The sequence below is a fragment of the Streptomyces ambofaciens ATCC 23877 genome (assembly GCF_001267885.1).
Lineage (GTDB): Bacteria > Actinomycetota > Actinomycetes > Streptomycetales > Streptomycetaceae > Streptomyces > Streptomyces ambofaciens.
Map to the genome: position 1 here is coordinate 2,548,322 of NZ_CP012382.1, position 56,042 is coordinate 2,604,363.

Consider the following 56,042-nt stretch of genomic DNA (forward strand, 5'->3'; position numbering starts at 1 on the left):
CGGCCTGGGAGAACGGCCGGATCGACGGACGCCGGCTGCCCGACGCGCAGGCGTCCCCCGCCCGGCTGGCCCGCTTCTTCGCCTCGCTCACCGAGTGGCAGCGCACCAGCCTCGCCCGCCGCTACTCCCTGGCCGTCGGCAACATGAACGGCGCCCCCGTCGAGTTGCGCTACCTCGCCAACCGCGCGGCACTGCGCAAGGCACGCGCCGTGGAGCGCCTGCGCATGCACGACAAGCGCCTGTCGCTGTCGGGCCAGCGCGAGGCCGGCCGGCGTGCGCACCAGTACGAGGCGCTGCTGAACCACGACCGCCGCATCCTCGCCTTCGACCCGGCGGGTTCCGGCAAGGTCGCCGAGGTCTTCGGCGACCTGGGCCGCGCCGAGCGCGTGTCCGTCGTCGTGCCCGGCGTGGACACCGAGCTGCTCACCTTCCAGCGCACCCATCGCAGGTACTCGGCGCCCGTCGGCATGGCCGAGTCGCTGTACGCGGCCGAGCGCGCGGCGAGCCCCGGTACCTCCACAGCCGTGATCGCGTGGGCCGACTACACCTCCCCCAACGGCCTCGGCATGGAGGCGGCCACGGCGATCCGGGCCGAGCACGGCGCCGCCCGGCTCAACGCGCTGCTGCGGGCGCTGCCCGGCCGGGCGCCCGTCTCGCTGTTCTGCCACAGCTACGGCTCGGTGGTGTGCGGTGTCGCCGCCGACGCGCTGCCCCGCCGGGTGACCGACATCGCGGTGGCCGGCAGCCCCGGCATGCGCGTCGAGAAGGCCGCCCAGCTGCACACCTCGGCCCGGGTGTGGGCGATGCGGGACGCGGACGACTGGATCCAGGACGTGCCGTACCTGGAGGTCGGCGGCCTCGGACACGGGGCCGACCCGGTGTCCGCCGGGTTCGGGGCGCGGGTGCTGTCCGCACGGGGCGCCCAGGGGCACAGCGGCTACTTCGTGCCGGGCACGGAGAGCCTGCGGAACTTCGCGCAGATCGGCGTTGGCGCATACCCCACGGTCGCCTGCGCCGGCGAGAACGACACATGCCGGGCGGATTTGTCCGCGACGGCGGCGGCCTGACGCGCGTAGAGGCGCAGATACTCCGGTTTGCACGGGGAGGGGACGGAAGAGCTCGTGCCGCATACGATGAGCCGCATGGGTGACGTACTGGCCGGATTTCATGCCGCCTGGGAGTTCGAGTCCGACTCCGTGCTCATCCGCTACGAACGGGGGATTCGAACACCCAAGCTGTTCCAGGCCCTCGGGGAACGCCGCGTCCCCGTGGAGGCGATCGCCGGGGTGACGCTCTCGCCCGGCAGGCGGGGCACCGTCGTCCTGCGCGTCGAGCCGCGCCCGGGCGCCGACCCCCTGATGGAGGCGGCGGCCGGACAGCTGAAGGAGAGCGGTGACCCGTACCGGCTCGTCCTGCCGGCCGAGCGGGAGACGCTCGCGGAGTACTACGCCGACGAACTGCGCGGGCTGCTGACCGGGTCCGGCAGGTCCGAGCGCTACCTGGTGGCCGCGCCCGAGGCACCGCTGCACTTCAAGGCGTACGACGGGAAGGCGTCCTTCGACGGCAAGGCGGTGTCCTTCCGCTGGTCCTGGACGGGCGCGTCGTCGGCGAAGTGGAAGGCCGGCGACCAGAGCTTCCCGGTCGCCGACCTGGGCGGGGTGGAGTGGCGGTCCCCCGAGGCGTTCGAGGGGTACCTGCGCCTGCTGCCGCGGGAGGCCGCGCCGGTCGCCCCGCAGGCCGACCAGGACCCCGCCTCGGTCGTGTTCGGGCTCGGGTACGGGCCGGTGCACGAGTCGCTTCCGTTCGCCGCCGCGGTGCTGGCGGCGGTGCGGGAACGGGGCGGGGGCGCCCCGGTGCCGGTGCCGGTCCCGGCGCCTCGGCGCGACCCCGCGGACATCGCCGAGCGGATCCGGCACCTGGGTGAGCTGCACCAGCAGGGGCTGGTCACCGACGAGGAGTTCTCCTCGAAGAAGGCCGAGCTGCTGGCGGAGCTGTGACGCCGCTCTACTCCCGTCCGGCGGACGTGAACGTCATGTCCGCGTACCGGTCGCCCGCGACCTTCCCCGCGATCGGCTCCAGCACCGCCAGTTCCTCCTCGGTGAGGACGATCCGCGTCGCGCCGGTGTTCTCCTCGACCCGGGCCGGCCTGCGCGTCCCCGGGATCGGGACCACCGGCAGGCCGTGCACCCGGGCCTGCTGCTGGACCCAGGCCAGGGCGATCTGGCCGAGGGTGGCGTCGTGGGCGTCGGCGACCGTGCGGACCGGGTCGAGGAGGGCCGCGTTGGCCGCCGCGTTGTCGCCGGTGAAGCGGGGCTGCTGACGGCGGAAGTCGTCGGCCGTGAGATCACGGTCCGCGTGGACGAAGGAACCGGTGAGGAAGCCCCGGCCGAGCGGCGAGTACGGCACCAGGGCCACGCCCAGCTCGCGGGCGGCCGGCACCACGCCCGCCTCGATGTCCCGGCTGAACAGCGACCACTCCGACTGCACGGCGGCGATCGGATGCACCGCCTGGGCGGCTCGCAGCTCCTCCCCCGTCACCTCGCTCAGTCCCAGGTGCTTGACCTTGCCCTCGCGGACGAGGTCGGCCATGACGGCGACGGTCTCCTCGACCGGCACGTTCACGTCGCGCCGGTGCATGTAGTAGAGATCGATCACGTCGACGCCCAGCCGCCGCAGACTCGCCTCGACCGCCTGGCGGACGTACGGCGCGTCGTTGCGGATGATCCGCTTCGTCGGGTCGTCCGGCGGGATCGACAGGGCGAACTTGGTCGCGATGACGACCTCGTCGCGGTGGGCCGTGAAGAACGGCGACAGGAACCGCTCGTTGTCGCCCGCCCCGTACGCGTCCGCCGTGTCGTAGAGCGTGACGCCCAGTTCCAGCGCCCGCTCCAGGGTCGCCCGCGAGGCGTCGGCGTCCACGGGGCCGTAGGCGAAGCTCATGCCCATGCAGCCCAGGCCCTGGACGCCCACCTCGGGGCCGCCGTCGCCGAGCCGTACCGTCGGGATGCTGTCGTCGGTCATCGGGTCGTCTCCGTTCCGCGGGCGCGGCCCGCGTCCCCGTAGAAGCTGATCTTGCGGTCGAGCACGGCGAGGGTGTCCTGGAGCTCGGCGATGCGCGTCAGCACGTCGCGGCGCGTGGACTCCAGGAGCTCCCGCCGGTCGATGTAGGTGCTCTCGCCCTCGCGCACCAGCTCCGCGTACCGGACCATGTCGGCGACCGGCATGCCGGTCATGCGCAGCTTGCCGACGAAGTCGAGCCAGTCCAGGTCGCGGTTGCTGTAGCGGCGCTGGCCGGTGTGCGAGCGGTCGATGTGGGACATCAGCCCGATCCGCTCGTACCAGCGCAGCGTGTGGGCCGTCAGGCCGGTGAAGGCGACGACCTCGCTGATGGTGTAGCGGTCCTGCCCGTCGGGGCGTGGGTGGCGCGGGGGCGGGGCGGAGCAGGTGTCCGTTCTGGTGGCGTGCGGCGCGGGGGTCCCGGCCGTGGTCTGCATCACCGTCATGGGTTCCACGCTATGACCTTGGAGTGCACTCCAGGCAAGCGCCCGCGGTGAGAAGGCGGTGGCGGTGGGAAAAGGGCGGGACAGCCGACGGGGCGGGTCACTAGCGTGCGGGCATGAGTCTCGTACGCCGTGCCGTGGCCGCCGACGCGGCCGAAGTGCTCCGCCTGCGTCAGGTGATGCTCGACGCGGTGGGCCGCCCGCCCTCCACCGACTGGCACGCCGCTTCCCTGCCGACGCTGCGGGCGCGGCTCGCCGACCCGGACGGGGAGTTCGCCGCGTTCGTCGCCGACCACCCGGAGCGGCCGGACGCGCTGGCGGCGCTCGTGGCGGGCACGGTGGAGTACCGGATCGGGCGGGCCGGCAATCCGCGGGGGCTGACCGGGTACGTCTTCAGCGTCGCGACGGACCCCGGGGCCCGGCGTCGCGGTTACGCCCGCGCCTGCATGGAGGAGCTGCTGGAGTGGTTCCGCGAGCGGGGCGCCGGGCACGTCATGCTGAACGCCTCGCCGGAGGCCGAGCCGCTGTACGCGTCGATGGGGTTCACCCGGGACACGGACCCCTCCATGCGGCTGCACCTGTGACCCGCTTAGGCTCACGGGCATGTCCTTGAAGAGCCTCGCGTCGATCGAGAACTGGCCGGTCCCCACGGCGGCGGCGGGCGTCGTACGCGCCGACGGCACGATCCTGGGAACCCACGGCCCCCTCGGGCACCGCTTCCCCCTCGCCTCGGTCACCAAGCCGCTCGCGGCGTACGCGGCGCTGGTCGCGTACGAGGAGGGCGCGGTCGAGCTGGACGAGCCCGCCGGTCCGCCCGGGTCGACGGTCCGCCACCTGCTGGCGCACACCTCCGGGCTGGCCTTCGACGAGCACCGGGTGACCGCCCCGCCCGGCGAGCGGCGGCTGTACTCCAACGCCGGTTTCGAGCAGCTCGGCGACCACATCGCGAAGGCGGCGGAGATGCCGTTCGCCGAGTACGCGCGGCAGGCGGTGCTGGAACCGCTGGGCATGACGTCCACCACGCTGGAGGGCTCCCCGGCGAAGGACGGCGTGTCCACGGTGGACGACCTGCTCCGCTTCGCCGCCGAAATCCAGGCCCCACGCCTCCTCGACCCGCGCACCGTCGCCGAGGCGATGACGGTCCAGTACCCGGGCACGAAGGGCGTCCTGCCGGGCTACGGCCACCAGAACCCCAACGACTGGGGCCTCGGCTTCGAGATCCGCGACGGGAAGTCCCCCCACTGGACGGGCGCCTCGTCCTCCCCCCGCACCTTCGGCCACTTCGGCCAGTCGGGCACGTTCCTGTGGATCGACCCGGACGCCGGACTCGCCTGCGTGGCCCTGACCGACCGGGCCTTCGGGACGTGGGCGGTCGAGGCGTGGCCGCCCTTCACGGACGCGGTGCTGGCGGAACTGCGCGGCTGAGGCGTCACGCCGTACGGCGACGGGCACGGGAAGACGGTGTGGTTCGAGTGAACGTCCGTCGACGGCGGACCAGTTACACGATTCACACCACAGAGGATGACGCGCTCCGCATACGCTCGACTACACAGGGCAACGAACGTCCCCGGACGTTGCCGCCCGCCCCGCCCGTAGTCCGGAGTGAGTGAGGTACCGCAGTGGCCCACATCCAGTCCCTCGACCCGACCGCTTCCCCACTCGACTACTACGGCTGGGAGCTGCGCCGCCAACGCGAGGCCCACGGCCTCAACCAGGCCCAGCTCGGCGAGATCATCTTCTGCACCGGCTCACTGGTCGGCCAGATCGAGACCACCAGGAAGGTCCCGACCCGGGACTTCTCCGAACGGGTCGACGCCGCCCTCGGCACGGACGGCCTCTTCTCCCGCCTGATCGGCCTGGTGCTGCGCAGCCAACTGCCCACGTGGTTCCAGCCGTACGCGGAGATGGAGGCGAAGGCGACGTACATCTCCACCTACCAGGCGCAGCTGGTCTACGGGCTGGTGCAGACGGAGGAGTACGCGCGGGCGGTGCTGGACGTGGAGCACCGGGGCAACGTGGACGAGATGGTCGCCGCCCGGATGGAGCGTCAGCGCATCCTCCTGCGCCACCGGCCGCCCGCCCTGTGGGTCGTCCTGGACGAGGCCGCCCTGCTGCGGGAGATCGGCGGCCGGGACGTGATGCGCAGGCAACTCGCCCGCCTGTTGGACTTCACGACCGCGCCCTGGGTGCAGATCCAGGTCCTCCCGCTGACCTCGGGCCAACACACGGGCATGATGGGGACGTTCACCCTGCTGCGGTTCGACGCCGACCTCGACCTCTTCTACAAGGACGGCTACGACCAGGGCTACATGACCGCCAGCCCAGAGGTGATCAAGGAACGCTCGTTCGGCTACGCTCGACTGCAAGCCTCAGCCCTCTCCCCCGAGGACTCGGTGAGACTGATCACCCGCGTGATGGAGGAACGCTATGCGACCCCGCACAGCACTGAGCAACGTTGAGTGGCGCAGGTCCAGCTACAGCGGAAGCAACGGCGGTGAGTGCGTCGAGGTCGCCGAGGGCCACCCCACCGACTCCGTTCCCGTGCGGGACAGCAAGAACCCGGCCGGCCCGGTCGTCACCGTCGGCGCGCACGCCTGGCGGGCCTTCGTCCAGGGCCTGCGGTAGGTAGTCCGAGCCCTGCGGCTACCGCCGTTACCGGAGGGCGCGTTCCGGTCAATCCCCGTCTGTCGTCTACGCCTGCCGGGACAGCACCTCCCGGCAGGTGACGCACAGGATCCACAGGGGATCTTCACTCCTTCTCCATGATCGCGTTTCAGCCGAGCACGGTTCGCGATCTTGTGACGTGATCATGTCGCATGCCTAGGGTGACCCGGCGCGCCGGCCGGGGATCCCTCTCCTCCGGTGCGCGGTCCCGGAACGGCCGTGGGCCGCCGCAGGGGTGGAGAGGGGTTTCGTCGCACCTTCCGTCTCCTTGTCGGGGCGCCTTTGTCCGTCTCCGTCCTCGACGAAGGATGCTCCAGTGCGCCTCAGACGTTCCCGCATCATCTGACGCTCCACCCGGCAGACCCGGCCGCCGACTGCGTGCCGCCTCGCTCCCCCTCGTGCCGCTGACTGTGATCGGCGCCCTGGTCGCCGGACTCGTCGGCCTTGAACCTCCGTCCGACGACAGTCTGCCCGGCACCAGCACCGTCGCCGACAGCTATGACGGCTTCGACGCCGACGCCGCCGAGCAACTGCGACGGGACCAGTGTTTGATGGCCGACTCCCTGCGGATCGGCGGACCGCAGATGCACACCCTCGCGCGGAACGCGCTGGAGTGGACGCCCGAGCAGTTGCGCCTCGCGGCGAATCGCGACTACTGGACCGACACTCCCCTGTCGGTGGCGTTCCAGAAGGACAAGACCTCCTACGACCAGAACAACAGCGGGCTAGGCGCACGGGGCGACGCCTGGAAGAAGTCCCTGAACGGGCTGTCGTACCCGGGCGGCTTCACCTCCGAGGCCGACTTCTACCGGCCGCCCGGGGTGCCCACCGGTCAGGACCTCTTCGGCCAGGTCGGCTACTCGAAGTGGCTCGGGGAGCAGTACTGGAAGGACGAAGGTCTCTTCTACGAGGACCCGACCCCGGTGGCCGACGAGGCGACCGCCCAGGCGGTGGAGAAGCTCGGGGCCCCGCTCTACGGCGACCCCGATCCGTCCCTGCCGAGCGACGCGTGGCAACAGGCTTACGCCGAGAAGCAGGCGTTCGAGGAACTCACCGGCGGTCTCACCGAGATGGGGGCGGACGACGCCCGGCTCTTCCTCTCGTTCGGTGGTTTCCCCCGGACGGCACCCGAGCCCGGCAGTCTTCCGTTCCGTCTGGCCGTGATGCGGGCGGCGTCTGACCAAAAGAAGGCCTGAGGGGGTGCGGTGGGTGCCCAAGTAGCAGGCAGCACCCACCGCACCCCCTCCAAGACGCAATGGGAAGGTGAAGCAGTGAGCGATTACGGCTACCCGCACGCTTCGGATGAGGTACAGGAAGAGCGAAACAGAATCGCCGACCGCGCATACGAGGAACTGCGCCGGGCCGGTCTCCCAGCCCATCGTTGGAAACGCGACGCGGATGGATCGCCCGGTGCAGAAATCGCCGTTGATCCGGGGGAGGATTCAGTGGGAGGGGTCATCGTTACCTGGACAGCCGACTTCGGACCAGCGCTCGCTGAGAGCCTGCTCAGCGGAGATCTGCAGGCACCGGTGATCCGGCAGAACGGAGCCGTTGCCCGCCACATGCAGGAAGCCATCATCGGTATCCTCAGAGCCGCAGGGCTTGAAGCCGCCCCCAGCGAAGACGACATGAATCCACTGGCGGTACGTGTTGCCTCGACGTAGCAGAGGAACCGGACGGGCACACCTACGGAAGTGCACCGTACAGAGCGGGCTGTCAGCCCTCTGACGCGTCCGGTCACTGGGGCGTCACTGTCCCCCCATCTCCCACAGCAGCACCTCGGCCCGCGTCACCGCCACCGCGTCCAGCGCGTCGGCGTCCGTGACGCGGGCCGCGTCGCCCGCGCCCAGGGTCTCGCCACCCAGCGTCACCTCGCCCCGCACCACATGCACGTACACGTACGCCCCGTCCGGCACCGCCGTCCGCTCCCCCGCTGCCAGGCGGCGGACGTGGAACATCGCGCCGGCCTCGGGGACGGCGTACGGGGTGGAGTCGGCGATGCCGTGGACGATCTCGTAGGCGGGGTCGCCGCCGGGAGTGAGCGGGGCCAGCCACATCTGGACGAAGGTCAGGGGCGCGGGGCCGTCGTTGCGCTCGACGTGGCGGACGCCGGCCGCGGAGCTGAGGCGCTGGACGTCGCCGGCGCGGACGACCGTCTCGTGGCCGGCGGTGTCGCGGTGGGTCAGCTCGCCCTCGACCACCCACGTGACGATCTCCGTGTGGCTGTGCGGGTGCTCGTCGAAGCCGGCGCCGGGGGCGAGCCGCTCCTCGTTGCAGGCGAGCAGAGCCCCGAAGCGGAGGTTGTCGGGGTCGTAGTGGGGGCCGAAGGAGAAGGCGTGGCGGGAGACGATCCCGGCTGCCGGATCACCGCCCGGGAAGCGCTCGTCGGCGCGGCGTACGTCCATCACGTCGTTCACCGTAGACCCGGCGGCACACCCGCCCGTCCCGATAAGGCAGTCTTGTCCCCGTGCCCGAACCCGAAACCGGCAAGCCCGACGCCCCCGCCCGGCCCGTCCACCCGCACACCGCGACCCTGAAGCGGCTGGAGCAGTCCGCCGGATCGCTCGCCGCGCAGGCCATCGCGCGGATGGACGAGACCCTGCCGTGGTACCGGGCCATGCCACCGGAGAACCGTTCCTGGATCGGGCTGGTCGCCCAGGCGGGCATCGCCGCCTTCACCGAGTGGTTCCGGCACCCGGACGCCCCGCAGGCCATCTCCACCGACGTCTTCGGCACCGCGCCGCGCGAGCTGACGCGGGCCATCACGCTGCGGCAGACCGTGGAGATGGTGCGGACGACGATCGAGGTCATGGAGTCCGCGATCGACGAGGTCGCCGCTCCCGGGGACGAGTCGGTCCTGCGCGAGGCGCTGCTGGTGTACGCCCGGGAGATCGCCTTCGCGACCGCCCAGGTCTACGCGCAGGCCGCCGAGGCACGCGGTGCCTGGGACGCGCGGCTGGAGTCGCTGGTGGTGAACGCCGTGCTCAGCGGCGAGGCCGACGAGGGCGCCGTGTCGCGGGCCGCCGCCCTCGGGTGGAACTCGCCCGAGCACGTGTGCGTGGTGCTGGGCACCGCCCCCGAGGGCGACTCCGAGCTGACCGTGGAGGCCATCCGGCGCGCGGCCCGGCACGCCAAGCTCCAGGTGCTGACGGGGGTGCTCGGGGACCGGCTGGTGGTGATCGCGGGGGGCAGCGACAACCCCCTCGCGGTGGCCAAGTCGCTGATCGGGCCGTTCGCGCAGGGCGCGGTCGTGGCCGGTCCCGTGGTGCCGGACCTGCTGGCCGCGACCCGGTCCGCGCAGGCCGCCGCGGCCGGGCTCAAGGCGTGCACCGCCTGGCAGGACGCTCCGCGCCCCGTGCTGGCCGACGATCTGCTGCCGGAGCGCGCCATCGCCTCCGACCCGTCGGCCCGCGAGCAGTTGGTGGAGGAGATCTACAGACCGCTGGAGGAGGCCGGTGCAGCCTTGCTCGAGACGCTCAGCGTCTATCTCGAACAGGCGAGCAGTCTCGAAGGCGCCGCCCGGATGCTCTTCGTTCACCCGAACACCGTGCGCTACCGGCTCCGACGTGTGACTGACGTCACCGGATGGTCACCCTCTGATGTACGGTCTGCGTTCACACTGCGGATCGCGCTCATCCTGGGGCGTCTGGCCGATGGAGATCCGCAACTCTAAGCTTTTGTCGGGGGTCCACAAAACCCCCTCCCGTTCTTCGTCCCTGTCCCCACGGGCGGCCGTGGCCGTCCTCAAGAGAGAGTGTGAGAGTGCTCGTACTCGTCGCTCCCGGCCAGGGCGCCCAGACGCCCGGCTTCCTGACTGACTGGCTCGCCCTGCCCGGCGCCGCTGACCGCGTCGCCGCCTGGTCCGACGCCATTGGACTCGATCTCGCCCACTACGGCACCAAGGCCGACGCGGACGAGATCCGAGACACGTCCGTGGCACAGCCGCTGCTCGTCGCGGCCGGAATCCTCTCGGCCGCGGCACTCGGTGACATCGCCGACCTCGCGCCCGGCGCCGTCGCCGGCCACAGCGTCGGCGAGTTCACGGCCGCCGCCTTCGCGGGCGTCCTCGACGACACGGCCGCGGTGTCCCTCGTACGCCGTCGGGGCCTGGCGATGGCCGAGGCCGCCGCCGTCACCGAGACCGGCATGTCCGCGCTGCTCGGCGGCGACCCCGAGGTGAGCGTCGCGCACCTGGAGAAGCTGGGGCTGACCCCGGCGAACATGAACGGCGCCGGTCAGATCGTGGCGGCCGGCACCATGGAGCAGCTGGCCGCGCTGAGCGAGGACAAGCCCGAGGGCGTGCGCAAGGTCGTCGCGCTGAAGGTGGCCGGCGCCTTCCACACGCAGCACATGGCGCCCGCGGTCGACAAGCTCGCTCAGGCCGCGAAGACGCTGACGCCGGCCGACCCCAAGGTGACGTACGTCTCCAACAAGGACGGGCAGGCCGTCGCCTCCGGTGCCGAGGTGCTGGAGCGGCTGGTCGGCCAGGTCGCCAACCCGGTCCGCTGGGACCGGTGCATGGAGACGTTCCAGGAGCTGGGCGTCACCGCGCTGATCGAGGTGTGCCCGGGCGGCACGCTCACCGGGCTGGCCAAGCGCGCGCTGCCGGGCGTGAAGACGCTGGCCCTGAAGTCCCCCGCCGATCTCGACGCGGCCCGCGAGCTCGTCGCCGAGCACGCCCAGCAGGCCTGACAAGGAGCGCGAGAGCATGTCGAAGATCAAGCCCAGCAAGGGCGCCCCGTACGCGCGCATCCTCGGCGTCGGCGGCTACCGCCCGACGCGGGTGGTGCCGAACGAGGTGATCCTCGAGAAGATCGACTCGTCCGACGAGTGGATCCGTTCGCGCTCCGGCATCGAGACGCGGCACTGGGCCTCGCCCGAGGAGACCGTCGCGGCGATGTCGATCGAGGCCTCCGGCAAGGCCATCGCGAACGCCGGGATCGCCGCCTCGCAGATCGGCGCGGTGGTCGTCTCGACCGTGTCGCACTTCAGCCAGACCCCGGCCGTCGCGACCGAGATCGCGGACAAGCTGGGCACGGACAAGGCCGCCGCCTTCGACATCTCGGCGGGCTGCGCGGGCTTCGGCTACGGCCTGACCCTCGCCAAGGGCATGGTCGTCGAGGGCTCCGCGGAGTACGTCCTGGTCATCGGCGTCGAGCGGCTCTCCGACCTGACCGACCTGGAGGACCGGGCCACGGCCTTCCTCTTCGGTGACGGCGCGGGCGCGGTCGTGGTCGGCCCCTCCCAGGAGCCGGGGATCGGCCCGACCGTCTGGGGCTCGGAGGGCGACAAGTCCGAGACGATCAAGCAGACGGTCTCCTGGGACCGGTTCGCGATCGGCGACGTCTCGGAGCTGCCCCTCGACAGCGAGGGCAACGTGAAGTTTCCTGCGATCACGCAGGAGGGCCAGGCGGTGTTCCGCTGGGCCGTGTTCGAGATGGCGAAGGTCGCCCAGCAGGCGCTGGACGCGGCCGGGATCAGCCCGGACGACCTGGACGTCTTCATCCCGCACCAGGCCAACGTGCGGATCATCGACTCGATGGTGAAGACACTGAAGCTGCCGGAGCACGTCATGGTCGCCCGTGACATCCGCACCACCGGCAACACCTCGGCCGCCTCGATCCCGCTCGCGATGGAGCGGCTCCTGGCGACCGGCGAGGCGAAGAGCGGCGACACCGCGCTCGTCATCGGCTTCGGGGCGGGTCTCGTCTACGCCGCGACGGTCGTTACCCTCCCCTAGGCACTCCGTGCCGGATCATCCGGTCCGGGACGGAGACCAGCACCAACCCGCCGCCGACGCGGCGGGCCGCCACACCCTCTGGAAACTACGAAGGAGCGCCATCATGGCCGCCACTCAGGAAGAGATCGTCGCCGGTCTCGCCGAGATCGTGAACGAGATCGCCGGCATCCCGGTTGAGGACGTCCAGCTGGACAAGTCCTTCACCGACGACCTGGACGTCGACTCGCTGTCCATGGTCGAGGTCGTCGTCGCCGCCGAAGAGCGCTTCGACGTCAAGATCCCGGACGAGGACGTCAAGAACCTCAAGACGGTCGGCGACGCGACCAACTACATCCTCAAGAACCAGGGCTGATCGACCGATCACGTCCCTGGGCTGACTGCCCCGCCACCCGGCGGTGGCGCCGTACGAATCCCGTATCCCGTTGGAGAAAGAATTCCCGTGAGCTCGACCAATCGCACCGTGGTCGTCACCGGTATCGGCGCAACCACACCGCTGGGTGGCGACGCAGCCTCTACCTGGGAAGGCCTGGTCGCCGGCAAGTCCGGCGTCAAGCCCCTGGAGCAGGAGTGGGCCGCCGACCAGGCGGTCCGCATCGCCGCACCGGTCGCCGTGGACCCCTCCGAGGTCATCCCGCGGCCCCAGGCCCGCCGCCTGGACCGCTCGGCCCAGTTCGCGCTGATCGCGGCGCAGGAGGCCTGGAAGGACGCCGGTTACTCCGGCAAGGCGGGCGAGAGCCCCGCCGAGGAGGGGGCGGCCCAGGTCGACCCCGACCGTCTCGGCGCGGTCATCGCCTCCGGTATCGGTGGCGTGACGACCCTCCTCGACCAGTACGACGTGCTCAAGGAGAAGGGCGTCCGCCGCGTCTCCCCGCACACCGTCCCCATGCTGATGCCCAACGGCCCCTCCGCCAACGTGGGTCTGGCCGTGGGCGCCCGGGCGGGCGTGCACACGCCGGTCTCCGCCTGCGCGTCGGGCGCCGAGGCCATCGGCTACGCCATCGAGATGATCCGCACCGGCCGCGCCGACGTCGTCGTCGCGGGTGGCACGGAGGCGGCGATCCACCCGCTGCCCATCGCCGCGTTCGGCAACATGATGGCGATGTCCAAGAACAACGACGACCCGCAGGGCGCCTCGCGCCCCTTCGACACGGGCCGTGACGGCTTCGTCCTCGGTGAGGGCGCCGGCGTCCTCGTCCTGGAGTCCGCCGAGCACGCCGCGGCACGCGGTGTCCGCGTCTACGCGGAGGCGGTCGGTCAGGGCGTCTCCGCCGACAGCCACGACATCGTGCAGCCGGAGCCGGAGGGCCGCGGCATCTCGCACGCCCTGCAGAACCTGCTGGACCGCACCGACCTGGACCCGGCCGAGATCGTGCACGTCAACGCGCACGCCACCTCGACGCCGGCCGGTGACATCGCCGAGCTGAAGGCACTGCGCAAGGTCCTCGGCGACGACGTGGACCACATGGCGGTCTCCGGCACCAAGTCGATGACCGGTCACCTCCTCGGTGGCGCCGGCGGTGTCGAGTCCGTCGCGACCGTGCTCGCCCTGTACCACCGGGTGGCGCCGCCCACCATCAACGTCGAGAACCTCGACCCCGAGGCCGAGGCCGCGGCGGACATCGTCCGCGGCGAGGCCCGGAAGCTGCCCGTCGAGGGCCGGATCGCCGCGCTGAACGACTCGTTCGGTTTCGGCGGACACAACGTGGTGCTGGCCTTCCGCACGGTCTGAGCCGCACCCGTACGCACGTGAAGGGCCCCCACCGGTCGGTGGGGGCCCTTCACGTGCGTCTGCGGCGTACGGTGGGGGCCCTTCACGTGCGTCTGCGGCGTACGGCGGTGGTGGCGGTGGCGGTCAGACCACCTGGTGGAGCCAGCGGACCGGGGCGCCCTCGCCCGCGTGGCGGAAGGGTTCCAGTTCGTCGTCCCAGGGCTTGCCGAGGAGTCTCGCGACGTCGGACTCCAGGTCGGTCTCGCCGCGCCGGGAGCGGACCAGGGCGGCGCGCAGCCGGTCCTCGGGGACGAGGATGTCGCCGTGGATGCCGGTGACGGCGTGGAAGATGCCGAGGTCCGGGGTGCAGCTGTAGCGCTCGCCCTCGGCGTTGGCGGACGGTTCCGCGGTGACCTCGAAGCGCAGCAGCTGCCAGCCGCGCAGCGCGGAGGCGAGCTTGGAGGCGGTGCCGGCCTGGCCCTGCCAGGAGAACTCCGAGCGCCAGGTGCCGGGCGCGGCGGGCTGCCGGATCCAGTCCAGGCTCACGCGCGTCCCGAGCACCCCGGCGACGGCCCACTCGACGTGCGGGCACAGCGCGCGCGGCGCGGAGTGCACGTACAGAACTCCACGTGTCGTCACCGGAACCTCCGGGCTGAGCGGGACATCTCGGAACGGGCGGAACGGCTGTGGCCGGGCGGGCCACGTTGATGGCGAGGCTACCGTGCGCCGGGGCGCGGAGTGTGACGTACCGTCGGTCCCGGTGCCGACAAACCCCAGGTATTCACCCAGTAGGACGCTTGTACGGGTGTGAGCCGTTGCATCGCCGCGCTCGGGAACCCCCGCGCGCTGCCATGGGTTGAGGACACTGGAGGCACGAGGCGAGGGGTGGGAGCCACATGGGTCAGGGGTCGGAGCAGGGTACGCGGCGTGTCCGTCGCCGTCTCCGTGCCACGCTCGCCGTGCTGACGGTTGCCGTCCTGGGTGTGACGGGCTGCGACGCCGTGGGCGGCGACGCCTCCGCCGGCCCGTCCGCCTCGGCCTCGAAGCGGACGCGTCCGGCCCCCGTCTGGGACACCAGCCCGGAATCGGTCGCCGCCGTGGGCGACTCCATCACGCGCGGCTTCGACGCCTGTACGGTCCTGTCCGACTGTCCCGAGGTCTCGTGGGCGACCGGCAGCAGCGCCGAGGTCGACAGCCTGGCCGTACGGCTGCTGGGCAGGGCCGAGGCGGCCGAGCGGAGCTGGAACTACGCGGTCACCGGGTCCCGGATGGAGGACCTGACCGGGCAGGTGACGCGGGCGGCGGCGCGCAGGCCGCAGCTCGTCGCGGTGATGGTCGGGGCGAACGACGCCTGCCGGGCGACCACCTCGGCGATGACGCCGGTGGCGGACTTCCGGGCCCGTTTCGAGGAGGCCATGGCCACCCTGCGCGCGAAACTGCCGAAGGCGCAGGTGTACGTGGCGAGCATTCCGGACCTCAAGCGGCTGTGGTCCGAGGGGCGCACCAACCCGCTGGGCAAGCAGGTGTGGAAGCTGGGCATCTGCCCGTCGATGCTGGGGGACGCGGACGCCCTGGACGCGGCGGCGACGCTGCGCCGCAACACCGTGCGGGACCGGGTGGAGGCGTACAACGACGTGCTGCGGTCGGTCTGCGCGAAGGACCGGCGGTGCCGCACCGACGGCGGTGCGGTGCACGCGTTCCGGTTCGGCACCGACCAGTTGAGCCGCTGGGACTGGTTCCACCCGAGCGTGAACGGGCAGGCCCGGCTGGCGGAGATCGCGTACCGCGCCGTGACCGCGAGGAAACCCTGAAACCTCCCTGACCTGCGGGTGTCCTAGAGTTCCGCACATGAACGAACTCTTCGGCACACTTTCCGACGGCACCCCGGTCCACCGCTGGACCCTGGAGCGGGCGGGAGTACGGGTCCGGGTCCTGTCGTACGGCGGGATCGTGCAGTCGGCCGAGGTCCCGGACCGGGACGGCTACACCGCCGACGTGGTGCTGGGGTTCGCGGACCTGGACGGCTATCTGACGCATCCGGGGCCCTACTTGGGCGCGCTCGTCGGGCGGTACGCCAACCGGATCGCGGGCGGCCGTTTCCCGCTGGACGGGCGGACGTACGTGACGGTGCCCAACGAGGGGCCGAACTCGCTGCACGGCGGCGAGCGCGGCTTCGACAAGCGCGTGTGGGACGTGGAGCCCGTCGGGGACGGCGGGCACGGCGTCCGTCTCAGCCGCATCAGCCCGCACGGCGAGGAGGGCTTCCCGGGCCGGGTGGAGATCTCGGCGACGTACACGCTGGACGGGTCGGGCGCGCTGCGGATCGCCTACGAGGCGGTCACGGACGCGCCCACCGTGCTGAACCCGACCAATCACAGCTACTTCAACCTCGCCGGCTCCGGCCACGCGGGCGGCCACGAGCTGCGGCTGGCCGCCTCCCGGATCACACCGGTCGGCGCCGACCTGATCCCGACGGGCGTGCTGCAGGACGTGGCGGGCACGCGCTTCGACTTCCGGCAGGCGCGCAAGGTCGGTTCGGGCTACGACCACAACTTCGTCCTGGACAAGGGGGTGACGGACACCGCCGTGGAGGTCGCCGAGCTGTACGACCCGGCGTCGGGGCGGGTACTCACGGTGGCGACGACCGAGCCGGGCCTCCAGCTCTACACCGCCGACCACCTGGACGAGCCCTTCGCGCCCGGTGACGGCATCGCGCTGGAGACGCAGCACTTCCCGGACTCCCCGAACCGGCCGGAGTTCCCGGGCACGGTGCTGCGGCCGGGCGAGGTGTTCCGCTCGGAGACGGTGTACGGCTTCTCGGCGCGGTGACCGGCGCCCGCGGGCCGGCCCGGCGAGCCCCGGCCCGGCCGTCAGGTTCCGGGCCGGGGCTGTCCGCGGGGGATGCCGTCGAAAGGCGTCCCGGTTCAGACGGTAATCGTCGCGGTGATCCGACGGTCCGCGATCGAGCGTCCGATCTGGAGTTCGTACGAACCCTTCACAAACGCCCACGAGCCGGTCGCCTCGTCCCAGACCTCGAAGGCCCGGCGCGGCAGCTCGACGGTGGCCTCGACGCGCTCGCCGGGCGCGGCCTCGACACCGGCGAAACCGGCCAGCCGGCGCGCGGGGCGGATGTCGTCGCGTTCGAGGAGCGCGACCAGTGGGACGCGCTGCCCACCCGGCAGCTGCGGACGGACCTGCCGGCCGCCCTGGTCGAGTACAACGCGATGCGCCCGGGCGTCGTCCAGACCTTCGCCGCGCTGCTCGGCGAGAGCGTCACGGACGGGCATCCGGCGCGCGCGTACTTCACCGAGCGCTACGTGCGGGTCCGCGCCTCGATGGCGGAGGTGCTGCGCGCCGAGTACGGCGACCGGCTGCCCGGGGGCCTCACCCCCGAGCGGGCCGCGCCGCTGATCGTGGCGATGCTCGACGGTCTCCAGTACCAGTGGCTGCTGGACCCCGCGTCGGTGGACATGCCGGGCGCCTTCCGGGACTTCCTCACCCTCCTCGGCGAACCCGTGCCGTAGCGCACGCCCCTTCCGTCACGCGATACTGCCGCCGTCCGGCAGCGCACCCCACGGCGACGGAAGGTCCTGGAATCCCTTGACACACATACGCGTTCGGACCGGCGTACTCGGACTGGCCCTGGTGGCGGGGCTGGTGGCGCCGGCGACGGCCACGGCCGCTCCCCCGCCCCCCGCCTCCGCCCCCACCGTCGAGGAGCGCAGGCTCGACGGGGAGGTGCCGCGGGAGATCCTGCGGCGCTCCGGATTCGCCGGGGTGGCACCGGCCTTCGCCCGCGGACTCGGGCGGGCGGACTCCTACCGGGAGGCCCGCCGGATCGTCGCACGCGAGGGCTCCGCGCTGTGGCGGCGGGCCGTGGACCGGGCGCAGGGGCGCGGGCCGGCACGCGGGGACATCAGCCGGGACGACGACCGGCCGCTGTACTGGGCACGGCTCGGGATGACACGCGAACTGCGCGCCTGGGCGCCGGACTTCCGGCTGTCGGAGCGGCAGCGGGAAGCGCTGCTCGGCGTGCTGGAGCGGGCCTCCCGCGGCCAGGGCGACATCCGCCTGCCCGACGGCGAGCGGGACAAGGGCCTCAGGAGGGTCCTGCTCACCGGCTTCGATCCCTTCACCCTGGACCGCGACATCCGGATCTCCAACCCCTCCGGCGCCGCCGCGCTCGCCCTGGACGGCACGGTGATCGACACGCCGGACGGTCCCGCGCGCGTGGAGACGGCCGTCTTCCCGGTGCGCTGGCGGGACTTCGCGCAGGGGGCGGTGGAGCGGGCGCTGCGGCCGTACCTGCCGCGGGTGGACCTGTTCACCACCGTGAGCCAGGGGCGGGTCGGGCGCTTCGACGTGGAGCGGACCAACGGGGCCTGGCGGGGCGGCTTCGCGGACAACGACAACGTCTCCCGCACCGGGACGGTGCCCGTCGCCGACCCGGCCTCGCAGCCGCAGTGGACGACGACCACGCTGCCCTACGAGGCGATCACGGCCGCGGACACGGGGCGCTTCCCCGTGTACGACAACACGAGCGTGACCGAGATACCGGCGGGCGGCACCGAGCCGGTCGTACGGCCGGAGGGGCCGACTCCCGGGTCGGCGGCCCGCGCGGGGGGCGGCGGGGACTACCTGTCCAACGAGATCGCCTACCGCGCGACGCTGCTGCGGGACCGGCTCGGGCTGCACGGCACGCTGCCGGGCGGGCACGTCCACACCCCGGTGCTGCAGTTCGGGGCCGGGAACACCGACCCGGCGACCGGAGCGGTCACCGACCCCGCGTTCGTGCAGAGCCGGCTGGACATCGTGGCGCAGGTGCGGGCGATCGTGGCCGCGGCGGTCAGTACGCCGAAGCGGGACCGGAGCTGACCGCCGGGTCCGTCGAGCCGCCCTCGGGGCGGTCGTCGTCGCCGTCGCGGGTCTCCTCGCCCAGCAGCTCACGGGCGAGGAGCGTGGCGCCGGCGACCGCGCCCGGCATCAGGAAGACCGCCACGAACGGCACCAGGAAGGCCACGCCGAGCGGCGTGCCGAAGCCCCAGACGAGCCGCTTGCGGGAGCGCAGGAGGGCGAGCCGGTCACGGAGTTCGACCCCGCGGCGCTGGAGGGCGACGGAGGCCAGTTCCTCGGTGAGGAAGAAGCCGGTGACGAAGAAGCCGATCACCGGGACCACCGTCTGCCCCACGATCGGGATGAAGCCGAGGGCGAAGAGCACCACGCCCCATCCGGCGGCGCGGACGAGGATCCGCAGGCTGTCGCGGCCCGAGATCCACAGCTCGCGCAGGAGCGGCAGGTTCGACTCGGGAGCGGTGCCGTCCGGGGAGACGTCGCGGTCGACCCGCTCGGAGAGGCTCTCGTAGAAGGGCTGGCCCACCAGCAGCGTGACGGCGGTGAAGGTGAGGACGGCCAGCAGCAGGGCGAGGGCGAACAGGACGGCGGTGAGGAAGCCGCGGAAGAGTCCGGGCCAGGGGCTGGACCAGTCGTCGGCGAAGGGGGTCGCCCAGGCCACGAAGTCGGAGCCCCACAGGGCCAGCCCGACCAGCGCCGCCGCGTACAGCACCAGGGTGATCAGGCCCGGCAGGAGTCCGAAGCCGTAGCTTCTGCCGTGCCGGGCCACCCAGCGCTGGCCCTTCAGAAGATGACCGAAACCCGCCCCGAGATCGCGCATGGGCGAAACTCTACCGGTCACCGTCGACACGTCCTCGCCGCGATTGAGTCGAACCCGCACGCCCCTGCGTACCGATCGGCGAACGGCCCCGGAGGGTTCCGGGAAGTTCCGGCGCACGGCCGGCGCGCGGGTGAGGAGGAGCGGATGACGCAGGAGATCCACGGCACCGTCGCCGACGGCTTCGAGACGGTGCGGGAGGAGTTCGCGGCGGTCGTGGCCGGGCAGCGGCCGGACCACGAGGCCCAGGTGTGCGCCTATGTGCACGGTCGCAGGGTCGTCGACCTGTGGACCGGCGCCGGCGCCGACTCGCTGTACGGGGTGCACTCGGCGACCAAGGGCGCCGCCCTGCTGGTGGTGGCCCTGCTGGTCCAGGAGGGCACCCTGGAACTGGACCGCAGGGTGACCTACTACTGGCCGGAGTTCGCCGCCGAGGGCAAGGGCGCGCTGACCCTGCGCGACCTGCTGGCCCACCGTGCGGGCGTGGTCGGCACGGACACCGGGTTCACCACCGCGGAGCTGGCCGACGACCGGGTGGTCGCCGAACGCCTCGCCGACCAGCGTCCCTACTGGCGTCCGGGCACGGCCTTCGGGTACCACGCGCTCGCCCTCGGCGCCCTCGCGGGCGAGGTGGTGCGCCGTGCCACCGGCCACACCCTTCAGGAGGTCTACGAGGAGCGGGTCCGCGCCCCGCACCGGCTGGACTTCCACCTGGGTCTGCCCGCCCGGCTCGACCACCGCTTCCGCCCGGTGCGGCCGATGCTGCGCACCCCGGTGCAGCAGGTCGCCCGGGCCACGCCACCGGACGGGCCGCACACCCTCGCCGCGATCGCCTACAACCGCAACGCGGCCGACCCCACCGACCTGGCGTCCCTGCCCAACGAGCCCGCCGTCCGCGCCCGGGGCCCGGCCTCCGTGGGCGGCGTGGCCTCGGCGCGCGGGCTGGCCGGGCTGTACGCGGCGGCCATCGGGGAGCTGGACGGCAGGGCGCCGCTGCTGAAGCCGGACACGGTGGCGGAGTTCGGGCAGCTCCATGCGGTGGGCTACGACCTGGTGCTGCGGACGCACCGGTCGTACGGCCTCGGCTTCCAGGCGACGGCCGACACCTGGCACCCGTTCCTGGGCGCCGGGGCCGTCGGGCACAGCGGCGCGGGCGGCTGCCAGGCCTTCGCGGACCCGTTCAGCGGCCTGGCGTACGGCTACACCCGGCGCCGCTTCGCCCACCCGGACGGGGCCGCCGCGGAGAACCAGCGGCTGGTGGCGGCGGTGCACGGGGCCGCGCTCGGTCGCTGAGCGCACCGACGGCCGGAGGCCGCACCCCGCGGTCCCGGGGTGCGGCCTCGTACCTGTTCCCGCGTGACGAGCCCGGTCAGACCAGCGTCACCGTGATGTTGCCGCGGGTCGCCTTGGAGTAGGGGCAGACCTGGTGGGCCTTCTCCACCAGCGACCGCGCGGTGGCGGCGTCCACCGACGGGATCTCGGCGGAGATCTCGACGATGATGCCGAACCCGTCGTCGTTCTTGCCGATGCCGACCTTCGCGGTGACGGTCGAACCGGTGACGTCGGCGCCCTCCTGGCGGGCCACGACGGCGAGCGCACCCTGGAAGCAGGCGCTGTACCCGGCGGCGAAGAGCTGCTCCGGGTTGGTGCCGGCGCCGCTGCCGCCCATCTCCTTGGGCGGGTTCACGACGACGTCGAGCTTGCCGTCATCGGTGGCCACCCGGCCGTCGCGGCCGTTCTCCGCGGTGGCCACGGCGGTGTAGAGGACCTCGGACTGCTGAATCGGCATTGCGTTGTCTTCCTCCTCGGTCCGCCGTGACTCGCGCCCACGATCACGACGGATTTCGGAAAGACGCTACCGCATGCCGGAAAGTCCGGGAAGGCCGCTCCGGGAGTGGGGCCGGCACCGGGCCCCCGTGGCCGGCGCCGGGCACCCGGGGGCCGACCTCGGGGGCGTCAGAGCTTGACGATCATCTTGCCCGTGTTGTCGCCCCGCAGGACGCCGAGGAACGCCTCCAGGTTGTTCTCGATGCCCTCGACGACCGTCTCGCGGTACTTGAGCTCGCCGGAGCGGACCCAGGGGCCGACCTCCTGGACGAACTGCGACTGGAGGTCGTAGTGGTCGCCGACCAGGAAGCCCTCGATCCGGCCGCGGGTCTGGATCAGACGGGCGAGGTTCTTCGGGCCCGGGGCGGGCTGGGTGTTGTTGTAGACGGAGATCGCGCCGCAGATCGCGATGCGGCCGTCCCGGTTCAGCGAGCCGATGGCGGCCTCCAGGTGGTCGCCGCCCACGTTGTCGAAGTAGACGTCGACGCCGTCCGGGGCGGCGGTGCGCAGCTGCTCGCCCACCGGGCCGTCCTTGTAGTTGAAGGCGGCGTCGAAGCCGTACTCGTCGACGAGCAGCTTCACCTTCTCGTCCGAGCCGGCGGAGCCGATGACCCGGGAGGCGCCCTTGAGCTTCGCGATCTGACCCACCTGGCTGCCGACGGCACCGGCGGCGCCGGAGACGAACACCGAGTCGCCCTCCTTGAAGGCCGCGGTGCGCAGCAGACCGGCGTACGCGGTGAGCCCCGTCATGCCGAGCACGCCGAGGTACGTCGACAGCGGCGCCGCCTCCGGATCCACCTTGACCGCGGTCTTCGCGTCCACGGCGGCGTATTCGCGCCAGCCGAAGAAGTGCAGGACGTGGTCGCCCACGGCGATGCCCTCGGCATTGGAGGCGACGACCTCGCCGACCGCGCCGCCCTGCATGGGCTTGCCCAGCTCGTAGGGGGCGACGTAGGACTTGGCGGCGCTCATGCGGCCGCGCATGTACGGGTCGACGGAGACGTACAGGTTGCGCACCAGGACCTGACCCTCGCCCGGGGTGGGGAGCTCCGCCTCGACCAGGGAGAAGTCCTCGGGCTTGGGCCAGCCGACCGGGCGGCTGAGCAGGTGCCATTCACGGTTGACGGTGGGGAGGGCGGGGGAGTCGGTCATGAGGGCGCCTTTCCAGTGGGTTGGTGGATCACAGGCGTTGTTTCAGCCTCTGAAACAACCATGCGACTGAACATTTCACCTTGTCAAACAAATGGGTACCCTGGTTTCCATGGCCACACCACGCGACACCACCCGCCGACCCGACGCGCTCACCCTTGAAGTCGTCGAGCTGATCGGCGAGGTCGTGGCCCGGTTCCACGCCGACTACGAGGAGGCGGCCGCCGAACGCGCCCTGACCGGGGCGCAGGCCAAGCTGCTCAGCCTGCTGTCGCTGGAGCCGCTGCCGATGCGGAAGCTGGCCCAGAAGCTGAAGTGCGAGCCGTCGAACGTCACGGGGATCGTGGACCGGCTGGAGGCGCGGGGCCTGGTCGAGCGCCGCCCCGACCCCGCCGACCGGCGCGTGAAGGTGGCGGCGGCGACGGAGGAGGGCCGACGGGTGGCCCGGGGCCTGCGGGAGTCACTGCGGTTCGCACGGGAGCCGCTGGCGGGGCTGTCGGAGGGTGAACGGATCGCTCTGCGGGACGCACTGCGGAGGATGCTGCGGGACTGAGCGGGGCCGGGGCTGCCCAGGCCCAGGGGGCGGGGGTGGGAGCCGGGAGACGCAGGAACGCCGGGGCGGCAGGTGCACGGAGGCGCAAGGCCCCGGGGCGGCAGGTGCACGGAGGCGCAAGGCCCCGGAGGGGCAGGAACCCGGAGGGGGCGGAACCCCCCGTGGGGACAGGAACCCGGAGGCGCAAGGCCCCGGTGGGGACAGGAACCCGGAGGGGGCAGAGCCCCCGGGGGACGGGAGCCCCGCAGGCGGGTGCAGGAATCCGGGAGCGGTGCGGGAACCCGGGGTGGGCGCAGGGGGCCGACAGCCGGTGGTTCCGGCGGCGACGGCTCGCCCGCTCGGTCGCGGGGGACGGCGCGGCCCCTAGGTGCACCACCACAGGAAGCGGTCGCACGTTTCCGTCGGGGTCGGGTCCGGAGTCGGTGTCGGGGTGGGGGTGGCGGCCGGCGGTGGGGCGTCCGGGGTCGTCGACGGGGGCCGCGGGGGCGGCGTCTCCTGCGGCTCCGTGGCCGCGGGCGCGGACGGGTCCTCGCCCGCGTCCGGCGTTCGCGGGTCCTCCACCTCGGGGGACTCCGACGCCGACCGCGAGGCCGAGGCCGAGGAGGAGGCCGAGGACGAGGCGGAGGCCGACGCGCCGGGGGACGAGGCGCCCGAGGCCGGAGTCGTCCTCGACGTCCCGTCGACCGGTACGGCCGACGTCTCCCCCACCTCCCGGGTCACCCCGCCGTCCGTCGTCTCGTCCCCGGCGGCCGCCGGCCTCGCCGGGGAGCCCGGGGCGTCCATGCCGAGTTCCGCGAGGCTCAGTCCGCCGGCCGCCAGGACGAATCCCGCGGTGACGAGCAGGGTGCGGCGGCGGCGTCGGCGGTGCGCGGCGGCCTTGCGGTCGCGGCGACTGGCCCGGCCGCCCGCGGAGGCGTCGTCCGGGGTCTCGTCGGACGCGTCCACCTCCTCCGCGGTCGGCGGTACGGGCGCCGTGCGCTGCGTGCGGTCCGTGCGGTCCGCCAAGTGGTCGTCGGGCGGGTGGAGTCCGTCGGCGGGGGTGCCGCAGCCCGGGCAGGCGAGGGCGCCGTTGAGGTGCCGTCGGCACGGGAGGCAGTAGTCCATGACGCGGGAAGGTTAAGTTCCGCAACGGCCGTGTTCCTAGAGGCCGCTGTGAAGGTTGTGTGGGGAAGCGGCCGGGGCCGCTCCGCGCCGACTTTCCAAACTGCCGAAACCGTTATGTGTCCGACCCATTGACACCCCCACCGCCCCCTCCTTACTGTCACGCCAGCATTTCGAACGAGTGACGAAATATCGAACACAGCGAGGGGCAACCGCCGTGCGCATCACCGGAATCAGCACACACGTGGTCGGGACGCCGTGGCGCAACCTGACCTACGTCCAGGTGCACACCGACGAGGGCATCACCGGAGTCGGCGAGACCCGGATGCTGGGGCACACCGACGCTCTCCTCGGCTACCTGAAGGAAGCCGAGGCCAACCACATTCTCGGATCCGACCCGTTCGCTGTCGAGGACCTGGTCCGCCGCATGAAGTACGGCGACTACGGCCGGGCGGGCGAGATCGTGATGTCCGGTATCGCGGTCGTGGAGATGGCGTGCTGGGACATCAAGGGCAAGGCCCTCGGCGTCCCGGTCTGGCAGCTCCTCGGCGGCAAGGTCACCGACAAGGTCAAGGCGTACGCCAACGGCTGGTACACCACGGAGCGGACCCCGGAGGCGTACCACAAGGCCGCGCAGGGGGTCATGGAGCGCGGGTACCGGGCGCTGAAGATCGACCCGTTCGGCACCGGGCACTTCGAACTCGACCACGAGCAGAGCCTGTACGCCGTCTCGCTGATCGAGGCCGTGCGGGACGCCATCGGGCCGGACGCCGAGCTGATGCTGGAGATGCACGGCCGGTTCTCGCCCTCCACCGCCGTCCGGCTCGCGCGCGAACTCGCGCCCTTCAAGCCGGCCTGGCTGGAGGAGCCGGTGCCGCCGGAGAACCTCAAGGCGCTGCGGAAGGTCGCCGAGAAGGTCGACATCCCCGTGGCCACCGGTGAGCGCATCCACGACCGGATCGAGTTCCGCGAGCTGTTCGAGGACCAGTCCGTGGACATCATCCAGCCCGACGTCGGCCACATCGGCGGCATCTGGGAGACCCGCAAGCTCGCCGCCACCGCCGAGACCCACTACACCCTGGTGGCCCCGCACAACGTGGGCGGACCGGTGCTGACCGCCGCCAGCCTCCAGGTCGGGTTCACCTCCCCGAACTTCAAGATCCTGGAGCACTTCAACGACTTCGCCGACGCGGAGATCAAGAAGGTGGTCAAGGGCGCGCCACAGGTGGACCCGGAGGACGGGTGCTTCCACCTCTCCCACGCCCCCGGCCTCGGCGTCGAGCTGGACACCGACGCGGCGGCCGAGTTCCCGCAGCAGCAGGCCCGCTTCGACCTGTGGGCCGAGGGCTGGGAGCAGCGCAAGCCCAAGGGGTCCGGGGCATGAGCGGCGCGGTCGTCATCGACGCGCCGGGCGAGCACCGGCTCGTGCCGCACGAGCCGCGCGAGCCCGGTCCCGGTGAGGCCCTGGTCCGGGTGCACGCGGCCGGGATCTGCGGCAGCGACCGCGAGGTGTACCAGGGCAACCGGCCCGAGGGGTACGTGCGTTACCCGGTCACCCCCGGGCACGAGTGGTCCGGGACCGTGGAGCGGGTCGGCGCCGGGGTGCCCGCCTCCCTGGCCGGGCGCGGGGTCGTCGGTGAGGGGTTCCGCAACTGCCAGGTCTGCGACCGCTGCCACGCGGGCGAGACGACGCTGTGCACGGCCGGGTACGAGGAGACGGGCTTCACCCGGCCCGGGGCCATGGCGCCCACGCTGACGCTGCCCGCCCGGCTCCTGCACGTCCTGCCGGACGGCGCCGACCTCACCGCCGCCGCCCTGCTGGAGCCCGCCGCCTGCATCGCCGCCGCCGCGCTCAAGGCGAACGCCCGCCCCGGCGAGCGGGTCGCCGTCGTCGGCACCGGGACGCTCGGCATGTTCGCCGTGCAGTTCCTGCGCGCCGCGTCCCCGGGCGAGCTGCTGGTCGTGGGCACGCGCGGGGACCGGGAGGCGCTGTCGCGGCAGTACGGCGCGACCGACTTCCGGACCAAGGACCAGCCGCTCCCCGACGACTTCGACGTCGTCGTCGAGACCGCCGGGTCCGCCGACGCCGCCCGCACGGCCGCCGCGCTGCTCCGCAGGGGCGGGCGTCTGGTCCTGACCGGCATCCCCGCCCCGGGCGCCGACGGGCTCGACCCCACCGACCTGGTGGTGCGCCAGTTGGAGGTGCACACCGTCTTCGGGGCGCCGCCGGACGCCTGGGCGCACACCGTGCGGGTCTTCGCGGCCGGTCTGCTCGACCCGCGGCCGCTGGTGACGCACGAGCTGCCGCTCGACGGGTTCGCCGAGGCCATCGAGCTGGTGGGGTCCGGCGACCCGAAGGTCGGCAAGGTACTGCTCCGGCCCTGACGCCGCCCCCTGAGCCGTACGCCGGTACGGGGGCGACCTGACGGCCTCCGTACCGGCGTACACCCATCCGCACGGGCTTCTCCTCCCCAGAGCCGCGAACCCCGTCCGAAATACCGAACATTAAGGACAGCTTGTGACCGACGCTTCCGCCAAGGCCGCCGCACGCAGGCCCGGCGAGCAGGCGCTCGCCGCGCTCGGCCTGGCCGCGCCCGCCCTCGACCCCGCCGACGCCTCGCCGCACTCCTTCCCGGGCGGGGGCCGCTGGCGCACCGAGATCCCCTCCGTCGAGGGTCCCGAGGCACTGGGGGTGGTACTGAAGGAGTCCTCGCGGCTGGACGTGCCGATCCACCGGATCAGCCAGGGCAGCGGCGTGTGGATGCTGACCGACGCCGAGATCACCGAGATGGTCGAGGCCACCGCCGAACGCGACATCGAGCTCTGCCTGTTCACCGGCCCGCGCGGCACCTGGGACATCGGCGGCTCCACCCGCACCGACTCGGGCGGCGCGGGTCTGAGGGCACGCGGTCACGACGCGGTCGCCGGGTGCGTCGAGGACGCCGTGCGCGCCACGGAGCTGGGCGTCACGTGCCTGCTCGTCGCCGACGAGGGCGTGCTGTGGACGCTGCACCGGGCGCGCGCCGCCGGCCTCCTCCCGGCCGGCACCACGCTCAAGCTCTCCGCGCTCGTGGGGCCGGTCAACCCGGCCTCGTACGCGGTGTACGAGCGGCTCGGCGCCGACTCCATCAACGTGCCCAGCGACCTGACGACGGATCACCTGACCGAGATCCGGCGGGTTTCGGCCGCCCCGATGGACATGTACATCGAGGCTCCCGACGACCTCGGCGGCTACGTGCGGATGTACGAGGTCGCCGAGCTGATCCGGCGCGGCGCCCCGCTGTACCTGAAGTTCGGCCTCTCCAAGACGCCCGGCATCTATCCGTACGGCCACCACCTGCGGGAGTTGACGCTGGCCACGGCCAAGGAGCGGGTGCGGCGCGGCCGGCTGGCGCTGGACCTGCTCGCGCGGCACGGGGCGGAGGGGGACATGGCACCGCTCGGCTCGCGGGAGCCGGGCCCGCTCAACCGGTTCGAGATCTCGTCATAACGTTCCGGAAACTCCCTTCACAAAAGAAGACACGACCGCGCACAATCCCACACACCTGCTCTCGGTCGATCCACCCTCACGTGCCGGCACCACCCGACCGAACCCTGCACCCACATCAAGGATGATGACCATGCGCAACCGCAGAGCCGCACTCGCCGCGATGGCCTCCGCCGCCTCCCTCGCCCTCACGCTGACCGCCTGCGGCCAGAGCGGAGAGGGCGGCAGCGAAGAGGACAAGGGCGGCGCCGACGGCGGCACCATCGGCATCGCGATGCCGACCAAGTCCTCCGAGCGCTGGATCGCCGACGGCGCCAACGTCGAGAAGGAACTGAAGGCCAAGGGGTACGAGACCAAGCTCGTCTACGGCGAGGACGACCCGGACCAGCAGGTCTCCCAGATCGAGAACATGATCACCCAGGGCGTGGACGCCCTGATCGTCGCGGCGATCGACAACAAGTCGCTGGGCAACGTGCTCCAGCAGGCCAAGGACGCCGACATCCCGGTCATTTCCTACGACCGGCTGATCCTCGGCACGGAGAACGTCGACTACTACGCCTCGTTCGACAACGAGAAGGTCGGCGAGCTCCAGGGCGGCTACATCGTCGACAAGCTCGGTCTGAAGGCGGGCAAGAAGGGCCCCTTCAACGTCGAGCTGTTCGCCGGCTCCAACGACGACAACAACACCAAGTACTTCTTCCAGGGCGCGATGAACGTCCTCAAGCCCTACATGGACAAGGGCGAGGTGGTCGTCCGCTCCAAGCAGACCGCCCTGAACCAGGTGACCACGCTGCGCTGGGACGGCGGCACCGCGCAGAAGCGCATGGACGACCTGCTCACCTCCACTTACCGCAGCGCCCGGGTCGACGCGGTGCTCTCGCCGTACGACGGCATCTCCATCGGCATCCTCTCCGCGCTCAAGTCGGACGGCTACGGCTCGAAGGCCAAGCCGATGCCGGTCGTCACGGGCCAGGACGCCGAGGTCGCCTCGGTGAAGTCGATCATCGCCGGTGAGCAGACGCAGACCGTCTACAAGGACCTGCGCCAGCTCGCCAAGGTCGCCTCGAACATGGTCGACGCGGTCCTGAACGACAAGAAGCCCGAGACCAACGACACCAAGTCCTACGACAACGGTGCCAAGGTCGTCCCCGCCTACCTGCTCCAGCCGGTCAGCGTGGACAAGGCCAACTACGAGAAGGAGCTCGTCGACGGCGGCTACTACACCGCCGGCGACCTCAAGTAACCGGGCTCCCTCAAGGATTGGAAGGCACGACCATGGCGGGACCCGTCCTGGAGATGCGCTCGATCGTCAAGACCTTTCCCGGTGTCAAAGCGCTGTCGGACGTCACGCTGACCGTCCGCCAGGGCGAGGTCCACGCCATCTGCGGGGAGAACGGCGCCGGCAAGTCGACCCTGATGAAGGTGCTCTCCGGCGTCCATCCGCACGGCAGCTACGAGGGGGACGTCCTCTTCGAGGGCGAGACCTGCCGGTTCAAGGACATCCGGGCGAGCGAGCAGCACGGCATCGTCATCATCCACCAGGAGCTGGCGCTGGTGCCGTATCTGTCCATCGCGGAGAACATCTTCCTCGGCAACGAGCACGCCAAGCGCGGACTGATCAACTGGAACGACACCCTCCGGCACGCCACCGAACTGCTGCGCCGGGTCGGTCTCGACGAGCACCCGGAGACCCGGGTCGCCGACATCGGCGTGGGCAAGCAGCAACTGGTGGAGATCGCCAAGGCACTGTCGAAGAAGGTGAAGCTGCTCATCCTCGACGAGCCGACGGCGGCGCTCAACGACGAGGACAGCGGCAAGCTGCTCGACCTGATCCTCTCGCTGAAGGAACAGGGCATGACCTCGATCATCATCTCGCACAAGCTGAACGAGATCCGCCGGGTCGCCGACTCGGTCACGATCATCCGCGACGGGCAGTCCATCGAGACGCTCGACGTGAAGGCGGCGGAGACGACCGAGGACCGGATCATCAGCGGGATGGTCGGCCGCGACCTGGAGAACCGCTTCCCGGACCGGACGCCGCACCACCCGGAGGAGGGGTCCGCGCCCGCCCTGGAGATCCGCAACTGGACCGTGCACCACCCCATCGACCAGCAGCGCAAGGTCGTCGACGACGTCTCGATCGAGGTGCGGCGCGGCGAGATCGTCGGCATCGCCGGGCTCATGGGCGCGGGCCGCACGGAACTCGCGATGAGCGTCTTCGGCCGCACCTACGGCCGGTACGCGGGCGGCACGGTCCTCAGGGACGGCACCGAGATCCGCACGAAGAGCGTCCCGGAGGCGGTCGGGCACGGCATCGCGTACGTCACCGAGGACCGCAAGCACTACGGCCTCAACCTCATCGACACCATCAACCGGAACATCTCGCTGACCGCGCTGGGCAAGGTCGCCAAGCGGGGTGTGGTCGACGAGCACGGGGAGCGGCAGGTCGCCGAGGGCTTCCGCAAGTCGATGAACATCAAGGCGCCGACCGTCTTCGAGCCGGTGGGCAAGCTGTCCGGCGGCAACCAGCAGAAGGTCGTCCTCAGCAAGTGGATCTTCGCGGGTCCCGAGGTGCTGATCCTGGACGAGCCCACGCGCGGGATCGACGTGGGCGCCAAGTACGAGATCTACACGGTCATCGACCAGCTGGCCGCCCAGGGCAAGGCGGTCGTCTTCATCTCCTCCGAGCTGCCGGAGCTGCTCGGTATGTGCGACCGCATCTACACGATGGCCGCGGGCCGGCTGACGGGTGAGTTCTCGCGGGCCGAGGCCTCGCAGGAAGCGCTGATGCGTCAGATGACGAAGGACAAAGAGGTAACCCGATGAGCACGGACGTGACCGCCAAGACCCCGGCCCCCGCGCCGTCCGGCCAGGGCGGGTCGGCCGCCGGGGACGGGCTGCTGCGGCTGATGCTGGACGGCATGCGCCGCAACATGCGGCAGTACGGCATGCTGATCGCCCTCGCCCTGATCGTGGCGCTGTTCGCGGTGTGGTCGGACGGCGACCTGCTGCTGCCGCGCAACGTCTCCAACCTGGTGCTGCAGAACAGCTACATCCTGATCCTCGCGATCGGCATGATGCTCGTCATCATCGCGGGCCACATCGACCTGTCGGTCGGCTCACTGACCGCGTTCATCGGCGCGATGGCCGCCGTGCTGATGGTCGAGAACGACCTCTCCTGGCCCGTGGCGGTGGTGCTGTGCCTGGCCATCGGCGCCGTCGCGGGCGCGGTGCAGGGGTTCTTCATCGCCTATCTCGGCATACCGTCGTTCATCGTGACCCTCGCGGGCATGCTGCTCTTCCGCGGTCTCACCGAGATCTTCCTGGAGGGCCAGACCCTCGGCCCGTTCCCGAAGGACCTGCAGAAGGTCGCCAACGGCTTCCTGCCCGAGGTCGGCCCGGACACCAACTACCACAACCTCACGCTGCTGCTGGGCTTCGCGCTGATCGCGTTCGTGGTGTACCAGGAGGTCCGCGACCGCAAGCGGCAGCAGGAGTTCGCGCTCGAGGTGCTGCCGGCCAAGATGTTCCTGCTCAAGCTGGTCGCGCTGATCTCCGCCGTCCTCGTCGTCACGCTGCTGCTGGCCAGCTACAAGGGCGCCCCGATCGTGCTGCTCATCCTGGGCGCGCTGGTCGTCGGCTTCGGCTACCTCATGCGCAACGCCATCATCGGCCGCCACATCTACGCCATCGGCGGCAACCTGCCCGCGGCCAAGCTGTCGGGCGTGAAGGACAAGAAGGTCACCTTCCTGGTCTTCCTGAACATGGGCATGCTCGCGGCCCTGGCGGGTCTGGTCTTCGCCGCCCGCTTCAACGCGGCCTCTCCCAAGGCCGGCCTCAACTTCGAGCTGGAGGCCATCGCCGCCTCGTTCATCGGCGGCGCGTCGATGAGCGGCGGCGTCGGCACGGTCCTCGGCGCGATCATCGGCGGTCTGGTCCTGGGCGTGCTGAACAACGGCATGAACCTCGTCGGCATCGGCACCGACTGGCAGCAGGTCATCAAGGGCGCGGTGCTGCTGGCGGCCGTCGGGTTCGACGTGTGGAACAAACGCAGGGTCGGTTCGTAGGTCCCCCGGGCCCCGCCGACCGAGGCGGGGCCCGCTTCTTTCCCGGAAGTAGGAGCCGTACATGGAACTGAGCAGACGCACGGTCATCGCATCAGCAGCAGCAGCCGGCCTCGCCGCCTCCGCGGTCGGCGGCACGGCACACGCCACGGGAGGCAGGAAGCCGGTGAAGGAACTCTTCGGCAGGCTCGCCGACGGCACGAAGGTGTACCGCTGGTCGCTGGAGAACGGCGGCACGCGGATGAAGGTGCTGTCCTACGGCGGAGTCGTCCAGTCCCTGGAGGTCCCCGACCGCCGGGGCCGCCACGCGAACGTCTCCCTGGGCTTCGACAACCTCGACGACTACGTGGCGTCCAGCCCCTACTTCGGCGCCCTCATCGGCCGCTACGGCAACCGCATCGGCCGGGGCCGCTTCACCCTGGACGGCAAGGCGTACCAGCTCTCCGTCAACGACGGCGAGCAGAGCCTGCACGGCGGCGCCCAGGGCTTCGACAAGCGGGTGTGGGACGTCGAGCCGTTCACCGCGGGCTCCGACGTCGGTCTGACCCTGCACTACACCAGCGTCGACGGCGAGATGGGCTACCCGGGGACGCTCCGGGCGAAGGTGACGTACACCCTCACCCGGCGCGGGGAGTGGCGCATCGACTACGAGGCCACCACCGACAAGGCCACCGTCGTCAACCTCACCAGCCACGTCTACTGGAACCTGGCGGGCGAGGGCAGCGGCACGATCGAGGACCACGAGCTGTCGATCGCCGCGTCCCGCTACACGCCCACCGACGCGGGCCTGATCCCGACGGGTGAGCTGGCGAAGGTGTCCGGCACGCCCTTCGACTTCCGCCGGGCCAAGTCCATCGGCCGGGACCTCCGCGACGCCCACCCGCAGTTGGTCACCGCCAAGGGCTTCGACCACAACTGGGTGCTGGACAAGGGCGTCACCGACCGCCCCGAGCACATCGCCACCCTGCGCGACCGCGCCTCCGGCCGCACCCTGCGCATCGCCACCGACCAGCCGGGCCTGCAGTTCTACTCGGGCAACTTCCTCGACGGCACCCTGACCGGCACCGGCGGCTCCCTCTACCGCCAGGGCGACGCCCTGTGCCTGGAGACGCAGCGCTTCCCGGACTCGCCGAACCAGCCGTCGTTCCCGTCGACGGTGCTGCGGCCCGGGCAGACGTACCGGACGACGACGGTGCACTCGTTCGACGCGTGAGGGCCTGACGGCCCGGGGAGGGCACACTTCCTTCACACGCGTTGAACGACGCCTCCCCCGCCTCCGTATGTAAGGGCGGCCCGCGCTCCCCCGCGCGGGCCGCCCACCGACGGAGGTCCACTTGTCCGGCAACGTCACCTCGCTGTTCCGCAGCACCGCGGCACACAGCCCGTCGATGGCGGCGCTGGCGCGCGAGAGCGGCGAAGCGGGCGCCGGCCCGGTGGACTTCTGCATCCCCTGCAACCCGTACTTCCCCACCCCGGCGATGTTCGACGAGATGGCCGGCCGGCTGCGCGACATCCTCACGTACTACCCGAGCGGTGCCGACACCATCACCGCCGAGCTGTGCAGCCTGCTGCAACTGCCGCCGCAGTGCGTGGCGATGGGCAACGGCTCCACGGAGCTGATCACCTGGATCGACCACCTGCTGGTCCGCGAGTCCCTCGCCGTCCCCGTCCCCACCTTCGGCCGCTGGACCGACCAGCCGATGGAGACCGGCAAACGGGTCGACATGTTCCCGCTCCAGGAGTCCGGCGGCTTCGCCCTCGACCTCGCGCGGTACGCCGAGTTCATCCGGGCCCGCGGTACCCGGGTGGTGGTGGTCTGCAATCCCAACAACCCCGACGGCGGCTATCTGCACAAGCAGGCGCTCGTGCAGTTCATGGACGCGATGGCCGACCGGGACCTGGTCGTGGTCGACGAGTCCTTCCTGGAGTTCGCCGACGCGGAGGCCGAGCCCAGCGTGGTCCAGGAGGCGATGCTGCGGCCCAACGTCGTCGTCCTGCGCAGCCTCGGCAAGAACTTCGGCCTGCACGGCATCCGCTTCGGCTACCTGGTCGCGAACCCCGCGCTCGCCGGCCGGGTGCGCGCCATGCTCCCCAAGTGGAACCTGAACTCCTTCGCCGAGCACGTGGTGTTCATGCTGCGCGACCACGGGCCGGAGTACGCGCAGAGCCTGCACCAGGTCCGCCGCGACCGTCTGGAGATGTCCGGTCAGCTGTCGGCGCTGCCGGGCCTGACCGTCTACCCCTCCCAGGGCAACTTCCTCTTCGTGCGCCTGCCCGTGGGCGCCGAGGGCACCGTCGTCCGGGACCGCATGCTCACCGAGCACCGGGTCCTGGTCCGTGAGTGCGGCAACAAGATCGGTTCGTCCAGCCGCTTCCTGCGTCTCGTGGTGCGCCCCCAGGCCGACGTACGTCGCCTGGTGTCCGGCCTGGAACAGGTGCTCTACGGGTCCAGGAGGGGAGCCGCCGTGCCCGAGCCCGCCACCGGCTACGGCTCGGGCACGGCGGTGGTGGACCGCCTGCTGAGCCAGACCGACGGCGCGGGCCTGCGGGCGCTCGCCGACGGTGGCGCGGGTACCGCCGTCCCGGGACCGGCCGCCCCCGCGGCCCCCGGCACCGGCATGCCGCTCCCGGCCGCGGTGCCCGTCGCCCCGGCGGCGGCCGCCATCGGCCCGATGCCGGTGCCGGCGGCGCCGCGGCAGGTCCCGCACCCGGCGCCGGTCCCCCACCCGGCGCCGTACCCCGGGCCGGTGCCGGTCCCCCACCCGGCACCGGCCCCGCAGCCCGTGCCCGCCCCGGCCCCCGCGGCGGACCCGTACCCGGCGCCCACCCCGCCCGGTGTCCCCGCCCGCGGTGGCCTCACCGCCGCCCAGGTCAGAGGCACCAACGGGCTGGAGTCGGTGCCGGCGACGGGCTGGCCCGCCCCGCAGAACTGGCCGAACGCGGCGGGCATGGGCCGCACCGGGTGAGGGCCGGGGCCGACAGGGCGCGCCCTGCGCCGGGTCCAGCCGCCGCTGTCGGCCGGGTCAGTAGGCGACGGGCCAGCCGCTGCTCCAGTTCAGGAGGTTGATGCCGAGCTTGGACGTGCCGTTGTCGTTGCCGTCGTAGTAGTGGTAGACGATCAGGTCGCCGTCGACGTCGTTCATGATCGACTGGCCGCCGGGGCCGATGACGCTGCCGTGCGACTCCAGGACCGGCGTCCCGCCGTTGTTCATCAGGGAGACGCCGTTCTTGTCGCGGTACGGCCCGGTGACGCTGGTGGCCCGGCCCACCTTGATCTTGTACGTGGAGCTGGTGCCCGCACAGCAGGTGTCGTACGAGGCGAAGAGGTAGTAGTACCCGTTCCGCTTGACGATGTACGGGGCCTCGACGGCCTTGGTCCCCGACGGCCGGGAGGCGATCGAGTAGCGGGTGGTGTGGGAGGAGAGCTGCTTGCCGGTGGACGGGTCGAGCCGGATCATCTTCAGCCCGGTCCACCAGCTGCCGAAGGACAGCCACCACGTGCCGTCGTCGTCGACGAAGAGGTTGGGGTCGATGGCGTTGTAGTCGCTGGACGAGGTCGACGTGTAGACGATGCCGTGGTCGCTCCAGCCTCCCGGCCGGCCGGTGGTGGAGGTCGCGAGGCCGATGGCGGAGGTGTTGGAGCCGAACTTCGAGACGGAGTAGTACATCAGGTACCTGCCGCCGTGGAACGAGATGTCGGGCGCCCAGGCCTCCGGCACGCTGGAGTAACGGGACCACCAGCTCGGCCGGGAGCCGAAGGCGTCCGCGCCGGCGGCGAAGGCGGTGCGGTCGGAGGACGTCTTGCTGCTGATCCCGCCGCCGGTGGCGTAGAGCTGGTACTGCCCGGACGAGGTGCGGATCATCGTCGGGTCGTGCGTGACGACGGAGCCGGTGACCCGGCCGGGGCCGGGGTAGGCCGACGCCGTGGTGGGGACGAGCGCGAGCAGGGCGGCGGCGGGGAGGGCGAGGAGTGCGGTTCTCTTGCGCATGGGGGACGCTCCTTCGTGTCCGGCATCTCGAACATCGATCGCCTTTTCGGACGGGACCGTAGAATCGAACCCCTTGCGCGTCAATGGTTCGCGCAGCGCCGGCAACCAACGCCCGGAGAACAGCGCGCTTTCCAGGTGACGCACCGGTGAACTCCTGACGGATGGTCAGCAGCACACCCGTCGGCCGCCCCCCTCTCCGGTCACCATGGCCTCCCCGTCCCTGTACGTCCGTCCTGCCCCGGGAGTCGGCCATGAACGGTGTTCCGTGGGAGTCGGTGATCGCCGTGCTCGGCCTCGCCGTGCCCGTGACCGCCGCCCTGTGGGAGTTCTTCCTGGCGGGCCGCAAACGGCTGGGCTACCGCGTCCAGATGGACACCACCGTCCGGGACTCGTCCACCTCCGGACCGGAGACCCGGGTGTTCCAGCGGATGCAGTGGGACGGCAGGACGCTGGCCGATCCGTCGGTCGTGCTGCTGCGCATCGAGAACGTGGGCTGGTCCCCGATCGTCGAGGGCGACTACGTGGCGCCGGCCACCGACCCGGTGGGCGTGAGCATCGCCTTCCCGGGCCGACGGGTGGTCGGCATGGCCGTGACCGAGCGCAGCCGCAACGTGCCGCGCAGCTTCTTCACCCCGGACCGGCCCGGGTTCGCCGCCACGGACGGCGTCGTCAGACTGCCGAAGGTGATACTCAACCGCAGGGCGCACTACAAGGTGCTGGCGGTCCTGGACCGCGAGGAGGGCTTCACCGAGCCCGAGTTCCCCGACCCGGAGGTCTCCGCGGGCGTCGTCGGCGGGGTGCGCGGCGGGACCGTCAAGAGGACCGAGTACTACCCCTTCGCGTCCCGGCCGGTCCGCTGGCTGCTCGCCGCGCTCGTGCTGGTCAGCGTCGCCCAGTCCGCCGCCACCTTCGCCCGCGGCGAGGACCCGGTCGCCGCGCCGCTGGACTGCGCCGAGGGGACGCTGCACCTGTCGGGCTCCACCGCCTTCAGGCCGGTGCTGGAGCTGGCCGCCGCGCGGTACACCGAGACCTGTCCGGATGCCCGGATACCGCTGTCCGACGACTCGTTCCGGGGCAGCGTCCCGGGCCTCGACACCCTTGCCGCGGCCGGCGAGAAGGCCGGGCCCGGCGGATCCGGAGGGCTGGGCGACCGGCTCGCCTTCAGCGACGGGCCCAAGTCCGACGGCCGCCCCGAACTGCTCCCGAGACCCGTCGCCCTGTCACTGTTCACCCTGGTCGTGAGCGAGGACGCCGGGGTGCGGGACCTGTCCCTGCGGCAGGTGCGGGACATCTACGCCGGCGAGATCACCAACTGGAAGCAGGTGAAGGGCCGCGACCTGCCGATCCGGCTGGTCAGCCGCCACCCGGGCTCCGGCACCCGCGCCGCCCTCGAAGCGCGGGTCCTGGGCGGCCGGCCCCTGCCCGCGGTGACCACGAACGACTGCCGGAGCCTGGACGCCGGCCGCCCCGGGCGCTGCGAGGTCGGCGGCACGCCGTCCCTGCTGGACACCGTCGCCTCGACGCCCGGCGCCCTCGGCCACAGCGAGGTCGGCTCCGCCACCGGCCACGAGGGCGTGCGGCTGGTCCGCATCGACGGCTATCCCGCGACGCTGGAGGGCGCCGACCAGGGCGCGTATCCCTTCTGGGAGACCGAGATCGCCTACACCTACGGCGAGCCGCCGGCCGACTCGATCGCCGCGGGCTTCCTGCGCTACCTCGCCGCCGAGGTCGGCAAGGACGTCATCCGCTCCAAGGGCCACCGCCCCTGCGCCGAACTGGACAAGCCGCTGGTGTGCCGGCCGAGTGGCCCGTGACGCGCCCCGGCGGCCGGGCCGGCGGCCCTTCCGCGGCCGGCACCGGACGAGGTCCGCACCCCGCTCGCCACCGTCTACGCTTGGCCCGTTCGCACGCGCCGGCCGCCCGAACCGGCGCCGGGGGAAAGGCACTCGGATGACGATGGGACGGCGGGTCGTCGTCGCGTGGGCGGGGTTGTGCCTGGCCGGCGCCGCCGCCACCTCCGCCCTCGACGCGGAGCCGTACGCGGACGGGACGGGGTCCCCCGCCGAGGAGCCGGCGCCGACGCAGACCCACGCCGTCAACTGCGAGGAGGTCGCCGACCTCGTCGAACAGGCGCGCGCCGAAGCCGCTCGCGAGCGGGCGGAGGGCGACGGAGCCGTCCAGCGCCTCACGGTGATGTCGGCGCCCGAGGAGTGCGCGGACGAGATCGAGGCGCGCGGGCCGGCCTCCCGCTGACGCCGGCCCGCGCCCCCGCCGCTCACCGGTCAGGACTCGGGGCACTCCTTCCACGCCAGGTGGTAGACGGTGCTGATGTCGCCGTCGGTCGAGTCCATCGTCATGAAGCTCACCGCGCCGGGGTCGGACGTCCCCGTGCTCACCCGCAGCTCCGTGTTGATGTTGAAGTTGCGCTGGACCCCGCACGGCGCCCACACCAGCTGGGCCCAGTCGGTGGTGTCGGTGGCCTGCCAGTTGTCGTCGTAGGGACCGCTGAAGGGGTGGCTGCGGTACTCCGTGTTCGGGGAGCCCTGGAAGTAGTACGAGGCCCGCTGGGTGCCCTTGGCGCCGGCCTGGAGGGCGGCGAAGCCGCGGTAGTCCGCGCTGGCGACGGCGTAGGTGAAGCCCTGCGGCACGTGGACGAGCAGGTTGAGCTGGCAGTTCTTGCGGAAGGCCGTGGGGGCGGAGTCGCCGCCGGCCTGGGCCAGGTAGTCGCTGTAGGTGACGGTGAACGCGGTGTTGTCCTTGGAGACGGCGACCGCCGCCGTGCCCTGGGGACAGCCGGAGCCGTTCACGGTGGCGACCTTGATGACGATCTTGTCCGGCGGCGGGTCCTCGAACCCGTCGGCGGGCTGGGCTTGCGCGGGCAGCGCGGAGGTGAGGAGCGCGGCGATCGTGCCGCTCAGGAGCAGGCCGGTGGCCATGGGTCTCCCCTTCGGGTCGGTGGGGGGTGGATGGTGAATGCGTCCGCCATCTACACATGTTGTGCACATGACATTCACGAAGCGGTCGCATCGTATGCACCCCCACGGGACGCGAACAGCTCGAACTCCGGCCATTTACCGCATCGCCGGGTCCTTGTGGAGAATGGCCCGGCAGCGCAGCAGGAAGTACGGCAACAGGAGAGGCTCCCTTGGAGCTCAGCAGGCTCAGCAGACGAGCGTTCAGCGCCCTCGCGGGCACCACCGTCCTCGGTCTCTCGCTCGGCGGCAGCGTGAGCGGCCGGGCGCTGCCCGCCTCCGGCGCCTCCGGCCCGGCGCCCACCGGACCTCCGCCCGGCCCGCCCGGCGCCGACGGGGTGCGCCACCGGGTCGCCCTGGACCGCCACAGCCTGCTGGTCGACGGCAGACGCCTGGCCCTGTGGTCCGGCGAGCTGCACCCCTTCCGGCTGCCGAGCCCGTCCCTGTGGCGGGACGTCCTGCAGAAGATGCGGGCGTACGGCTACAACGCGGTCGGTGTCCGCCTCGCCTGGAACCAGCACTCCGGCGCCCCCGGCGCGTACGACTTCACCGGCGTCCGCGACCTGGACCTGTTCCTGCGCACGGCCGCCGAGACGCGTATGTACGTCGTCCTCCACCCCGGACCGCACATCGGCGCGGACGTGGACGCGGGCGGCCTCCCCGGCTGGCTGACGGCCGCCGAGGGCGGGGCCGGCCCCGCCGACGCCGCGTACGCGCGCCACGCCGACGAGTGGCTGAGCCGCGTCAACGCCGTCGCCGCCCGGCACCAGTACACCCGCGGCACCGGCACCGTCCTGCTCTACCGTGTCGACGCCCCCGAGCGCGCCCGCCTGACCCGCCTGCACGACCGGCTGCGCGCCGACGGCATCGAGGTGCCCGTCCTGCACGCCGGCGCCCCGGTGCCCTGGGGGGAGGCGGACCGGAGCCGCGACGCCGCCGAGGTGCGGCGGGACCACCTGGCGCACCTCGCGCGGGGGGTCACGCTGCACAGCGTGCGCACCGCGTTCGGCGGGACCTCCTGGGGCTGGCTGGGGGCCTCCTCGGCGCCGGCGCCCGCCTACGACCCCACCGCGGCGATCGACGGGGCGCGCCGGCCCACGGACCGGCTCGCCCCGCTCCACCAGCTCGGGCACCTGCTGCGCCACGTCCCCGACTTCACCCGGCTCGAAGAGGCCCCCGAGGTCAGGGCCGCGGACGCCCGCGTCCAGGTGCGGCACCTGACCAACCCGGACACCGGCACCCACGCGTACGTCCTGCGCAACGACTCCGCCCACGACGTGACGTCGACGCTGCCGATGGGCGGGACCGACGTGGAGGTCACCGTCCCCGCCCGCGACGCCCGGCTGTACGCCACCGGGCTCCCCGTGGGCTCGGGCCGGACGCTGGCGTACGCCACCGTGACCCCCATGCTGTCCCTGAGCGTCGGACGGCTGGACATCGCCGCCTTCGTGGGCCGGGCCGGGGAGATGGCCCACCTGGTGCTGGACTGCCCGCACGAGCCGTGGCCGACCCGGCTCGACGAGGAGGCGGCCTGGGCGTACGACCACGGCAGACTGCACGTCACGGTGCCGCTCGGCGAGAACGGGCTGACCCGGGTCCGCATCCGCAGCGGGGAGTCCGACCGCACCACCCTGCTGCTCTTCGCCGACGACGCCGCCTCGCTGCGGCTGTGGCCCTACGAGACCCCGTCGGGCCGCGTCCTCGTGCACGGCCCGGCGCTGCTGCGCGACGCCGTCCTGGACGGTGCCACGATCCGGCTGACCGGTGACACCGTCGAGGAGTGCGGTCTGGAGGTGTGGGCGCCCCGCGGCATCACCGACGTGACCTGGAACGGCGAGCGGGTGAGCACCTCGGTCAGCCGCGCCCACAGCCTGCTGGCCACCTGGCAGCTGCCCGGCGTGCCCGAACTGGTGCTGCCCGCGCTCGACGGCTGGCGGCGCCGCACGGAGAACCCCGAGTCCGCGCCGGACTACGACGACTCCGGTTGGAGGGCCGCCGACCTGCGGACCTCGCGCAGCACGACCCCCGTGCCGGGCCGGCGGCCGGTGCTCTTCGCCGACGACTACGGCTTCCACTACGGCGACGTCTGGTACCGCGGCCGGCTCACCGGGGCCGCGGGTCTGGAGTCGGTGTCCCTCGCCTTCAGCACGGGCGCGCGGGGCCTGCTGATGGCGTGGCTGGACGGGGAGCCGCTGGGCACGCACCGCGTGGGCGGCGAGGGGGACGGTACGGGCACGTGGGCGGCCACGGCCCGCTTCCGGCTGCCGGCCGCACTGCGTGAGGCCCGGCGGCTACGGCCCGACGCCGGTGCCTCCTGCGTCCTGTCCGTCCTGGTCCGGCGCACCCGGCACGGCCAGGACGCCCGCCGGGCGGCCCGGGGTCTGGTGTCGGCCGCCTTCGAAGGGGCGTCGCCGCAGGCGGGGTGGCGGATCCGGGGCGCGGCCGCACCCGATCCCGTGCGCGGCCCGCTCAACGGGGGCGGGCTGTACGGGGAGCGGCACGGCTGGCACCTTCCCGGGTACGACGACGGCCGCTGGGAGGCCGTCCCCCTCACCGGGGAGGGCGCCCGCGAGGACCGGCGCCAGGGCGTGACCTGGTACCGGACCACCTTCCGGCTGGACGTCCCGCCGGAGGTCGACGCCTCGGTCGGCCTCGTCCTGGACGCAGGCGGGGGCCGCGGCAACCGCGCCCAGGTCTTCCTGAACGGCTGGAACATGGGCGAGTACGCGGGCGACCTGACGGACTCGCCGGGGACCTTCGTCCTGCCGAACGGCATCCTGCGCACCCGAGCCGCCGCCAACACCCTGGCCCTCGCGGTCCTGTCGGACGGCGACACGGCCCCGGGGCCGGGGAGGGTGCGGCTGGAGCTGCTGGGCAGCGCGGCCGGAGGGGTGCCGGTGGAACCGGTCGCCTCCCCCGGCCGGCGCTGACCCGGCCCGCGCCGTCCCCGGCCCGCGCCGCCCCTCCGGCCCGCGCCGCCCCCGCGGGGTCAGCGCAGCCGGATCACGTTCCAGGACAGCGGCTCCAGGGAGGCCGTGAGCCTGCCGTCCGTCAGGGCCGTGCCGTCGACCGGGTGCGGGGCGACCCGCTCGGGCTCGGCGAGCGTGTTGCGGGCGTCGGGGTCGGCGTCCGCGAGGGCGCTGTGCTCGACGACCTCGGCCAGGTCGAGGCCGTTCAGGGCGACGTCCAGCGGCAGGGCCTCGGTGCGGGAGCGGTTGACGGCGAAGACGGTGACCGTGCCGTCCTCGGCGCGCACGGCGGTGGCGTGCAGCAGGTCGGCCTCGCCGTACTTCCTCGTCTCGTACGTCGGCGAGTCCACCCGCACGTCGAGGACCTCGCCGCGGCCGTACCGGGAGGCCTGGGCGAAGGGGAAGAAGGTCGTCTGGCGCCAGGCGGGACCGCCCGGCTCGGTCATGATCGGGGCGATGACGTTGACGAGCTGGGCGAGGCAGGCGACGGTGACGCGGTCGGCGTGCCGCAGCAGCGCTATGAGCAGTGAGCCGAAGACGACCGCGTCCATGACGCTGTAGTTGTCCTCCAGCAGGCGGGGCGCCTCGGGCCAGTCCAGGGCGCTCACCTCCGCCTGGGTCTTGGCCATGTACCAGACGTTCCACTCGTCGAAGGAGAGGTTGATCTTCTTCTTGGACTTGAGGCGGGCGCCGACGTGGTCGCAGGTGGCGACGACGTTCTCGATGAACGACTCCATGTCCACGGCGGAGGCGAGGAAGGAGTCCACGTCGCCGTCGAGGGGCTCGTAGTAGGCGTGCAGGGAGATGTGGTCGACCAGGTCGTAGGTCTCCTTCAGGACCGTCGCCTCCCACTCGGCGAAGGTCTCCATGGACTGGCCGGAGGAGCCGCAGGCGACGAGTTCGACGCCGGGGTCGATCTGGCGCATGGCGCGGGCGGTCTCGGCGGCGATCCGGCCGTACTCCTCGGCGGTCTTGTGGCCGGTCTGCCAGGGGCCGTCCATCTCGTTGCCGAGGCACCACAGGCGGATGCCGAAGGGGTCCTTGTCGCCGTGCTCGGCGCGCAGGTCGGACAGGGCGGTGCCGGACGGGTGGTTGGCGTACTCCTGGAGTTCCAGGGCCTCGGCGACGCCCCGGGTGCCGAGGTTGACCGCCATCATCGGCTCGGCCTGCGGGCCGATCTTCTTCAGGAAGGCGATGTACTCGGAGAGTCCGAAGCGGTTGGTCTCGGTGGAGCGCCAGGCCAGGTCGAGGCGGCGGGGGCGGTCCTCCACCGGGCCGACGGAGTCCTCCCACTTGTAGCCGGAGACGAAGTTGCCGCCGGGGTAGCGGATGGCGGTGACGCCGAGTTCGCGGACGAGTTCCAGCACGTCCTGGCGCAGGCCCGCGTCGTCGGCCGTGGGGTGTCCCGGCTCGAAGACGCCGGTGTACACGCAGCGGCCGAGGTGTTCCACGAAGGAGCCGAAGAGACGGGGGTTGACTTCGCCGACGGTGAAGGCGGGGTCGAGGGTGAAGCGGGCGGTTCGCATCTTTTCCTTTCGGGGGACTCTTCGGGGGCGCTACTGGCCGGCCAGGCCCGTGTGGGCGACGCCCGCCACGATCTGGCGCTGGAAGAAGACGAAGACGACGATCAGCGGCAGGCCCGCCATGAGGCCGCCGGCCATGAGCTGGGCCCACTGGATGCCGTAGGAGTTCATGACGGTCGCGATGCCGTTGGGCATGGTCATCAGGTCGGGGTTGTTGGTGACCATGTAGGGCCACAGGAAGTTGTTCCAGGAACTGATGAAGGTGAAGATGCCGACCGCCGCGAGGGAGGGGCGCGAGAGCGGCACGATGATCGTGAAGAAGACGCGCCAGCGGCCCGCGCCGTCGATGAAGGCGGCCTCCTCCAGTTCGCGCGGGACGCCCTGGAAGAACTTGTAGAGGATGAGGACCATCGCGGCGGGCGCGCACTGCGGCAGGATCATGCCCCAGTAGGTGTCGACCATCCCCATCTGCTGGACGGTGGTGAACAGCGGGACGCCGAGCACGGCCGGGGAGACCATGAGGCCCGCCATGACCACGCCCATCAGGAGGGCCTTGCCGCGGAACTCGGTGCGGGCGAAGCCGTATCCGGCCAGCGCGCTCACGACCAGCACGATCGTCGTCACGCACACCGACACGACGAGGGAGTTCACGAACCAGTTGGTGATGTTGCCGGTCTCGAAGAGGGCCTTCCAGGCCTGGCCCGTCCAGTCCTCGGGCAGCCAGTGCGTCGGCACCTCGACGGCCTCGGTCTCCGACTTCAGCGAGGTGAACAGCGCCCACAGCAGCGGGGCGAGGAAGACCGCGGAGACGGCCGTGGCGAGCAGGGTGAGGACGATCTGGCTCGGCGTCCAGGGGCGGCGCGGGTCCTTGCGTACCTGTGCGGCGGTGGTCATCGGCCGCCCTCCTCACGGTTGCGCAGCAGCCACATCCGCGCGAGGGCGACGGCCGCGATGAGCACGAAGAAGATGATGGAGATCGCGGAGGCGTAGCCCACGCGGTAGCTGGTGAAGCCCTGTTCGAGGGTGTACTGCACGAAGGTGCGCGTCGACTCCTCCGGGCCCGGCCCGAAGTCCTGCATGACGACGGCCTGGTCGAAGACCTGGAGGGAGGCGAGGATCTGGAGGGCCACGACCAGGCCGGTGATGCTGCGCAGCATCGGCAGCGTGATGTGGAGCATGCGGTGCCAGGCGCCCGCGCCGTCGAGCTTGGCGGCCTCGTAGAGGTGGGCGGGGATGCCCTGGAGCGCGGCGAGGTAGAGCAGGAAGCTGAAGCCGACCGTCCACCACAGGGTGCAGACGACGACGGCGAGCATGGCGTACGACTTGTCGGTCAGCCACGCCGTCTCGAGTCCGAGGACGTGGTTGACCATGCCGGTGCCGGGGTTGAAGAGCCACTGCCAGAGGTTGGCGGCGACGGTGGACGGCAGCAGGAACGGCAGGAAGAAGCAGAGCCGCCAGAGCCACTTGCCGCGTTCGATGTGGTGGGCCAGCATCGCCAGCAGGAGGGCGAGCACGGTGATGCAGGGCACCACCAGCAGCGTGAACCAGGCGCTGTGCCCGAGGGCCTCCCACATCAGCGGGTCGTCCAGGGCCTCGCGGTAGTTGTCCAGGCCGACGAAGTGCGCGGCGTCGCCGGAGATGTTGGCGTCGGTGAAGCTGAGCCACAGGCCGCGCAGCAGCGGCCAGATCACGAAGAGGGCGAACAGCAGGAGGAAGGGGGCGACGAACCAGCCGCCGTGCTGGAAGCCCTGCCCCCGACGGACGGTGGCGGTCGCGGCGGCGGTCCGGGCGCGGGCCGGGCGGACGACGGTCTCGGCACTGGCGGTCGTCATGCGACGGCACCTCCCTCGGCGGCGGTCCTGCCGTCCATCGGGTTCTTCGAGGCGAGGAGCTGGGTGAGCGTGCTCTTCATCCGGCGGGCCACCACGTCGGGCTTCGCGGAGCCCAGCGTGGAGGAGACGACGATCGGGCCGACGCGCTGGGCGAGGATGCCGGTGGACCCGGCGAACCACACCTTGGGCTCGGTGGCCTGGTGGTCCATGGCCGAGACGTACTCGCTCTGCGGCTTCAGCTCCCGGTACGCGGCCGTGGACAGGGTGGGTGTGTAGGCGGGGATGTGGCCGCCGGCCGCCCACTGCCGCGCGTGCTGGACGACGTAGGCGGCGAGGCGGTGGGCGCCCTCGTCGGCGGCGCCGCCCCGGTCCGCCTGGTGGGGCAGGACGAAGGCGTGCGACTCGGCGTGGGTGGCCTGCCTGCCGAAGACGGGCGGCAGCGGGGTGGCCCCGTAGTCGAGCTTCGCGCTGTCGAAGACCGGCACGGACCAGTTGCCCTCCCAGACGAAGGGGCCGCCGTTGACGAACTGCTCGGCGCCCGCGCCGCCCGCGAAACCGGGGTCGGCGTACCCCTCGGTGACGTGCCGGCGCAGGAACTCCAGGACCTGGGTGGCCTTGTCGGTGTCGAAGGTGACCTCGGTGTTGTCGGCGCTGAACCAGGTGCCGCCGAGCTGGGTGTAGAAGGCGACGAAGAACCACCACTGGAAGTTCTGGTCGTTGACCCACAGCCCGATGGTCTGCAATCCCTTCCCGGTGGCCCCCTTGGCCTCCTTCAGCACGTCGAACCACTCGTCGGCCGACGTCACCGGGACCATCCGGCCGTCCGCGTCGAGCAGGCCGGCCTTCTTCAGCACGTCCCTGCGGTAGAAGCAGAGCTGGACGTGGATGTCGAGGGGGAGGGCGTAGAGCTTGCCGTCGATGACGGCGCGCTTCCACAGCGCGGGGTTGAAGTCCTGTTCGCGCACGCCGTACTTGGCGAGGAGGTCCACGTCCCAGGGGTCCAGGAGGCGGCCCGGCGAGAAGCCGGTGACGCGGCCCAGGTGCATGACACCGAGGTCCGGCGCGCGGTTGCCGGCGGCCGCCATGGCGAGTTTGGTGTAGAAGGGGCTGCCCCACTGGAGGGTGGAGTCCTTCACGTCGATGCCGGGGTTGTCCTTCCGGAAGGCGTCCAGCATCGCGATCATGTTGTAGCCGTCGCCGCCGCTGAAGAGGTTCCAGTAGCGCACCCGGGTGTCCGCTCCGGAGGCGAGCGCGTCGGCTCCGGTACCGAGCGCCGCGAAGCCGAAGCTCCCGGCGACCGTCAGCCCGCCCAGCGCGGCGAGCAGTTGCCTGCGGTCGAGGCCAGGTCGTCCCATGCCCTGCCCTATCTGCTCATGGATATCCGCTCACGGTTGTTCGAGATATCGAATATCGCTCGTAACTTCGAACGGGACCGTAGGTGGGAAGCGCTTTCGCGTCAATGGTTCGGGCAGGACTCGGGCAAGAACTCGGGCCGGGACCCGCACGCGCCGCGCTCACTCGACGCATCGCATGACGCGGACACATCCACCCGCGTAGGCTCGAACGGCCCTGAGTACGGCGGCGAGTGAGAGCGGGGGAGACCATGGGCTTCGCGGACGCGGACGAGGGACCGGCCTCGACGCCGGGGCCTCCCCGCCCGCCCCGCCCCGGCCCGCCCCGCCCCGGCCCGGCGTGCGCCGCGTGCTCCGCCCCCGCCGTGGCACCCGGGGAGACCGCGGCGGTCACCGGGTGACCGCCCCGCACGCGGAACTGGCCCGGACGGCGGCCGTCTTGGCATATTGCACTGGTGACCGAGCCACACCCAGGGGAACAGGGAGACAGCGGTGCGTACCAGGAAGGAGATGCGTCGTCTCGCTGACGCCCTCATCGACCCCATCCGAGTGCCGGTACCGGCGGATCCCGAGGTCCTGTTCGAGGCTCTCGTCGCCTCCGTCAGCGCGTGGCGGGGACGCGACGTGGTCGTCCACCGGGCGGCGTTCCCGCCGCACACCGCGAGCGGCCTGTGGCTGGAGCGGGAGAACCACGACGACGTGGTGGTGGACGAACGCGCCGCCGTGTGGCACCAGATCGTGATTCTCTGCCACGAGGTGTGGCACATGAGCCGCCGCCGGTCCGACCCGGACGGGAGCGCCGACGGGCAGCCCCGGCCGATCGCCGCGCGCACCGACTTCTCGCTCGCCGAGGAGCAGGAGGCGGACCGCTTCGGCATGCTGATGGGCGGTCGGCTGCGCACCTGGCTGGAGGCCTCCACCGACTCGGTCTTCGCCGCGGAGGGCGGCGATCCCGACGCCCCCCAGGACCTCGCCGGACGCATCGGCGCCGCGCTCAACTACCGCGGGACCACGCGGTGAACGCCCTGATCAACTACGTGAGCTGCGGGGCGCTGTGGCTCGGACTGCTGGTGAAGGCCCCCGACCTGCTGCGGCACCGCCACGACCCCTATCTGCGCGCCCTGTGCGCGGTGCTGGGGCTGGCCGGCCTCTGCTTCCTGCTCGGGGCGCCACCGACGGTCGGCGCCGTCAACCGGCTGAGCGGGGTGCCGAACCTGGCGGCTCCCCTCACCTACGCGGCGATCACCGGGTACTGCGCCGCCTCCCAGATCCTCGTCGTCCACTGGCGCGGCGGACCCCGGGTGCGGCGCACCGCCCGCCGCTGGACCCTCGCCTACGCCCTCGTGGTCCTCGGCATCGCGGGGACCTTCGCGCTCGGCGACGCACCCGAGGAGCGCCGCACCGATCTGGACACCTACTACGCGAGGACGCCGTTCATCGCCCAGATGATCGTCCTGTACCTGGTCGCGCACCTCACCGCGACGGGCGTCACCGCGGTGTCCGCGCTGCGCTGGGCGCGCCGGGTGCGGGGCGGGCTGCGGGCCGGCCTGACCCTGCTCGGCATCGGCTCGCTGTGCGGCGCCGGCTACAGCGTGGTCAAGCTCGTCGCGGTGGGCGCCCGCTGGTCCGGGCATGACTGGTCGGCGCTCGGCACCACCGTCTCCCCGGCCGCGGCCGGCCTCGGCGCCCTGATGACGGTCGTCGGGGTCCTGGTCCCGCTGCTCGCGCCCCGGGTGACCGAGTGGCGGCGGGCGCGGCGGGCGTACGCCCGGCTCGAACCCCTGGAGCGGGCGCTGGACGACGTGCTCACCCGCCGGGCCCTGCGGTTGCCCCGGCCCCGGTTCGCCTCCCCCGCCACCCTGCTGATGTGGCGCCGGACCAGCATCCACAACGCGCTCGGCCACCTGGACGCGTACGTCGACGGGGACCTGTACGACCGGGTCCACGCCGGGGCGCTGGCGGCGACGGACGACCCGGAGCGGGCCGAGGCCGCCGCCTGGGCGGCGGTGATCGGCGACGCGGTACGGCACGAGGCCGACCCGGCGGGGCGGGACCCGGTGGTCCGCGGCACGGCCCGGCCGCCCGGCCCGGCCGCCCTCGACCGGATCGCCGACGCGCTGGCGGCTGCCGCGCCGGTGCCCGCGGTCCCCGCGGTGCCGAGCGGGACGACCACGGCGGGGACCGCGTGAACCGGGCCCCCGGCGAGAGGAGTGGGCCGGCGTGAGTCTCGTCGTGTATCTGGCGGCCCTGGTCTTCGGGATGACCTCCGTCCTGCTGTTCCGCCGGCCGCGTACGGCCATGCGGAACCCGCTGACCCTGTCCACCTGCGCGGCGGTCGTCCTCGGCGCGCTGGTCTTCGTCTGCGCGGCCCCCGCCACCCTCGCCACCGTCAACGACCTCACCGGCGTCCCCAACTTCGGTGCCCCGCTGACCTACGGCATGCTCTCCGCGTACAGCTGCGCCGTGCTCGTGCTGCTGATCAACTGGCGGGGCGGTCCCCGCGCGCTGGTACGGCGGATGGTGCTGCGCAGCATGGCCGCCTACGGGCTGCTGGTGGCCGCCATCGTCGTGCTGTTCACGCTCGCCGACGCGCGCACCGAGCGGCTGACCGACCTCGACACGTACTACGCCGGCACCCCGTTCATGCGGGAGATGATCCTGCTGTACCTGCTCGGCCACAGCGCGGCGATGCTGGTGATGTGCGCCGTCTGCCTCAAGTGGGGCCGGGAGGTGGGCGGGCTGCTGCGCGCCGGGCTGCGGCTGATCCTGCTGGGGGCGCTGCTGGACGTGCTGGGGTTCCAGCTGACGAAGTACACGGCGGTCGTGGCGCGTTGGACGGGTCACGACCTCGACTTCCTGTCCACCACGGTGGCCCCGCCGATGGCCTCGCTGGCCGCCCTGCTGTGTTCGGCGGGGTTCGTGCTGCCGCGGCTGCTGCCGCCCGTGGTCGCCCACTGGCGGGGGCTGGACGACTACCGGCGGCTGGAGCCGCTGTGGTCCCTGGTCGAGCCGGTGTCCACCGCCCCCAAACCGCCGACCGCCTGGTGGCAGCTCCCCCGGGCCCGGCTCCAGTGGCGCGAGGTGTCCATCCACGACGCCCTGCTCGCGCTGGCGCCGTACTTCGACCACCGGGTCCGGGAACGGGTGCGGGACACCGCCCTGCGCGCCGGCCGCTCCCCCCACCAGGCCCGGCTGACGGCGGAGGCGGCCATGCTCCTGGACGCCGCGCGGCGGGCCCGTGCCCGTGAGGAACCGCCCGCGACCGCCGGTTCGTACCGGCTGCACGCCACCGAGGTCTCCGGCCCGAGCGGGCTGGTGGAGCTGGCACAGGCGCTGGTGCGCCCACCCGCCGCTGCCCTCGCGCCCGACGAAGCGGCGCGGACCTCCATGACCGGATCCATGGCCGAACCCGAGGAGCCCCATGTCGCATAGAGCTGTCGTCGTCGGTGCCGGTCTGGCCGGGATGCTGTCCGCGGCCGTGCTGTCCACCGCGGGCGTCGACGAGGTGGTCGTGCTGGACCGTGACGAGCTGCCGGACGGACCGGAGCACCGCCGCGGGCTGCCGCAGGGGCGGCACGCGCATCTGCTCATGGCCGGGGGGCTGGCGGCCATGGAGGAGCTCCTGCCGGGCCTCGGCCTGCGCGAGCGGCTGGTCGCCGCCGGCGCCCACGAGGTGTCCCTCAGCTCGGGCATGCTGGCCCGCACCTCCGAGGGCTGGCTGCGCAGATGGCGGCGCGAGGGGCCCGTCATGCTCACCTGCACGCGGGCGCTGCTGGACTGGACGGTGCGGGCCGCGGTGCTCGAGCACTGCCCCGTCGAGATCCGCAGAACCCCGGTGATCGGGCTGGCCGGCGACGCGGAGCGGGTGCGGGGGGTGCGGATCGCCGCGCCCGGCGGGGACACGGACCTCGACGCCGACCTGGTCGTCGACGCGAGCGGACGCGGTACGCGCGTCGTCGGCTGGCTGGACGGGCTCGGACTGTCCGGCGTCCGGGAGCGGACCGTGGACTCGGGCCTGGTCAACGCCTCGCGCGTCTACCGGATTCCGGCGGGCGCGGAACGGTTCCCGCTGACGGTCGTGCAGGCCGACCCCTACGCGTCCCGGCCCGCCCGCAGCGCCATGGTGATGCCGGTCGAGGGGGGCCGCTGGCTGGTGAGCTGCGGCGGCTCGCGCGGCGGTGAGCCGCCGGCGGACCCGGAGGGTTTCCTGCGGTACACGCTCGATCTGCCGGATCCGATCGTGGGCCGGCTGATCTCCGGCGCCCAGCCGCTCACCGACGTGCACCTGAGCCGGTCGACCAGCAACGTGCGGCGGTACCTGGAGAAGTCGCCGCGCTGGCCGGAGGGTTTCGTGGTCCTCGGGGACGCACTGGCCACCTTCAATCCGGCGTACGGACAGGGCATGACGGTGGCCGCGTTCGGAGCGCGGGTCCTCGGCCGGGAGCTGGAGCGGGCCGGCGGTCCCTGCGCGCCCGGTCTCGCCCGGCGGGTGCTGCGGGGCGCGGCGCGCTCGGTGGACGCGGCGTGGTCCATGGCCGTCAGCCAGGACGTCCGCTACCCGGGGGTGCGCGGCGGACGGCCGGGCGTCGCCGACCGCGTCGTGACGGCGTACACCCGGCGCATGACGAAGGCGGCGACGGGCTCCTACGCGGCGGCCTCGGCGCTCTGGGACGTCACCAGCATGCGCACGCCGCCGACCCGCATGTTCCACCCCGGCGCGGTCCTGGCGGCCCTCGCCGGCCCCCCGCTCCCGCCGCCGACGGAGCCACCGCTGACCCCCGGCGAGCGCGAGGTGCTGCGGGGGCTGGACCGCACGGGGGTGTGAGCGGGCGGTCGGCCGGCACCCGTGCGGGCCCGGCCGGGACACCCGTGCGGGCCCGGCCGGGAACGGACCCGGCGAGGTCGCCCGCCGAGCGAGCGCCCATGGACCGGCGACGGGTCACGGGCGCCGGCCGCTCACCGACCGCGGGCCGGTCGCAGCGACCGGCCGACCGGCCTGTCGGCCTGCCGAGCGCGCCCCGTCGGCCCCGTCGCCGTCCGGCTCCCCCCGTCCCGTCGGGCTCCCCCGTCGCCGTCCGGCTCCCCTCGTCCCGTCGGGCTCCCTCGTCCCCGTCCGGCTCCCCGTCCCGTCCGGCTCCCCGTCCCCGCCGTCCGAGGCTCAGCCCGCGAACGGTGGCTGGGCCACCCCCCGTCCCGCGTCCGGCACCACCAGCACCGAGCCCGCCAGCGGATGCGGGGCCGTCAGTCCGACCCGGGCCGTGGTGAGGTACAGGTCGGTCAGGCCGGGGCCGCCGAAGGCGCAGGCGGTGACCCGGGGGACCGGCAGCGGGATCACCCGGTCCAGGTCGCCGGAGGGGGTGTAGCGGCGCACCGCGCCCCCGTCCCACAGCGCGACCCAGACGCAGCCCTCGGCGTCCACGCACAGGCCGTCGGGGAAACCGGCGCCGTCCTCGATCACGGCCAGCGGACGGCGCCCCGAGACCCGGCCGTCCGAGGACGCGACGTCGAAGACGTCGATGCGGCGGGTCGGGGTGTCGGCGTAGTACATGAGCCGGCCGTCGGGGCTCCAGCCGGTGCCGTTGCTCACCGTGACGTCGTCCAGCACCGGCGTCACCGTGCCGTCCCCGGCGACCCGGGAGAGTGTGCCCCCGCCGGGTGCCTCGTCGTACCGCATGGTGCCGGCCCACAGGGTGCCGTCGGGGGCGACGGCGGCGTCGTTGCCGCGGCGGCCGGGCACGACCTCCCGGTGCAGCCAGCGGAAGGTTTCGTCGGGGTCGAGCAGGGCGATCCCGTCGCGCAGGTTGAGGACGAGTCCGCCGCCCGCGCGCGGCTTGGCGGCGCCGACGTGCTGGTCGGTGCGGCGGAGCGTGCGCCGGCCGGTGGCCGGGTCGTAGGTGTGGACACGGGAGGCGAGGATGTCGATCCACAGCAGGCGGCCCGTCGCCGGGTCCCAGGTGGGGCCCTCACCGAGGGCCGCCTCCGCCCGGACGGCCACCTCGTACGCCGTGCCGGTCGTGGCCCTGCCGCGTCCGGTCATGCCGCGCTCCGGTGCCCGAGTCGCTCGGACAGGTCGGCCGCGCCCTTGACGGCGAGCTGCTCCAGTTCGCCGAGGCGCTGCTCGCTCCAGCGGATCATGGGCACGGAGATCGACAGCGCGGCGACGACCCGGCCGCTGCGGTCGCGGACCGGGGCGGCCACGCAGGAGACGTCCGGGTTGGACTCGCGGCTCTCCACCGCGACGCCCCGCTCACGGATACCGGTCAACGCCTCGCGCAGGGCGGCCGGGTCGGTGATGCTGTTCGGGGTCATGGCGGTCAGCGCGGCGCCGTCGGGGAAGCGGGCCGCGAGCTCCGGCTCGGGGAGGGAGGCCAGCAGCATCTTGCCGACGGACGTGCAGTGCGCGGGCAGCCTGCGCCCGGCCGCCGACACCATGCGCACCGCGTGCGTGGAGTCCACCTTCGCGATGTAGATGACGTCCGTGTCCTCCAGGATCGCCACGTGCACCGTCTCGTCGCAGGTCTCGGCGACGCTCCGGGCGACCTGCTGGCCCTCGGCGGCGAGGTCGAGGTGCTCGGCGTAGCGCGCGCCGAGCTGGTACGGCCGCACGCCGAGCCGGTACCGTCCGGGCTGCCCGGCCACGGGGACGATGTACTTGCGGGCGGAGAGCGTGGTGACCAGTTCGTGCACGGTGGTGCGCGGCAGCTGGAGCCGGCGCACGATGTCGGGGGCGGAGAGCGTGCCGTCCCCGTCGAGGAAGAGCTCCAGTATGTCGAGAGCCCGGGTCACGGCTGGTACGAGGCGTCCCATGTCCGGCCCCCTCCCTTAGTGTTCGAAATTTCAACAGGCGATCGGAATAGCGAACACAGGCTACTCACATCGCGTTTCCCGGGGCAATGGGCAGGCGTCCCCCCGCTGCCCGCCCGGCCGATGGACGACGATGGTCCCCATGCCCACCGGTAAGCAGCCCGCCGCCCCCTTCACCCCGCTCGACTTCCAGCTGGTGCTGCTGCGCCGCATGGCCGACCACAACCCCGGGCTGGTGGAGGACGCCCGCCGCGAGCTGGGCGCCTCGCTCGCGGACATGCGGGAGGCGAACAGACGCTGGCAGGCGATGCTCCGCTCCCCGCGCGCCCGTTCGGCCGCCTCCCGGTACCGCTCCGTCCTCGGCGCACCCGAGTCGGCGGCGCCGCGCCGGATCGGCGACCTGGAGTGCGAGGCCCGGCAGTGGCCGCTCCCCCTCTGGCCCAGGCTGCGCTTCGAGGTGCTCGTCGCCGACGGAGGCGTCGTCTGGAACGAGTGGCTGGTGCGGGCCCCCGGCACCGAGGGACCGGAGCTGCGCACGCTGGACGACCTCACGCCCTGGTCCTGCACGGTCGACGAGGCGGCCCGCGCCTTCGCCCCCGCCCGCCCCCTCCAGGGCTCGGCCCCCACACGCTGGGGGCTCGCCTTCGCCGCACCGGACGCGAGCGGCCGACGGCACGAGGTCGTCGCGGAGTTCACCTGGGGGCTGCTCCAGCGGACGGCCGTCGGGGACCGTTAGCGGGCCGCTGCCAGCACCGCCTCGACGACACGCGGCAGCGACCGCTCGTGCAGCCACAGGAAGAGGTTCGGCTCGACCAGCTCCAGCTCCATCACCCTCGGCCGCCCGTCCTCCCCGTCCACCAGGTCGACCCGGGCGTACAGGAGCTCGGGGGCGTCCGGCACGGCGGCCAGGGCACGCTCGGCGACGGCGCGTTCGGCCGGGGTCGGGGACCAGGGTTCCAGGCCGGGGTGCGCGACCTTCCGCTCGTCGTACGGCGTCCCGGGGGTGAGCACGGCGCCCTTGCGGGAGGCGTGCAGCAGGCGCCCGCCGAAGAACTGCAGCGCCCGCTCCCCGGCGGTGTCGATGCTGCTCATGTAGGGCTGCACCATCGCCGTGAACCCCTCGGCGTGCATCCGCTCCACCTGCCGCAGCGCCGTGGCGTGCTCGTCGGGCGTGTAGCGGGCGGCGAAGCGGGCCCCGGCGCCCGAGGTGGGTTTGACGACGTACTCGTGGGCGTCGGGCAGGTCGGGCACCTCGCCCGGGGCGGCGTAGCGGGTGGGGACGACGGGCACGCCGGCCGCCGCGAGGTCGCCGAGGTAGCGCTTGTCGGTGTTCCAGCGCACGACCGCCGCCGGGTTCGCGAGCCGCGTCAGCTTGCCGCACTCCTCCGCCCACGCCGTGAACTCGCCCGCCCGCCAGCTGTAGTCCCAGGTGGAGCGGATCAGGGCGAGGTCGAAGGACGCCCAGTCGACGTCCTCGTCGTCCCAGATCTCGGCGGACGCCTCGGCCCCCGCCGCCTCCAGCGCCTTCGCCAGCACCGGCAGGTCGCGGTCGACGCTGATCTGCGGGCCGGGGCGGCAGGTGACGAGTGCTATCCGGGGCACGGCGGACTCCCTCTTCGTACGGCGCGGGTGACGGCTCCGCAGGCTAGCAACCCCGTCCGCCGCCGGGCCGGGCTACCGCTCCTCGCCGGGGTCCCAGTCCAGCAGCCGGACCTTGGCGACCGTACGGACGTGGCGGCGCATCGCGCCGGCCGCCTGCCGGGGCTGCCGGGCCGCGACGGCGTCGAGGATGTCCTGGTGCTGGGCGAGGGAGCGGCCGGGCCGGCCGGGCTGGCGCAGGGACTCGGTGCGGCTCTCGGCGATCTGGTGGGCGATGGAGCGCATGAACTCCGCGAGCAGGCTGCTGTGCGCCGCCGTCGTCACCGCCGCGTGGAACAGCCGGTCGCCCTCGACGCCGTGGTCGCCCCGCTCGATCTCCTCGGCCATCACCGCGAGGGCGGAGCGCATCGCCGCCAGGTCGTCCTCCGTGCGGCGCTCGGCGGCCAGTTCGGCGAGTTTCGTCTCCAGCGCCTCGCGGGCCTCCAGGACGTCCGGGAGCCGCTGCCGGCGTTCCACCATGTCCTCGACGGGCTCCACGTCGAGGCTGTCCCGGACCAGGTACGTCCCGCCGCCGTGCCGCGCCTCCACCAGGCCCTGGACCTCCAGGACCACGATCGCCTGCTTCACCGAGGCCCGGCTGACGCCGAGCCGCTGGGCGAGGTCCCGTTCGGGCGGCAGCCGGTCGCCGGCCCGCAGCCCGCCGTCGGTGACGTACTGGCGCAGCCGCTCCAGCACCTGTTCGTACAGGCGCTGCTTGGTCATGGGGCGCAGGGCGTCGGTCACGAGGTCCCCCTCTCGCCGGGAGCGTAACACCGGGCGGCGGGTGGCCGAGTGGCTGAGCCAATTCGTGCGCGACCCCTTGACGGCCGCCCGGCGCGGGCCCACGCTGACCGACCAACCGCACGACTCAAGTGGCTCAGCCACTCAGCCAATCAGGTCAGCCCTCGGGAGCCCCCGCATGTCCCCCGAACTCATCTCGATCCTCGTCCTCGTCGTGGTCTTCGTCATCGCCACCACCCGTTCCGTCAACATGGGCGCGCTCGCCTTCGCCGCCGCCTTCGGGGTGGGCACGCTCGTCGCCGACCTCGACGCGGACGGCATCTTCGCCGGTTTCCCCGGCGACCTGTTCGTCGTCCTCGTCGGCGTCACCTATCTCTTCGCCATCGCGCGGGCCAACGGCACCACCGACTGGCTGGTGCACGCGGCCGTCCGGATGGTGAGGGGCCGGGTCGCGCTGATCCCCTGGGTGATGTTCGCTCTCACCGGCGCGCTCACGGCGATCGGCGCGGTCAGCCCGGCGGCGGTCGCCATCGTCGCGCCGGTCGCGCTGAGCTTCGCCACCCGGTACGCGATCAGCCCGCTGCTCATGGGCACGATGGTGGTGCACGGCGCGCAGGCGGGCGGGTTCTCACCGATCAGCATCTACGGCTCGATCGTCAACGGCATCGTGGAGCGCGAGGGCCTGCCGGGCAGCGAGGTCACCCTCTTCCTGGCCTCGCTGATCGCCAACCTCGTCATCGCGGGGGTGCTCTTCGTGCTCT

General features: G+C 72.5%; 53 protein-coding genes and 2 pseudogenes (2 of these 55 running past the window's edge). 36 read left to right on the forward strand and 19 right to left on the reverse strand.

Going from position 1 to position 56,042, the window contains the following annotated elements:
- Nucleotides 1–1,067: the 3' portion of an alpha/beta hydrolase family protein gene (locus SAM23877_RS11510; protein ID WP_053130157.1), read on the forward strand. 142 nt of this gene lie to the left of the window's left edge; only the last 1,067 of its 1,209 coding nucleotides appear in the window; its start codon lies off the left edge, out of view; it ends in the stop codon at nt 1,065–1,067.
- 75 nt (nt 1,068–1,142) lie between these two features.
- On the forward strand, nt 1,143–1,997 hold the full coding sequence (locus SAM23877_RS11515) for a DUF4429 domain-containing protein (protein ID WP_053130160.1): 855 nt from the start codon (nt 1,143–1,145) through the stop codon (nt 1,995–1,997).
- Between the two features lie 7 nt (nt 1,998–2,004).
- On the opposite strand, the gene SAM23877_RS11520 is transcribed toward SAM23877_RS11515, so the two are convergent.
- Nucleotides 2,005–3,021, reverse strand: coding sequence for an aldo/keto reductase (locus tag SAM23877_RS11520; protein ID WP_053130163.1), 1,017 nt, complete (start codon nt 3,019–3,021; stop codon nt 2,005–2,007).
- Entirely contained in the window at nt 3,018–3,503 is a 486-nt protein-coding gene (locus SAM23877_RS11525) for a MerR family transcriptional regulator (RefSeq protein ID WP_053130166.1), read from the reverse strand. Before SAM23877_RS11525 ends, SAM23877_RS11520 begins: the two co-directional genes overlap by 4 nt.
- A 113-nt stretch (nt 3,504–3,616) precedes the next feature.
- On the opposite strand from SAM23877_RS11525, the gene SAM23877_RS11530 reads away from it, so the two are divergent.
- The 6 genes from SAM23877_RS11530 to SAM23877_RS39645 all read left to right on the forward strand — a co-directional run bounded on the left by SAM23877_RS11530 (nt 3,617) and on the right by SAM23877_RS39645 (nt 7,828).
- Complete coding sequence (locus tag SAM23877_RS11530) at nt 3,617–4,084, forward strand: GNAT family N-acetyltransferase (RefSeq protein WP_053130169.1); 468 nt, start codon at nt 3,617–3,619, stop codon at nt 4,082–4,084.
- A 19-nt stretch (nt 4,085–4,103) separates the two neighbouring features.
- Entirely contained in the window at nt 4,104–4,925 is an 822-nt protein-coding gene (locus SAM23877_RS11535) for a serine hydrolase domain-containing protein (RefSeq protein WP_053130172.1), read from the forward strand.
- Between the two features lie 194 nt (nt 4,926–5,119).
- Entirely contained in the window at nt 5,120–5,959 is an 840-nt protein-coding gene (locus SAM23877_RS11540) for a helix-turn-helix domain-containing protein (protein ID WP_053130175.1), read from the forward strand.
- On the forward strand, nt 5,928–6,125 hold the full coding sequence (locus SAM23877_RS11545; protein WP_053142369.1) for a DUF397 domain-containing protein: 198 nt from the start codon (nt 5,928–5,930) through the stop codon (nt 6,123–6,125). The genes SAM23877_RS11540 and SAM23877_RS11545 overlap by 32 nt, the downstream gene beginning before the upstream one ends.
- Before the next feature lie 437 nt (nt 6,126–6,562).
- Nucleotides 6,563–7,360, forward strand: coding sequence for a hypothetical protein (locus tag SAM23877_RS11550; protein WP_174532210.1), 798 nt, complete (start codon nt 6,563–6,565; stop codon nt 7,358–7,360).
- A 75-nt stretch (nt 7,361–7,435) separates the two neighbouring features.
- Entirely contained in the window at nt 7,436–7,828 is a 393-nt protein-coding gene (locus SAM23877_RS39645) for a hypothetical protein (protein WP_159041978.1), read from the forward strand.
- A gap of 84 nt (nt 7,829–7,912) precedes the next feature.
- Here the strand turns inward: SAM23877_RS39645 and SAM23877_RS11555 are convergent, their stop codons facing one another.
- A complete protein-coding gene (locus SAM23877_RS11555) occupies nt 7,913–8,569 on the reverse strand; it encodes a pirin family protein (RefSeq protein WP_053142372.1) in 657 nt (218 codons plus the stop codon).
- Nucleotides 8,570–8,631: 62 nt separating this feature from the next.
- Here SAM23877_RS11555 and fasR point away from each other — a divergent pair, with 62 nt between their 5' ends.
- The 5 genes from fasR to SAM23877_RS11580 all read left to right on the forward strand — a co-directional run bounded on the left by fasR (nt 8,632) and on the right by SAM23877_RS11580 (nt 13,633).
- Nucleotides 8,632–9,837 (forward strand): fatty acid biosynthesis transcriptional regulator FasR, encoded by a 1,206-nt coding sequence (gene fasR / locus SAM23877_RS11560; RefSeq protein WP_053130181.1) that lies wholly within the window; start codon nt 8,632–8,634, stop codon nt 9,835–9,837.
- Nucleotides 9,838–9,926: 89 nt separating this feature from the next.
- On the forward strand, nt 9,927–10,856 hold the full coding sequence (locus SAM23877_RS11565; protein ID WP_053130186.1) for an ACP S-malonyltransferase: 930 nt from the start codon (nt 9,927–9,929) through the stop codon (nt 10,854–10,856).
- Nucleotides 10,857–10,872: 16 nt separating this feature from the next.
- Entirely contained in the window at nt 10,873–11,904 is a 1,032-nt protein-coding gene (locus tag SAM23877_RS11570) for a ketoacyl-ACP synthase III (protein WP_053130189.1), read from the forward strand.
- A gap of 103 nt (nt 11,905–12,007) precedes the next feature.
- A complete protein-coding gene (locus SAM23877_RS11575; protein WP_053130192.1) occupies nt 12,008–12,256 on the forward strand; it encodes an acyl carrier protein in 249 nt (82 codons plus the stop codon).
- An 87-nt stretch (nt 12,257–12,343) separates the two neighbouring features.
- Nucleotides 12,344–13,633 (forward strand): beta-ketoacyl-[acyl-carrier-protein] synthase family protein, encoded by a 1,290-nt coding sequence (locus SAM23877_RS11580; RefSeq protein WP_053130206.1) that lies wholly within the window; start codon nt 12,344–12,346, stop codon nt 13,631–13,633.
- A gap of 123 nt (nt 13,634–13,756) precedes the next feature.
- On the opposite strand, the gene SAM23877_RS11585 is transcribed toward SAM23877_RS11580, so the two are convergent.
- Nucleotides 13,757–14,251 (reverse strand): DUF3145 domain-containing protein, encoded by a 495-nt coding sequence (locus tag SAM23877_RS11585; protein ID WP_053130208.1) that lies wholly within the window; start codon nt 14,249–14,251, stop codon nt 13,757–13,759.
- Between the two features lie 257 nt (nt 14,252–14,508).
- On the opposite strand from SAM23877_RS11585, the gene SAM23877_RS11590 reads away from it, so the two are divergent.
- Together SAM23877_RS11590 and SAM23877_RS11595 are read left to right on the forward strand one after the other, a co-directional pair.
- Entirely contained in the window at nt 14,509–15,423 is a 915-nt protein-coding gene (locus SAM23877_RS11590; RefSeq protein WP_053130210.1) for an SGNH/GDSL hydrolase family protein, read from the forward strand.
- 37 nt (nt 15,424–15,460) lie between these two features.
- A complete protein-coding gene (locus tag SAM23877_RS11595; protein WP_053130213.1) occupies nt 15,461–16,441 on the forward strand; it encodes an aldose epimerase family protein in 981 nt (326 codons plus the stop codon).
- A 95-nt stretch (nt 16,442–16,536) separates the two neighbouring features.
- Here the strand turns inward: SAM23877_RS11595 and SAM23877_RS41150 are convergent.
- A pseudogene (locus tag SAM23877_RS41150) lies at nt 16,537–16,749 on the reverse strand (fibronectin type III-like domain-contianing protein); the annotation flags it as partial.
- Between SAM23877_RS41150 and SAM23877_RS11600 the strand changes: the two are divergent.
- Nucleotides 16,744–17,136 (forward strand): annotated as a pseudogene (locus tag SAM23877_RS11600) (TetR family transcriptional regulator C-terminal domain-containing protein); the annotation flags it as partial. The pseudogenes SAM23877_RS41150 and SAM23877_RS11600 sit on opposite strands and share 6 nt — an antisense overlap.
- 76 nt (nt 17,137–17,212) lie before the next feature.
- Nucleotides 17,213–18,487 (forward strand): pyroglutamyl-peptidase I, encoded by a 1,275-nt coding sequence (locus SAM23877_RS11605; RefSeq protein WP_174532211.1) that lies wholly within the window; start codon nt 17,213–17,215, stop codon nt 18,485–18,487.
- On the opposite strand, the gene SAM23877_RS11610 is transcribed toward SAM23877_RS11605, so the two are convergent.
- Entirely contained in the window at nt 18,459–19,283 is an 825-nt protein-coding gene (locus SAM23877_RS11610; protein ID WP_053130216.1) for an EI24 domain-containing protein, read from the reverse strand. The genes SAM23877_RS11605 and SAM23877_RS11610 overlap by 29 nt on opposite strands.
- A gap of 144 nt (nt 19,284–19,427) precedes the next feature.
- Here SAM23877_RS11610 and SAM23877_RS11615 point away from each other — a divergent pair, with 144 nt between their 5' ends.
- Nucleotides 19,428–20,573 carry a serine hydrolase domain-containing protein gene (locus SAM23877_RS11615; RefSeq protein WP_053130222.1) on the forward strand — a complete coding sequence of 382 codons (1,146 nt, stop codon included), beginning with the start codon at nt 19,428–19,430 and terminating at the stop codon, nt 20,571–20,573.
- A 76-nt stretch (nt 20,574–20,649) separates the two neighbouring features.
- On the opposite strand, the gene SAM23877_RS11620 is transcribed toward SAM23877_RS11615, so the two are convergent.
- Complete coding sequence (locus tag SAM23877_RS11620) at nt 20,650–21,069, reverse strand: organic hydroperoxide resistance protein (protein WP_053130225.1); 420 nt, start codon at nt 21,067–21,069, stop codon at nt 20,650–20,652.
- A 167-nt stretch (nt 21,070–21,236) separates the two neighbouring features.
- A complete protein-coding gene (locus SAM23877_RS11625; RefSeq protein WP_053130228.1) occupies nt 21,237–22,259 on the reverse strand; it encodes an NADP-dependent oxidoreductase in 1,023 nt (340 codons plus the stop codon).
- A gap of 109 nt (nt 22,260–22,368) precedes the next feature.
- Here SAM23877_RS11625 and SAM23877_RS11630 point away from each other — a divergent pair, with 109 nt between their 5' ends.
- Nucleotides 22,369–22,809 (forward strand): MarR family winged helix-turn-helix transcriptional regulator, encoded by a 441-nt coding sequence (locus SAM23877_RS11630; protein ID WP_053142375.1) that lies wholly within the window; start codon nt 22,369–22,371, stop codon nt 22,807–22,809.
- A 363-nt stretch (nt 22,810–23,172) separates the two neighbouring features.
- On the opposite strand, the gene SAM23877_RS11635 is transcribed toward SAM23877_RS11630, so the two are convergent.
- Nucleotides 23,173–23,913 (reverse strand): SCO2400 family protein, encoded by a 741-nt coding sequence (locus tag SAM23877_RS11635; RefSeq protein ID WP_053130231.1) that lies wholly within the window; start codon nt 23,911–23,913, stop codon nt 23,173–23,175.
- A 214-nt stretch (nt 23,914–24,127) separates the two neighbouring features.
- Between SAM23877_RS11635 and SAM23877_RS11640 the strand changes: the two genes are divergently transcribed.
- The 8 genes from SAM23877_RS11640 (at nt 24,128) to SAM23877_RS11675 (ending at nt 34,427) form a co-directional block, all read left to right on the forward strand.
- Entirely contained in the window at nt 24,128–25,294 is a 1,167-nt protein-coding gene (locus SAM23877_RS11640) for a mandelate racemase/muconate lactonizing enzyme family protein (RefSeq protein ID WP_053130234.1), read from the forward strand.
- On the forward strand, nt 25,291–26,295 hold the full coding sequence (locus tag SAM23877_RS11645; protein WP_053130237.1) for a zinc-dependent alcohol dehydrogenase: 1,005 nt from the start codon (nt 25,291–25,293) through the stop codon (nt 26,293–26,295). Before SAM23877_RS11640 ends, SAM23877_RS11645 begins: the two co-directional genes overlap by 4 nt.
- Before the next feature lie 133 nt (nt 26,296–26,428).
- Complete coding sequence (locus SAM23877_RS11650) at nt 26,429–27,400, forward strand: hypothetical protein (protein ID WP_053130240.1); 972 nt, start codon at nt 26,429–26,431, stop codon at nt 27,398–27,400.
- Between the two features lie 130 nt (nt 27,401–27,530).
- Complete coding sequence (gene chvE / locus SAM23877_RS11655) at nt 27,531–28,640, forward strand: multiple monosaccharide ABC transporter substrate-binding protein (protein ID WP_053130243.1); 1,110 nt, start codon at nt 27,531–27,533, stop codon at nt 28,638–28,640.
- A gap of 32 nt (nt 28,641–28,672) precedes the next feature.
- The gene (gene mmsA, locus SAM23877_RS11660; protein ID WP_053130246.1) at nt 28,673–30,223 is read left to right on the forward strand and encodes a multiple monosaccharide ABC transporter ATP-binding protein; all 1,551 of its coding nucleotides are present in this window, start codon (nt 28,673–28,675) and stop codon (nt 30,221–30,223) included.
- Nucleotides 30,220–31,464 (forward strand): multiple monosaccharide ABC transporter permease, encoded by a 1,245-nt coding sequence (gene mmsB / locus SAM23877_RS11665; RefSeq protein ID WP_053130249.1) that lies wholly within the window; start codon nt 30,220–30,222, stop codon nt 31,462–31,464. The genes mmsA and mmsB overlap by 4 nt, the downstream gene beginning before the upstream one ends.
- Before the next feature lie 61 nt (nt 31,465–31,525).
- Nucleotides 31,526–32,674: an aldose epimerase family protein gene (locus SAM23877_RS11670; protein ID WP_053130252.1), complete on the forward strand. Its 1,149-nt coding sequence runs from the start codon at nt 31,526–31,528 to the stop codon at nt 32,672–32,674.
- Nucleotides 32,675–32,795: 121 nt separating this feature from the next.
- Nucleotides 32,796–34,427 carry a pyridoxal phosphate-dependent aminotransferase gene (locus SAM23877_RS11675; protein ID WP_053130256.1) on the forward strand — a complete coding sequence of 544 codons (1,632 nt, stop codon included), beginning with the start codon at nt 32,796–32,798 and terminating at the stop codon, nt 34,425–34,427.
- Between the two features lie 57 nt (nt 34,428–34,484).
- Here SAM23877_RS11675 and SAM23877_RS11680 read toward each other — a convergent pair whose 3' ends face one another.
- Complete coding sequence (locus SAM23877_RS11680; RefSeq protein ID WP_053130260.1) at nt 34,485–35,450, reverse strand: arabinan endo-1,5-alpha-L-arabinosidase; 966 nt, start codon at nt 35,448–35,450, stop codon at nt 34,485–34,487.
- A 251-nt stretch (nt 35,451–35,701) separates the two neighbouring features.
- Between SAM23877_RS11680 and SAM23877_RS11685 the strand changes: the two genes are divergently transcribed.
- Nucleotides 35,702–37,264 (forward strand): substrate-binding domain-containing protein, encoded by a 1,563-nt coding sequence (locus SAM23877_RS11685; protein WP_053130263.1) that lies wholly within the window; start codon nt 35,702–35,704, stop codon nt 37,262–37,264.
- Nucleotides 37,265–37,400: 136 nt separating this feature from the next.
- Nucleotides 37,401–37,703: a hypothetical protein gene (locus SAM23877_RS11690; RefSeq protein WP_053130266.1), complete on the forward strand. Its 303-nt coding sequence runs from the start codon at nt 37,401–37,403 to the stop codon at nt 37,701–37,703.
- 29 nt (nt 37,704–37,732) lie between these two features.
- Here SAM23877_RS11690 and SAM23877_RS11695 read toward each other — a convergent pair whose 3' ends face one another.
- A complete protein-coding gene (locus tag SAM23877_RS11695; RefSeq protein WP_053130269.1) occupies nt 37,733–38,386 on the reverse strand; it encodes a DUF4360 domain-containing protein in 654 nt (217 codons plus the stop codon).
- 209 nt (nt 38,387–38,595) lie between these two features.
- Between SAM23877_RS11695 and SAM23877_RS11700 the strand changes: the two genes are divergently transcribed.
- A complete protein-coding gene (locus tag SAM23877_RS11700; protein ID WP_053130272.1) occupies nt 38,596–41,352 on the forward strand; it encodes a beta-galactosidase in 2,757 nt (918 codons plus the stop codon).
- 59 nt (nt 41,353–41,411) lie between these two features.
- Here SAM23877_RS11700 and arfA read toward each other — a convergent pair whose 3' ends face one another.
- From arfA to SAM23877_RS11720, 4 genes are read right to left on the reverse strand one after another with little or no spacing between them, the layout of a single operon-like run.
- Complete coding sequence (arfA, locus tag SAM23877_RS11705) at nt 41,412–42,917, reverse strand: arabinosylfuranosidase ArfA (RefSeq protein ID WP_053130275.1); 1,506 nt, start codon at nt 42,915–42,917, stop codon at nt 41,412–41,414.
- A gap of 30 nt (nt 42,918–42,947) precedes the next feature.
- Entirely contained in the window at nt 42,948–43,808 is an 861-nt protein-coding gene (locus SAM23877_RS11710; RefSeq protein ID WP_053130278.1) for a carbohydrate ABC transporter permease, read from the reverse strand.
- A complete protein-coding gene (locus SAM23877_RS11715; RefSeq protein WP_053130281.1) occupies nt 43,805–44,746 on the reverse strand; it encodes a carbohydrate ABC transporter permease in 942 nt (313 codons plus the stop codon). Before SAM23877_RS11715 ends, SAM23877_RS11710 begins: the two co-directional genes overlap by 4 nt.
- On the reverse strand, nt 44,743–46,101 hold the full coding sequence (locus SAM23877_RS11720) for an extracellular solute-binding protein (RefSeq protein WP_053130284.1): 1,359 nt from the start codon (nt 46,099–46,101) through the stop codon (nt 44,743–44,745). The genes SAM23877_RS11715 and SAM23877_RS11720 overlap by 4 nt, the downstream gene beginning before the upstream one ends.
- A gap of 489 nt (nt 46,102–46,590) precedes the next feature.
- On the opposite strand from SAM23877_RS11720, the gene SAM23877_RS11725 reads away from it, so the two are divergent.
- The 4 genes from SAM23877_RS11725 to SAM23877_RS11740 are packed head-to-tail and all read left to right on the forward strand — an operon-like array spanning nt 46,591 to nt 50,923.
- On the forward strand, nt 46,591–47,118 hold the full coding sequence (locus SAM23877_RS11725; RefSeq protein ID WP_053130287.1) for a hypothetical protein: 528 nt from the start codon (nt 46,591–46,593) through the stop codon (nt 47,116–47,118).
- Nucleotides 47,115–48,287 carry an MAB_1171c family putative transporter gene (locus tag SAM23877_RS11730; protein ID WP_053130290.1) on the forward strand — a complete coding sequence of 391 codons (1,173 nt, stop codon included), beginning with the start codon at nt 47,115–47,117 and terminating at the stop codon, nt 48,285–48,287. The genes SAM23877_RS11725 and SAM23877_RS11730 overlap by 4 nt, the downstream gene beginning before the upstream one ends.
- 31 nt (nt 48,288–48,318) lie before the next feature.
- Nucleotides 48,319–49,530, forward strand: coding sequence for an MAB_1171c family putative transporter (locus SAM23877_RS11735; RefSeq protein ID WP_053130293.1), 1,212 nt, complete (start codon nt 48,319–48,321; stop codon nt 49,528–49,530).
- Entirely contained in the window at nt 49,520–50,923 is a 1,404-nt protein-coding gene (locus tag SAM23877_RS11740) for an FAD-dependent oxidoreductase (protein ID WP_079030147.1), read from the forward strand. Before SAM23877_RS11735 ends, SAM23877_RS11740 begins: the two co-directional genes overlap by 11 nt.
- 333 nt (nt 50,924–51,256) lie before the next feature.
- Here the strand turns inward: SAM23877_RS11740 and SAM23877_RS11745 are convergent, their stop codons facing one another.
- Complete coding sequence (locus SAM23877_RS11745; RefSeq protein ID WP_053130299.1) at nt 51,257–52,135, reverse strand: SMP-30/gluconolactonase/LRE family protein; 879 nt, start codon at nt 52,133–52,135, stop codon at nt 51,257–51,259.
- Nucleotides 52,132–52,905, reverse strand: a complete 774-nt coding sequence (locus tag SAM23877_RS11750; protein ID WP_053130302.1) for an IclR family transcriptional regulator — start codon at nt 52,903–52,905, stop codon at nt 52,132–52,134. Before SAM23877_RS11750 ends, SAM23877_RS11745 begins: the two co-directional genes overlap by 4 nt.
- A 130-nt stretch (nt 52,906–53,035) precedes the next feature.
- Between SAM23877_RS11750 and SAM23877_RS11755 the strand changes: the two genes are divergently transcribed.
- On the forward strand, nt 53,036–53,638 hold the full coding sequence (locus tag SAM23877_RS11755; RefSeq protein WP_053130305.1) for a hypothetical protein: 603 nt from the start codon (nt 53,036–53,038) through the stop codon (nt 53,636–53,638).
- Here SAM23877_RS11755 and SAM23877_RS11760 read toward each other — a convergent pair.
- Nucleotides 53,635–54,504 (reverse strand): ATP-grasp domain-containing protein, encoded by an 870-nt coding sequence (locus SAM23877_RS11760; RefSeq protein WP_053130308.1) that lies wholly within the window; start codon nt 54,502–54,504, stop codon nt 53,635–53,637. The genes SAM23877_RS11755 and SAM23877_RS11760 overlap by 4 nt on opposite strands.
- Before the next feature lie 72 nt (nt 54,505–54,576).
- On the reverse strand, nt 54,577–55,284 hold the full coding sequence (locus SAM23877_RS11765; RefSeq protein WP_053130311.1) for a FadR/GntR family transcriptional regulator: 708 nt from the start codon (nt 55,282–55,284) through the stop codon (nt 54,577–54,579).
- A 175-nt stretch (nt 55,285–55,459) separates the two neighbouring features.
- Between SAM23877_RS11765 and SAM23877_RS11770 the strand changes: the two genes are divergently transcribed.
- Nucleotides 55,460–56,042 carry the 5' end (the start) of an SLC13 family permease gene (locus SAM23877_RS11770; protein WP_053130316.1) on the forward strand. 845 nt of this gene lie beyond the right edge of the window, so only the first 583 of its 1,428 coding nucleotides appear in the window; its start codon is at nt 55,460–55,462; its stop codon lies off the right edge, out of view.

Excerpts from the sequence above, each read along its gene's own strand:
- SAM23877_RS11530 (WP_053130169.1), top strand. The coding sequence starts at position 3,617 with ATGAGTCTCGTACGCCGTGCCGTGGCCGCCGACGCGGCCGAAGTGCTC.
- SAM23877_RS11520 (WP_053130163.1), bottom strand. The coding sequence starts at position 3,021 with ATGACCGACGACAGCATCCCGACGGTACGGCTCGGCGACGGCGGCCCC.
- SAM23877_RS11680 (WP_053130260.1), bottom strand. The coding sequence starts at position 35,450 with ATGCGCAAGAGAACCGCACTCCTCGCCCTCCCCGCCGCCGCCCTGCTC.
- SAM23877_RS11740 (WP_079030147.1), top strand. The coding sequence starts at position 49,520 with ATGTCGCATAGAGCTGTCGTCGTCGGTGCCGGTCTGGCCGGGATGCTG.
- SAM23877_RS11755 (WP_053130305.1), top strand. The coding sequence starts at position 53,036 with ATGGTCCCCATGCCCACCGGTAAGCAGCCCGCCGCCCCCTTCACCCCG.
- SAM23877_RS11515 (WP_053130160.1), top strand. The coding sequence starts at position 1,143 with ATGGGTGACGTACTGGCCGGATTTCATGCCGCCTGGGAGTTCGAGTCC.
- SAM23877_RS11590 (WP_053130210.1), top strand. The coding sequence starts at position 14,509 with ATGGGTCAGGGGTCGGAGCAGGGTACGCGGCGTGTCCGTCGCCGTCTC.
- SAM23877_RS11525 (WP_053130166.1), bottom strand. The coding sequence starts at position 3,503 with ATGACGGTGATGCAGACCACGGCCGGGACCCCCGCGCCGCACGCCACC.
- SAM23877_RS11750 (WP_053130302.1), bottom strand. The coding sequence starts at position 52,905 with ATGGGACGCCTCGTACCAGCCGTGACCCGGGCTCTCGACATACTGGAG.
- SAM23877_RS11695 (WP_053130269.1), bottom strand. The coding sequence starts at position 38,386 with ATGGCCACCGGCCTGCTCCTGAGCGGCACGATCGCCGCGCTCCTCACC.
- mmsB (WP_053130249.1), top strand. The coding sequence starts at position 30,220 with ATGAGCACGGACGTGACCGCCAAGACCCCGGCCCCCGCGCCGTCCGGC.
- SAM23877_RS11685 (WP_053130263.1), top strand. The coding sequence starts at position 35,702 with ATGAACGGTGTTCCGTGGGAGTCGGTGATCGCCGTGCTCGGCCTCGCC.
- SAM23877_RS11710 (WP_053130278.1), bottom strand. The coding sequence starts at position 43,808 with ATGACCACCGCCGCACAGGTACGCAAGGACCCGCGCCGCCCCTGGACG.
- SAM23877_RS11575 (WP_053130192.1), top strand. The coding sequence starts at position 12,008 with ATGGCCGCCACTCAGGAAGAGATCGTCGCCGGTCTCGCCGAGATCGTG.
- SAM23877_RS11720 (WP_053130284.1), bottom strand. The coding sequence starts at position 46,101 with ATGGGACGACCTGGCCTCGACCGCAGGCAACTGCTCGCCGCGCTGGGC.
- SAM23877_RS11615 (WP_053130222.1), top strand. The coding sequence starts at position 19,428 with ATGACGCAGGAGATCCACGGCACCGTCGCCGACGGCTTCGAGACGGTG.
- SAM23877_RS11745 (WP_053130299.1), bottom strand. The coding sequence starts at position 52,135 with ATGACCGGACGCGGCAGGGCCACGACCGGCACGGCGTACGAGGTGGCC.
- SAM23877_RS11635 (WP_053130231.1), bottom strand. The coding sequence starts at position 23,913 with ATGGACTACTGCCTCCCGTGCCGACGGCACCTCAACGGCGCCCTCGCC.
- SAM23877_RS11715 (WP_053130281.1), bottom strand. The coding sequence starts at position 44,746 with ATGACGACCGCCAGTGCCGAGACCGTCGTCCGCCCGGCCCGCGCCCGG.
- SAM23877_RS11545 (WP_053142369.1), top strand. The coding sequence starts at position 5,928 with ATGCGACCCCGCACAGCACTGAGCAACGTTGAGTGGCGCAGGTCCAGC.
- SAM23877_RS11610 (WP_053130216.1), bottom strand. The coding sequence starts at position 19,283 with ATGCGCGATCTCGGGGCGGGTTTCGGTCATCTTCTGAAGGGCCAGCGC.
- SAM23877_RS11595 (WP_053130213.1), top strand. The coding sequence starts at position 15,461 with ATGAACGAACTCTTCGGCACACTTTCCGACGGCACCCCGGTCCACCGC.
- arfA (WP_053130275.1), bottom strand. The coding sequence starts at position 42,917 with ATGCGAACCGCCCGCTTCACCCTCGACCCCGCCTTCACCGTCGGCGAA.
- chvE (WP_053130243.1), top strand. The coding sequence starts at position 27,531 with ATGCGCAACCGCAGAGCCGCACTCGCCGCGATGGCCTCCGCCGCCTCC.
- SAM23877_RS11555 (WP_053142372.1), bottom strand. The coding sequence starts at position 8,569 with ATGGACGTACGCCGCGCCGACGAGCGCTTCCCGGGCGGTGATCCGGCA.
- SAM23877_RS11645 (WP_053130237.1), top strand. The coding sequence starts at position 25,291 with ATGAGCGGCGCGGTCGTCATCGACGCGCCGGGCGAGCACCGGCTCGTG.
- SAM23877_RS11625 (WP_053130228.1), bottom strand. The coding sequence starts at position 22,259 with ATGACCGACTCCCCCGCCCTCCCCACCGTCAACCGTGAATGGCACCTG.
- mmsA (WP_053130246.1), top strand. The coding sequence starts at position 28,673 with ATGGCGGGACCCGTCCTGGAGATGCGCTCGATCGTCAAGACCTTTCCC.
- SAM23877_RS11690 (WP_053130266.1), top strand. The coding sequence starts at position 37,401 with ATGACGATGGGACGGCGGGTCGTCGTCGCGTGGGCGGGGTTGTGCCTG.
- SAM23877_RS11670 (WP_053130252.1), top strand. The coding sequence starts at position 31,526 with ATGGAACTGAGCAGACGCACGGTCATCGCATCAGCAGCAGCAGCCGGC.
- SAM23877_RS11630 (WP_053142375.1), top strand. The coding sequence starts at position 22,369 with ATGGCCACACCACGCGACACCACCCGCCGACCCGACGCGCTCACCCTT.
- SAM23877_RS11570 (WP_053130189.1), top strand. The coding sequence starts at position 10,873 with ATGTCGAAGATCAAGCCCAGCAAGGGCGCCCCGTACGCGCGCATCCTC.
- SAM23877_RS11535 (WP_053130172.1), top strand. The coding sequence starts at position 4,104 with ATGTCCTTGAAGAGCCTCGCGTCGATCGAGAACTGGCCGGTCCCCACG.
- SAM23877_RS11620 (WP_053130225.1), bottom strand. The coding sequence starts at position 21,069 with ATGCCGATTCAGCAGTCCGAGGTCCTCTACACCGCCGTGGCCACCGCG.